Origin of the sequence: Anaerobutyricum soehngenii (assembly GCF_009697165.1) — a bacterium.
Taxonomy (GTDB): Bacteria; Bacillota; Clostridia; order Lachnospirales; family Lachnospiraceae; genus Anaerobutyricum; species Anaerobutyricum soehngenii.
This window is the reverse complement of the sequence record NZ_VULP01000026.1, coordinates 1-43,228: the sequence shown is the minus strand read 5'-3', so window position 1 is coordinate 43,228 and position 43,228 is coordinate 1. Positions and strand designations below refer to the sequence as shown.

The 43,228-nt window shown below is 38.8% G+C and carries 38 protein-coding genes and 3 tRNA genes; 37 read left to right on the top strand and 4 right to left on the bottom strand.

Annotated features, from left to right (window positions below; genetic code table 11):
- The first annotated feature begins 479 nt into the window (after nt 1–479).
- The 7 genes from FYJ25_RS11255 to rlmB all read left to right on the top strand — a co-directional run bounded on the left by FYJ25_RS11255 (nt 480) and on the right by rlmB (nt 5,500).
- Nucleotides 480–552 (top strand) — tRNA-Val (locus FYJ25_RS11255).
- Between the two features lie 21 nt (nt 553–573).
- Nucleotides 574–647: transfer RNA gene (locus FYJ25_RS11250), tRNA-Met, on the top strand.
- A gap of 313 nt (nt 648–960) precedes the next feature.
- Nucleotides 961–1,521 (top strand): 2-C-methyl-D-erythritol 2,4-cyclodiphosphate synthase, encoded by a 561-nt coding sequence (ispF, locus tag FYJ25_RS11245; RefSeq protein ID WP_021906382.1) that lies wholly within the window; start codon nt 961–963, stop codon nt 1,519–1,521.
- Nucleotides 1,518–2,768 carry a GNAT family N-acetyltransferase gene (locus tag FYJ25_RS11240; RefSeq protein WP_154581331.1) on the top strand — a complete coding sequence of 417 codons (1,251 nt, stop codon included), beginning with the start codon at nt 1,518–1,520 and terminating at the stop codon, nt 2,766–2,768. The genes ispF and FYJ25_RS11240 overlap by 4 nt, the downstream gene beginning before the upstream one ends.
- 170 nt (nt 2,769–2,938) lie before the next feature.
- Nucleotides 2,939–4,333, top strand: a complete 1,395-nt coding sequence (cysS, locus tag FYJ25_RS11235) for a cysteine--tRNA ligase (RefSeq protein ID WP_154581330.1) — start codon at nt 2,939–2,941, stop codon at nt 4,331–4,333.
- The gene (locus FYJ25_RS11230) at nt 4,318–4,755 is read left to right on the top strand and encodes a Mini-ribonuclease 3 (RefSeq protein WP_021906385.1); all 438 of its coding nucleotides are present in this window, start codon (nt 4,318–4,320) and stop codon (nt 4,753–4,755) included. The genes cysS and FYJ25_RS11230 overlap by 16 nt, the downstream gene beginning before the upstream one ends.
- A 1-nt stretch (nt 4,756) precedes the next feature.
- Entirely contained in the window at nt 4,757–5,500 is a 744-nt protein-coding gene (gene rlmB, locus FYJ25_RS11225; RefSeq protein WP_021906386.1) for a 23S rRNA (guanosine(2251)-2'-O)-methyltransferase RlmB, read from the top strand.
- 198 nt (nt 5,501–5,698) lie between these two features.
- On the opposite strand, the gene FYJ25_RS11220 is transcribed toward rlmB, so the two are convergent.
- On the bottom strand, nt 5,699–6,454 hold the full coding sequence (locus FYJ25_RS11220; protein WP_154581329.1) for a hypothetical protein: 756 nt from the start codon (nt 6,452–6,454) through the stop codon (nt 5,699–5,701).
- Nucleotides 6,455–6,856: 402 nt separating this feature from the next.
- Here FYJ25_RS11220 and FYJ25_RS11215 point away from each other — a divergent pair, with 402 nt between their 5' ends.
- From FYJ25_RS11215 to FYJ25_RS11180, 8 genes are all read left to right on the top strand, one after another.
- Nucleotides 6,857–8,011: a ComEC/Rec2 family competence protein gene (locus FYJ25_RS11215; protein WP_154581328.1), complete on the top strand. Its 1,155-nt coding sequence runs from the start codon at nt 6,857–6,859 to the stop codon at nt 8,009–8,011.
- A 73-nt stretch (nt 8,012–8,084) separates the two neighbouring features.
- The gene (locus tag FYJ25_RS11210) at nt 8,085–8,591 is read left to right on the top strand and encodes a shikimate kinase (RefSeq protein ID WP_147607469.1); all 507 of its coding nucleotides are present in this window, start codon (nt 8,085–8,087) and stop codon (nt 8,589–8,591) included.
- Between the two features lie 427 nt (nt 8,592–9,018).
- On the top strand, nt 9,019–9,819 hold the full coding sequence (locus FYJ25_RS11205; RefSeq protein WP_021906390.1) for an SDR family oxidoreductase: 801 nt from the start codon (nt 9,019–9,021) through the stop codon (nt 9,817–9,819).
- 58 nt (nt 9,820–9,877) lie between these two features.
- The gene (locus FYJ25_RS11200) at nt 9,878–10,327 is read left to right on the top strand and encodes a transcriptional regulator GutM (protein ID WP_021906391.1); all 450 of its coding nucleotides are present in this window, start codon (nt 9,878–9,880) and stop codon (nt 10,325–10,327) included.
- 14 nt (nt 10,328–10,341) lie between these two features.
- A complete protein-coding gene (srlA, locus tag FYJ25_RS11195; protein WP_147607425.1) occupies nt 10,342–10,887 on the top strand; it encodes a PTS glucitol/sorbitol transporter subunit IIC in 546 nt (181 codons plus the stop codon).
- A 34-nt stretch (nt 10,888–10,921) separates the two neighbouring features.
- On the top strand, nt 10,922–11,941 hold the full coding sequence (gene srlE / locus FYJ25_RS11190; RefSeq protein ID WP_096240495.1) for a PTS glucitol/sorbitol transporter subunit IIB: 1,020 nt from the start codon (nt 10,922–10,924) through the stop codon (nt 11,939–11,941).
- A gap of 153 nt (nt 11,942–12,094) precedes the next feature.
- A complete protein-coding gene (locus FYJ25_RS11185; protein WP_021906394.1) occupies nt 12,095–12,457 on the top strand; it encodes a PTS glucitol/sorbitol transporter subunit IIA in 363 nt (120 codons plus the stop codon).
- Nucleotides 12,458–12,575: 118 nt separating this feature from the next.
- Nucleotides 12,576–14,480, top strand: a complete 1,905-nt coding sequence (locus FYJ25_RS11180) for a BglG family transcription antiterminator (protein WP_154581327.1) — start codon at nt 12,576–12,578, stop codon at nt 14,478–14,480.
- 164 nt (nt 14,481–14,644) lie between these two features.
- Here the strand turns inward: FYJ25_RS11180 and FYJ25_RS11175 are convergent.
- Nucleotides 14,645–14,717: transfer RNA gene (locus tag FYJ25_RS11175), tRNA-Thr, on the bottom strand.
- 275 nt (nt 14,718–14,992) lie between these two features.
- Here FYJ25_RS11175 and FYJ25_RS11170 point away from each other — a divergent pair.
- The 15 genes from FYJ25_RS11170 to rsmH all read left to right on the top strand — a co-directional run bounded on the left by FYJ25_RS11170 (nt 14,993) and on the right by rsmH (nt 34,118).
- Nucleotides 14,993–15,661, top strand: a complete 669-nt coding sequence (locus FYJ25_RS11170) for a cell wall hydrolase (protein WP_157908570.1) — start codon at nt 14,993–14,995, stop codon at nt 15,659–15,661.
- An 82-nt stretch (nt 15,662–15,743) separates the two neighbouring features.
- Nucleotides 15,744–17,417: a glutamine--tRNA ligase/YqeY domain fusion protein gene (locus FYJ25_RS11165; protein WP_205677395.1), complete on the top strand. Its 1,674-nt coding sequence runs from the start codon at nt 15,744–15,746 to the stop codon at nt 17,415–17,417.
- A 186-nt stretch (nt 17,418–17,603) separates the two neighbouring features.
- Nucleotides 17,604–18,437: a sulfide/dihydroorotate dehydrogenase-like FAD/NAD-binding protein gene (locus FYJ25_RS11160; protein ID WP_021906398.1), complete on the top strand. Its 834-nt coding sequence runs from the start codon at nt 17,604–17,606 to the stop codon at nt 18,435–18,437.
- Nucleotide 18,438: 1 nt separating this feature from the next.
- Entirely contained in the window at nt 18,439–19,836 is a 1,398-nt protein-coding gene (gene gltA, locus FYJ25_RS11155) for an NADPH-dependent glutamate synthase (RefSeq protein WP_154581326.1), read from the top strand.
- A 326-nt stretch (nt 19,837–20,162) separates the two neighbouring features.
- On the top strand, nt 20,163–20,657 hold the full coding sequence (locus tag FYJ25_RS11150; RefSeq protein WP_096240485.1) for a hypothetical protein: 495 nt from the start codon (nt 20,163–20,165) through the stop codon (nt 20,655–20,657).
- A gap of 362 nt (nt 20,658–21,019) precedes the next feature.
- A complete protein-coding gene (guaB, locus tag FYJ25_RS11145) occupies nt 21,020–22,471 on the top strand; it encodes an IMP dehydrogenase (protein WP_021906718.1) in 1,452 nt (483 codons plus the stop codon).
- Between the two features lie 99 nt (nt 22,472–22,570).
- Entirely contained in the window at nt 22,571–23,383 is an 813-nt protein-coding gene (locus tag FYJ25_RS11140) for a peptidoglycan recognition protein family protein (protein ID WP_096240483.1), read from the top strand.
- A 122-nt stretch (nt 23,384–23,505) separates the two neighbouring features.
- Complete coding sequence (gene leuB, locus FYJ25_RS11135) at nt 23,506–24,588, top strand: 3-isopropylmalate dehydrogenase (RefSeq protein WP_021907261.1); 1,083 nt, start codon at nt 23,506–23,508, stop codon at nt 24,586–24,588.
- Between the two features lie 18 nt (nt 24,589–24,606).
- Nucleotides 24,607–26,280: a dihydroxy-acid dehydratase gene (gene ilvD / locus FYJ25_RS11130; protein ID WP_021907262.1), complete on the top strand. Its 1,674-nt coding sequence runs from the start codon at nt 24,607–24,609 to the stop codon at nt 26,278–26,280.
- A gap of 19 nt (nt 26,281–26,299) precedes the next feature.
- Entirely contained in the window at nt 26,300–28,000 is a 1,701-nt protein-coding gene (gene ilvB, locus FYJ25_RS11125) for a biosynthetic-type acetolactate synthase large subunit (RefSeq protein WP_154581325.1), read from the top strand.
- A 27-nt stretch (nt 28,001–28,027) separates the two neighbouring features.
- Nucleotides 28,028–29,191, top strand: a complete 1,164-nt coding sequence (locus tag FYJ25_RS11120; RefSeq protein ID WP_096240479.1) for a phosphoglycerate dehydrogenase — start codon at nt 28,028–28,030, stop codon at nt 29,189–29,191.
- 228 nt (nt 29,192–29,419) lie between these two features.
- A complete protein-coding gene (gene asd, locus FYJ25_RS11115; RefSeq protein ID WP_021907265.1) occupies nt 29,420–30,505 on the top strand; it encodes an aspartate-semialdehyde dehydrogenase in 1,086 nt (361 codons plus the stop codon).
- Nucleotides 30,506–30,716: 211 nt separating this feature from the next.
- Nucleotides 30,717–31,583 (top strand): mechanosensitive ion channel family protein, encoded by an 867-nt coding sequence (locus FYJ25_RS11110; RefSeq protein ID WP_118381013.1) that lies wholly within the window; start codon nt 30,717–30,719, stop codon nt 31,581–31,583.
- 28 nt (nt 31,584–31,611) lie between these two features.
- The gene (locus tag FYJ25_RS11105) at nt 31,612–32,946 is read left to right on the top strand and encodes an MATE family efflux transporter (protein WP_154581324.1); all 1,335 of its coding nucleotides are present in this window, start codon (nt 31,612–31,614) and stop codon (nt 32,944–32,946) included.
- A 113-nt stretch (nt 32,947–33,059) separates the two neighbouring features.
- Nucleotides 33,060–34,118, top strand: coding sequence for a 16S rRNA (cytosine(1402)-N(4))-methyltransferase RsmH (rsmH, locus tag FYJ25_RS11100; RefSeq protein ID WP_005351061.1), 1,059 nt, complete (start codon nt 33,060–33,062; stop codon nt 34,116–34,118).
- 52 nt (nt 34,119–34,170) lie between these two features.
- On the opposite strand, the gene FYJ25_RS11095 is transcribed toward rsmH, so the two are convergent.
- Nucleotides 34,171–35,553, bottom strand: coding sequence for a sodium-dependent transporter (locus FYJ25_RS11095; RefSeq protein ID WP_096240449.1), 1,383 nt, complete (start codon nt 35,551–35,553; stop codon nt 34,171–34,173).
- 15 nt (nt 35,554–35,568) lie between these two features.
- Nucleotides 35,569–36,954 carry an argininosuccinate lyase gene (argH, locus tag FYJ25_RS11090; RefSeq protein ID WP_021907269.1) on the bottom strand — a complete coding sequence of 462 codons (1,386 nt, stop codon included), beginning with the start codon at nt 36,952–36,954 and terminating at the stop codon, nt 35,569–35,571.
- Nucleotides 36,955–37,134: 180 nt separating this feature from the next.
- On the opposite strand from argH, the gene FYJ25_RS11085 reads away from it, so the two are divergent.
- The 7 genes from FYJ25_RS11085 to FYJ25_RS11055 all read left to right on the top strand — a co-directional run.
- Nucleotides 37,135–38,112, top strand: a complete 978-nt coding sequence (locus tag FYJ25_RS11085; RefSeq protein WP_243145740.1) for a DMT family transporter — start codon at nt 37,135–37,137, stop codon at nt 38,110–38,112.
- Between the two features lie 200 nt (nt 38,113–38,312).
- A complete protein-coding gene (locus FYJ25_RS11080; protein ID WP_154581323.1) occupies nt 38,313–39,113 on the top strand; it encodes an ABC transporter substrate-binding protein in 801 nt (266 codons plus the stop codon).
- Nucleotides 39,114–39,269: 156 nt separating this feature from the next.
- Nucleotides 39,270–40,001, top strand: a complete 732-nt coding sequence (locus FYJ25_RS11075; RefSeq protein WP_154581322.1) for an amino acid ABC transporter permease — start codon at nt 39,270–39,272, stop codon at nt 39,999–40,001.
- Nucleotides 39,988–40,710, top strand: coding sequence for an amino acid ABC transporter ATP-binding protein (locus FYJ25_RS11070; protein ID WP_147607440.1), 723 nt, complete (start codon nt 39,988–39,990; stop codon nt 40,708–40,710). The genes FYJ25_RS11075 and FYJ25_RS11070 overlap by 14 nt, the downstream gene beginning before the upstream one ends.
- Before the next feature lie 387 nt (nt 40,711–41,097).
- Entirely contained in the window at nt 41,098–41,505 is a 408-nt protein-coding gene (locus FYJ25_RS11065; protein WP_147607441.1) for a putative ABC transporter permease, read from the top strand.
- Nucleotides 41,506–41,849: 344 nt separating this feature from the next.
- Nucleotides 41,850–42,629 carry a leucine-rich repeat domain-containing protein gene (locus tag FYJ25_RS11060; RefSeq protein ID WP_167513821.1) on the top strand — a complete coding sequence of 260 codons (780 nt, stop codon included), beginning with the start codon at nt 41,850–41,852 and terminating at the stop codon, nt 42,627–42,629.
- A gap of 307 nt (nt 42,630–42,936) precedes the next feature.
- A partial coding sequence (locus FYJ25_RS11055) for a helix-turn-helix domain-containing protein (RefSeq protein WP_154581320.1) occupies nt 42,937–43,228 on the top strand: 292 nt, incomplete at its 3' end.

Below are 43,228 nucleotides of genomic sequence, written 5' to 3'. Positions count from 1 at the left end.
CACAACTAAGTAAAAGTCAGCCGCCCGTTTTCGGGCGGCGAATCCACCATTATCTATGACAGGCAGTTAAGCAATCTGATGACAATTCGTGTGAGCAGTCTGGTGACAGCTCATGAAATCATTAACAACATCCCACACGGGATGTGTGAGTAGAAATATTATATGTATATTGCCATGAGTTCTGAAACTAAGTCACATCCCACACGGGATGTGTGAGTAGAAATGATTTTAGTAATTTTGATACTTCAAATGTAACTAAGTCACATCCCACATGGGATGTGTGAATAGAAATGAAATAAAAGTATTGAAAAGGTAAACATTATTTGTTCAGTGGTGGGGCTGATTCTCCATTTGACAATCATCTGGAAGAATTATCAAGATGTGCAGTAGAAGTATATCATGTGTTACATTTTTGAAAAAACAAAAAAAGTCTTGACACATTTCAAAGCTTATAGTATAATGAATTTCGTTGATGACGTGGGATCTTAGCTCAGCTGGGAGAGCATCTGCCTTACAAGCAGAGGGTCACAGGTTCAAGTCCTGTAGGTCCCACTTATTTTTATCAATATTTATGGCGGGATAGCTCAGTTGGCTAGAGCACGCGGTTCATACCCGCGGTGTCGCTGGTTCAAATCCAGTTCCCGCTATTTTTTATTGCATTTAAGCCGGACATATGTGGTTTGATGTATGGTTTTGGACAGTGGAAACGGATAGATACTTATAATTTAATAGACGAACGGACAAGGTCATTATGCAAAGCTGCCTCGTATTTTACACAACTTGTGTTGATACATTGATTCTTTACTCAAAGGGCGCAGTTACTGTATAATGGCTTTTTTATGTTGCTCATGTAAATTTTTGTGAAGAAAAACTTTTCTCCCGCTATCGGATGTGGTAAACTGAAAAAGGAAAAATAAAAAGTAGAATAAGAATTCGCATAGTGCGGAGTTTGGAGGACCTATGAGAATTGGAAATGGTTATGACGTACATCGTCTTGTAGAAAATAGAAAGTTGATCCTTGGTGGTGTGGAGATTCCTTATGAAAAGGGACTGCTTGGACATTCGGATGCGGATGTATTATTACATGCCGTAATGGATGCACTTCTTGGAGCAGCGGCTCTTGGAGATATTGGAAAGCATTTTCCAGATAATGATCCGGCATACGAGGGAGCAGACAGTATGAAACTTCTTGAAGAGGTTGGAAAGCTGTTACAGGAGAAAGCATATTTTATTGAAAATATTGATGCGACAGTGATTGCGCAAAGACCAAAGCTTGCATCGTATATTCCACAGATGAAGAAAAATATTGCGAATGTACTTGGAATTCAGGAAGGCCAGGTTAATGTGAAGGCTACTACGGAAGAAGGTCTTGGATTTACCGGAGAAGGTCTTGGTATTGCGGCATCTTCTGTGTGTCTTCTTTCAGAAATTCAGAATTATGTTGGGGCAGATGTTCTCATGGAAGACAGAAACTGTGCCGGCTGTGGAGGCTGCGCCAGATTTGGAGGAACGAGAGAATGATTGTCTGGGATGACGGAACAAAAAAGCAGAGAATTTATGAAATGTGGCAGGACAATTTTCATGATCCGGTCTCATACGCAGATTTTTATTTTAAGGAAGTATATGGAAAGAATGAAGTCTTAATAAATCAGGAAGAAGATGTTGCAAAGGGTATGTTACATTTGAATCCTTATCTGCTTCATGTACATGAACAGCCGGTTAGGGCAAAGTATATTGTTGGGGTAGCGACCGATAAGGAATACAGAAGACAGGGAGTGATGAAGGAGCTTTTAATAGAAAGTTTTCAGACACTTCGCAGCAGGGGAGAATGCTTTACGTACCTGATGCCGGCAGATGAGAATTATTACCTGCCGTTTGATTTTCGATTTGGAATGACACAGATAGAACAGGAGGTAGAGTATCTGCCAGATCTGTATATACCAGAAGAAAGAGAAGCGGAAAAGTATACATTTAAAGCGGAGATTTCTGAAGCAGAACTTGAGAAGATTACAGCACAGGAAAATGCGGTTAAAGATACGGTATTTGATATTTATACAGACATTTCTCCAGACTATATTCGAAGAATGGAAAAAGAAGTGGAAAGTGATTTTGGGCAGGTTCTTTATGTTTTTGAAGGAGAAAAGTATATTGGAAGAACTGCGGTAGGTGCAGAAGACAGCTATTTTGTCCTGTCTCAGGTCTTTTGTGCAGACGATACGAAAAGAGAAAGCTTTTTAGAACAGACCATGCTGTATTGTGAAAAGAAGTATCACTATAATCGTTATCAGCTTATTCTTGATACATCATGGAAGGATGCCACAGATAAAATTGGATTACAGGGATGTTTTCGGTATATGCCTGCTAAACGGGTAAAGAAGATTATGTTCCGCTTGTTAGATTTAGAGAAGCTTAGTGTATTTTTAAAGTGTAACGTGCCAGGGGCACAGGGATACAGTACATTGGAAGAGAAGACAGCTGATGGTGAAGAAGCTATTTGTGAAGCAGATATTTATATAGAAGACAACTATCTGGAAGAACAGAGTGGGGTATACCATTTTCTGCTGAAAAATAGAAAAGTTTTAATTCAAAAGACAGGGGATACAAAAGGAGACTGTAAAGAAAGTATTTCTGTTGCAGCATTTACAGAATATCTTTTTGGCGCTGAAGAAGAGTGCGTAGATGATTGTACTACGTTATCAGGAGAGACAAAGGATTTGTTAAAAAATATTTGTCCGCTTTCAAAAAACTGTATCATGGAGATTGTTTAAAAGTTTTTTGGCATATGATTAGAGTTTTGTTTCTGTTATCAGGTATTTTCTTTGATTTCTTTATTGACAAAAGTGAGGAAATTGAATAGACTAAAAAGTACGTAAATAAAGACGGCGGAAGGCTTCGTCTCAGGGAGGCGGAGCTTTTTCATTGATAAAGGAGGATGACTATGAAACTGTATAATACACTTACCAAACAAAAGGAAGAATTTGTTCCGGTACACGAAGGAAAGGTTGGTATGTATGTTTGTGGACCTACCGTATATAATTATATCCACATCGGTAATGCAAGACCAATGATCGTGTTTGATACAGTAAGAAGATATTTTGAATATAAAGGATACGATGTAAATTACGTTTCTAACTTTACAGATGTAGATGATAAGATTATCAAGAAGGCGAATGAAGAGGGCGTACCGGCTTCAGAGATTTCAGAGCGTTTTATCGCAGAATGTAAGAAGGACATGGAAGGGCTTAATATTGAGCCTGCAACACACAATCCAAAGGCAACTGAGGAAATTGACGGAATGATTGCCATGATCTCTACATTGATTGAAAAAGGCTATGCTTATGAGAAGAATGGTACAGTATATTTCCGTACCCGTAAGTTTAAGAATTATGGTCAGCTTTCTAAGAAGAATCTTGATGACATGAGAGCAGGAATCCGTATCGCGGTAAGTGATGAAAAAGAAGATGCGATGGACTTCGTATTATGGAAGCCAAAGAAGGAAGGCGAACCAGCATGGGTATCTCCTTGGGGAGAAGGCCGTCCGGGCTGGCATATCGAATGTTCCGAGATGTCTAAGAAGTATATCGGGGACACGATTGATATTCACGCAGGTGGAGAGGATCTGGTATTCCCTCATCATGAGAATGAGATTGCACAGAGTGAGGCCTGCAATGATGAGAAGTTTGCAAATTACTGGATGCATAACGCATTTTTAAATATTGACAATAAAAAGATGTCTAAATCAGCAGGGAACTTCTTTACGGTAAGAGAAATCAGCGAGAAGTATCCTTTACAGGTAATTCGTTTCTTTATGCTCAGCGCCCACTACAGAAGTCCGTTAAACTTCAGCGATACTTTAGTGGAAGCGTCTAAGAACGGCCTTGAGCGAATTCTTACTGCTGTTGATCATTTAAGAGAGGTTCTTACAGCAGCTCCAGAAGGTGAGCTTACAGCAGAGGATCAGAAGCATATGGAAGAAGTAACTTCATTAAAAGAAAAATATGAAGCGGCTATGGAAGATGACTTCAATACAGCAGATGCTATTGCTGCAATCTTTGAGCTTGTAAAACTTGCTAATATTACAGCGGAGAGTGGAAGTAAGGCATATGTACAGCATCTTTTTGATACGATTGTACAGTTGTGCGATATCCTTGGTATTATCACAGAGAAAAAAGAAGAACTTCTTGATGATGATATCGAAGCATTGATCGAAGAAAGACAGGCAGCAAGAAAGGCAAAGAACTTTGCACGTGCAGATGAAATTCGTGATATGTTAGCAGATAAGGGAATCATTCTTGAAGATACAAGAGCAGGTGTCAAATGGAAACGTGCTTAAAAGGGATTGCAGAACATTTTCCTTTGACGGAAAAAGAGCTTCGGGGCTATTCTTCCCTGGGGCTTGCCTATATTGGAGATTGTATCTTTGAGTTGTTTGTCCGTACAATGGTTGTGACAAAGGGGAATGATAAGGCGAATCACTATCATCAAAAGACGATTGGTTACGTTAATGCAGCAGCACAGACAGAGATGATGGAGATAATAAAGCCTCTGCTTACCGATGAAGAAAAAGCAGTTTTTCGTCGTGGAAAGAATGCAAAGTCTTTATCTCCGGCTAAAAATCAGTCCAGTCACGATTATCATATCGCAACAGGTTTTGAGGCATTAATGGGGTATTTATATCTTTCCGGCCAGATGGAGCGGTTAGAAGAATTAATCCGTATCTGTCTGTCCGAAAAAGCAAATAGAAATGAGGAATAACATGGCATACGAAGAATGTACTGTCGTTGGGCGTAATGCAGTTTTAGAAGCATATCGTTCCGGTAAAACGATTGATAAATTATTTATTTTAGATGGCTGTCAGGACGGACCGGTCAGGTCAATCCTTCGTGAGGCCAGAAAAAGGGACACATTAATTAAGTTTGTCTCTAAAGAGAAGCTTGACTCTTTATCTTCTCACGAAAAGCATCAGGGTGTTGTTGCGATTGCAGCCGCTTATGAATATGCAACGGTAGAAGATTTATTTAAAAAAGCAGAGGAAAAGGGCGAAGCACCATTCTTTATTCTTTGCGATGAGATTGAAGATCCACATAACTTAGGAGCAATCATTCGTACCGCAAATCTTGCGGGCGCACATGGCGTTATTATTCCAAAGAGACGTGCGGTAGGACTTACCAGTACGGTAGCTAAAGTATCTGCCGGCGCACTGAATTATACACCAGTAGCTCGTGTGACAAATCTTTCAAGAACAATTGATGAACTGAAAGACAAAGGTATGTGGTTTGTCTGTGGTGATATGGGTGGAGAACTCATGTATGATCTGAACCTTACCGGTTCGATCGGTCTTATCATCGGAAATGAAGGCAACGGTGTAAGCCGCCTTGTAAAAGAGAAGTGCGATTATGTTGCTTCTATCCCAATGAAGGGAGATATAGATTCTCTGAATGCTTCTGTAGCAACAGGAGTACTTGCATTTGAAATCGTAAGACAGAGAATGGGGAAATAGTTCTGAGTAGTTCTGGTTTAATTCGGTGACAGACAGACACCCTCGAAGAAAAAAGATACCCTATATTTGTGACTTTAGTCGCAGCGGTTTGAATGCTCGCTTTATGCGCTCGCATCCAAACCTTGCTTTAAGGCCACAAATATAGGGTGTTTTTTCTCTTTGGGAGTGTCTGTTTTGCCTACGGCAAATTACGATTATCTATCGAAAATTAGTCTTTTTAAAGTCATTGACATCTCTTTCTTTACGGAATTCCTGCTTCTTCACCATTGCGATCAACTCTGGTTCCTTTTTAAGGGAATAGGCAAGAGCATGATAATGCTTTAATATATTTTTTTGAAATATAGGTGTGATCTCGGCATAATTTGCAAATTGTGCGAGATTTTGTTTGTTAAGAGCCTTATGCTCCTGAAAATGACATTCAGCCTCTTTGGCAAAGTCATGATACAATTCTTTTTCTTCCGGTGTTTCTAAAGCAGCGATAATCATCTCATTTTTCATGTCACAGGAAAATGCCTGTAATTTCTTTAATGAGATGCGGTGGCGCATCAGGGTAAGCTTCAAATAGCGGTACCATGTATTACGGAACTTGATATAGTATTCGCTTACGCCTCCATCGTAAACGTCAAGACCTTTACAGAAGTTAAAGTTTCTCTTCATGTAAGTGTAATCAAAGAGAATATTCTGTATAAGGTAACTGATAAAGTAACCTGCCCGATAAAGTGGAGAGGTGTACTTATCATAATAAAGATAATCATCAAAATCGACATGCAACTTTTTGATTCTCCGAAACTTGATGTAATGATGAATACGGTAAGTAACATATATGATAATGATAATACCGATAAATGCGGCGCGGTAAAGGTTACGATGTACGCCGGTCATAAAAACAGATCGTGAAAGACCATAGATAGCGGCAGCGCATGCGGCTACAATGGTAGCAAACATTTCAAACATAACACACATTCCTTTCTTAATTGTTTATCTCAGTCGCGAAGACTCCCATCTCTTTCAGGTGGTGAGTGACAGCAAATTTGTCTCAGTGGGAGTCCAATCTCCGACTGAGATAAACGCTCCGCGAGGATGCGCAGTGATTCTGTAAAGAATATGTCAGCTTACGCTGACCAGAATCACGCGCCAAGTCTCGCGGCTGCTCGACTTGAATATCATATCGTATTTTTGTGAAAAAAACAATTGCTTTATATGATGTGTTCCTGTAAAAATTTAATAAAAATACACAGTAAGTAAAAACAAAATATGGCAAGTGATGATAAGAGAAGGACAAAAGGCTATTGACCTTTCTGTAAAAATACGATATGATAGTAAACAAACATACGTTTGTTAGATAGGAGGGCACATATGAGAAAGATAAAAGTGATTTTAATGTCAGTATTTCTGGCTTTTTTTATAGCAGGATGCAGTTCAGGTACTTCAGCTGAGTTTTTTGAAAGTGGAAGCCAGATTTCCGGGAAGACGGAGCAGTCAGATTCCGGTATGGAAGTACATTTTATTGATGTAGGGCAGGGAGATGCTACTTTGATAAAAGCTGGGGATCATGCGATGCTGATCGATGCGGGTGATAATAGTGAGGGAACAGCGGTACAGTCTTATTTGAACAGTCAGGGTATAGAGAAGCTTGATTATGTCATCGGTACCCATCCGGATGCGGATCACATCGGAGGTCTTGATGTTGTAGTTTATAAGTTTGATTGTAAGAAGATTTTTATGCCGGGAGTGACTTCGGATACGAAAACATATGATGATGTTATGCAGGCATTGAAGTCTAAGAATCAGAAGGCACAGGCGCCAAAGCCTGGAGAAACATATACATTAGGAGATGCGTCTTTTACAGTGATTGCTCCGGTGAAGGGCTATGGAGATGAGACGAATAACTGGTCGATTGGAATGGTACTTCAATACGGAGAGAATCGTTTTCTGTTTACAGGTGATGCAGAGAAAGAAGCAGAGGAAGATATGTTAGCGAAGGGGGAAGATATTTCCGCAGATGTATATAAGGCATCTCATCATGGAAGTAAGACGGGTTCCTGTGATGATTTTCTTGATAAGGTACATCCTTCTTATGCGGTAATCAGTTGTGGTGAGGGGAATAAGTACGGGCATCCTTCTGCCCAGACATTAACTAATTTCCGAAGCAGAGGGATTAAGACATTCCGTACCGATAATCAGGGAACGATTGTGGCATATAGCGATGGAAAGAATATTACATGGAATGTTTCTCCGGATACAACCTGGACACCGGGAGAGCCAAAGGGTTCTTCGTCTAACTGGAATTCCTCATCGAAGAATATTTCTAAGGGAAAGTCAGGGGATAGTTCAAAAAATACTTCCAAAACACAGGTGTCTTATGTTATAAATGAAGACACAGGCAAGTTTCATCTGCCATCCTGTCGTTTTGTAAAGCAGATGAATGAGGAGAATCGTATTACATCTTCAAAAAGCAGGAATACTTTGATAAAGGAAGGGTATGAAGCCTGTAAAGTATGCGAACCGTAGATGAGGATTTGCAGATTTACAGATATGGAATGAAAGAGAATAAAGATATGATAAAGGAGAACGATTGAGTATTATGATGAAAGACGGAAAAAGTATTGTTTTGATCGGTATGCCCGGTGTAGGGAAGAGTACGATCGGTGTTATTTTGGCAAAGGAGATCGGTTATCAGTTTCTAGATGCGGATCTTTTGATTCAGGAACAGGAAGGAATGTTGTTGAAGGATATTATCGCAACAAAGGGGCATGATGGTTTTCTTGCAGTAGAGAATCAGGTGAATCGTGATGTGGATGCGAAGCATTCTGTTATAGCAACAGGTGGAAGCGCAGTCTATTGTGAAGAAGCGATGTTACATTATAAAGATACATGCCAGATCGTGTACCTTCGCTGCCCATATGAGATTTTGTCAAAGCGTCTTGGCGATTTAAAAGGAAGAGGTGTGGCATTAAAAGAAGGGCAGACATTGCTTGATCTATACGAAGAGAGAAGTGTTCTCTATGAGAAATATGCGGATATTATCATTGATGAAGATAACAAAGGAATTGAAGAAACACTGGAATTACTGAAAGAAAAGTTTTGTTAGCACATCCATAGGCTGATACCGCTCGGCATGTCAGTGTGTGAAACGAGATTAAAAAGTCATTATGAAAAGCTGCTTTATATTACTATCTAATATGAGAATATGTAGTATCAGATGGTTGGGAGGTAGTTGTTGCATAATGGCTTTTTTCGATTTGTGACTTTTGGTGACTTTGCTTCGTTTGCCGGATTTCACAGTCAGGGAAATTTGGTGTACTAATCCTTTTCACAGTCAGGGAAACCAGGTGTATTAATCCTTTTCACAAGCAGGGAAATCAGACAGATAATTGATTTTCAGAAAGCTCGAAAAAGGACGTATTAAAAAAGCAGGTAATTCTTACTATAATGGCGTTGTAAACAAAAAGTGCTTGAAACACTTACAAAGCCACAGGCAAAAATTAAAAGCAGATTTAAAAAAGGAGGATTACATGATGAATGGAAATTGGTTGGGATTAGACGGACAGGTTGTTATCGTAACAGGTGGTGCTTCCGGAATCGGAAAACACGTAGTAGACACACTTGTAAAGGTTGGAGCAAAGGCAGTTGCAGTCGATCTTAATGTAAAGACAGGAGATGAGCTTGACGGAGCATATTGTGTGCAGTGTAATGTTACTGATCCGGAAAGTGTAAACCAGATGGTACAGGCTGTTCTTGCAAAGTATGGTAAGATCGATGCATTAGTAAATAATGCAGGAATTAATCTTCCAAGACTGCTTGTTGATGTAAAGGGAGAAAAACCAGAGTACGAATTAAACGAAGATTCTTTCGGAAAAATGTTTGCAGTTAATGTAAAGGGCGTATTCCTCTGTGCACAGGCAGTTGCAAGAGAACTCGTAAAACAGGGACATGGAGTTATTCTTAATATGTCCAGCGAGTCCGGAAAAGAAGGTTCTCAGGGTCAGTCAGCATACTCTGCTACAAAGGGAGCAGTAGACAGCTTTACTCGTTCCTGGGCAAAGGAACTTGGAAAGTACAATGTACGAGTTGTTGCATGTGCTCCTGGTATCATGGAAGCAACAGGACTTCGTACCGCTGCTTACAATGAAGCTTTAGCTTATACAAGAGGGGTAAAACCAGAAGATTTATCTACAGACTACAGTAAAGTAATTCCAATTGGAAGAGATGGAAAGCTTGATGAGGTAGGAAGCCTTGTAGCATACCTTGTATCTGATCAGGCAAGCTACATCACAGGAACAACAGTTAACATTTCCGGAGGAAAGTCCAGAGGATAATTACTTCAGGATAATTACTTCATAGGAATGGAAAATGGAGAGAAGAAGGAGGTAAGCTATGATAAAGATGGCGTTGGTGATTGGACTTGCATTTGTAATCCAATTTGTGTTAAGCAGTTTTCAGATGAAGAATTTCAATAATGAATTTGTCAGAATGAGACGGAAGGGCAAGGTGGCGATCGGCAGAAAGTCCGGAGGATTCCATGCAGGAGCAATTGTAATGTTCCGCATAGATGATGAGGGGATTATTCAGGAATCCAAAAAGATAGAAGGGACAACATTTCTGGCGAGAGTGAAAAATTTTCCGGGATTTGAAGGACGATACATTGGAGAATTATCTGTAGATGATGTAGAAAAAGGGCATCGAAATCTGAGAAAAGCAGTAGAGGACGCAGCGCTGACTTATAAGAAATATATAGCAGGAGAAGAAATAGCACAGCCTCCTTCCAATTTCCAGAAAGCAGGCAATATCGTAACAAATCTATTTAATCGACGCGCAGGAGCGTAAAGAGGGAGGTAACTATGAATATTTTAGTTAAATTAGCGTCAGGATTTATGAATCTTTTTACATTAGGCGGAGAGCAGTTTGTAAGCTGGGTTACAGGAATCATTCCAACTGTCCTGATGCTGTTATTATTAATGAATGCAATCATCGCATTAGCAGGAAATGAATCTGTAAATAAACTTGCAAAAGTATGTACAAAGAATCCGGTTCTCCGTTATCTGGTACTTCCATTTGTATCTGCATTTATGTTAGGTAACCCAATGGCTCTTTCCATGGGTAAGTTCATGCCAGAATTTTATAAGCCAGCATATTATGCATCTGCAACATATCACTGTCATACAAACAATGGTATTTTTCCACATATCAATGCTTCAGAGCTTTTTGTATGGCTTGGAATCGCAAATGGTATCTCTGCATTAAATCTTGATACAACACCATTAGCAGTACGTTATCTTTTAGTTGGTCTTGTAGCAAACTTTATTTCAGGATGGGTGACAGAATTTACTACAAGATATGTAGAGAAGCAGCAGGGTGTAAAACTTAGCCGCACATTAAAGGCATAGGAAGATTAGAAGGAACGATAAGGGAGGAACGAAAATGTCAGAATTAAGAGCAATCAGAATAGAAAGAGGCCCACAGGGATTTGGCGGACCGTTAATTATCCGTCCAACAGAACAGAAAAATAAAGTTATGTATATTACCGGTGGTGGAACTGCACCGGAATGTCTGAAGAAAATCGTAGAACTTAGTGGAATGACACCAGTAGATGGTTTCCATGGTTCAGCACCAGAAGAAGAACTTGCTATGGTTATCGTAGACTGTGGAGGAACATTACGCTGTGGTATTTATCCACAGAAAAGAATTCCAACAGTAAACGTTATGCCGGTAGGTAAATCAGGACCACTTGCAAACTTTATCACAGAAGATATCTATGTATCTGCTGTTACATCCAAACAGATTTCTCTTGCAGATGAAGCAGATGTAGAAGAAGCTGCAAAGTCTGTAGAGACTTCTGAGAAGAAGGAAGAAAAAACAGTGAAGTTTAATGCAGATCAGAAAGTATCAGAAACACTTGCTGCACAGGAAAACAAATCTATCATCACAAAAGTAGGTTTAGGTGTTGGTAAGTTTGTAAATACATTTTATCAGGCAGGTCGTGATGCGATTCAGACATGTATCACAACACTTCTTCCGTTCATGGCATTTGTATCTTTGTTAGTAGGTATCATTAACGGTTCTGGTTTTGGTAATGCATTTGCAAAATTACTGACTCCATTAGCAGGAAATGTTTTTGGACTGGTTGCTCTTGGTGTCATTTGTTCTATTCCTGGATTATCTGCATTACTTGGACCTGGAGCGGTTATTGCACAGATTGTTGGTACATTGATCGGAACAGAAATTGGAAAAGGAAACATTGCTCCTCAGCTTGCACTTCCAGCACTTTTTGCAATCAACTGCCAGGGTGCATGTGACTTTATTCCAGTAGGTCTTGGACTTGCTGAAGCAGAGCCTGAAACAATTGAAGTTGGTGTACTTTCCGTTATGTATTCCAGATTTTTAACAGGCTGGATTCGTGTATTAATTGCATATGCAGCAAGTTTTGGATTATACGCTTAAGTAAATAAAACAAAAAGTAAATAGAGGATGTCAGAGAAGAGGAATGCTCCGGCATCCTGCTCGACTTGAATAAAATATTAAAATTAGCTCTTACATGTATTGGAGAATGTGTTACAATTAAAAGGAGCAAACTGTAGAAAGGATAGAAGAATCATGGCTATAATTTATGAGAACAAAGTAAAAGAACTTGGAAAAGATATTATGATGATGAATGGAGGAGACTTCATTATTATTTTTGGAGACAGTGCTCCGGCAGAATTAAGAGATTATTGTTACTCTGTTGATGTGAATCCGATTAATGGAGAAATCAAGGCAGGACAGACATTAAAAATTGATGAAAATGAATATAAGATTACCTGTGTCGGAGAAGAGGCACCGGTAACACTCGCAGGTCTGGGTCATTGTACGATCCGCTTTAATGGCATGACAGAAGCGGAACTTCCGGGAACTCTTTATGTAGAGGAAAAACCAGTTCCGGAAATCAAGATCGGTACAACAATCCAGATTATAGAATAAGTAGTAATTCAGAATTATTGATGATTCGTTTTGGTGAATGGATTCTGAATAATTACAGAAAATATTAATACGAAACCAAAACATAACCAGAAAATCTGAAAAGGATAACGGACAAGGTATGAAAAATTTATTTGGTGACAACAGACAGGCTAACATCCTGTCTGTTTTGCGAAAAAGTTCTACATTAAATATTGAGACACTGGCAGAACGATTTGGCGTAAGTGAGCGTACAGTTCGGAATGATATAAAAGACATTAACAAAGAATTAAAAAACAGTGGCCTGATAGAAATTAATCAGGGAAAGTGCGGTCTTAGAGTGTTTGATACGAGAGACTTTCAAAATGCGTATGCCCGTATTATAGAAACAGATGATTTGATGAATTCTTCCCACAAGAGACAGGAGTATGTTTTTGCGAAGCTTATGAGAGCGATGGAGCCGGTACTTACAGATGACCTTGCTTATGAGATGAATATAGGGCGAAGTACATTGATCAGTGACTTAAAAAAGCTTCGCCAGACAATGGAAGACTACGAGCTTGAGATTGTTGGAAAGACCAGTAAGGGATTAGCTCTTGCCGGTTCGGAACTTAATATTCGAAAGTTTGTTATGGAGAATCTTTTTGACTCTATTTATCAGAATTATCCCCAGGATGAATTGATGCTAAAAGGGATCAGAGAAGCGCTGGCTGAACAGAATTTTGAAGAATCAACACAGAAAATGTTTGAGAACTATATGACATTAATGTTTGATCGTTTTCTTACGGGACATATCATTACCCGTATGCCGGAAAAGTATTATAATTTAGTATCAAGAAACAGTTTTTCATTTGTGAATCAGTTAATTGATAATCTTTCAAAAGAATTTTACATTGAAATTCCAATAGAAGAAAAAATATTTGTTTTTTTGCCGATCATTGGTATGCGTACACCTGCAGACAGTAAAAATATGTACAGCATAGAACTCGATGAGAAGATTCATCCATTACTGAAAAAGATTGTAGAGGGGATTCGTCTGGAATTAAATATTTCAATTGATCCTCATGAATTTGCAGAGAAGTTTATGTATCATATTATGTTTATGATAAACAGGCTTCGTTATAATGTACACATTGATAATCCGATGTTTGAAGACATTCATTACAAATATCCGCTTGCATTTAAAATGGCAGAAATAGCGGCGAGAGTAATCGGTGAGGAAGCGGAAGTTGCAGTGACACAGGCAGAACTTGGGTATCTGGCAGCTTATTTTGGGGTGTTCCTTGAAGTAAATACTTTGAATCAAAAGCAGCAAAAGATTGCAGTGATCAGCGATAAGGGAAGAGTTACAGCACAGTTATTTGCTGTGCAGATTCGTAAAGTAGTTGACAGCAGCAGTCAGCTTGATATACTGGCACCGTCTGAAGCAGTCAGTGATATTCTTGATCAGTATGATATTGTAATCTGTACAACGGAGCACATGATAGAATGTGAATGTCCGGTTATTTATATTCATGAGATTTTTGATGAGAATGAACTGAAAAACAAGCTTCGCCAGGCGAAGTTTTGTAAAGGAACAGATGCGGTGATTCTTGATGATAATTGGTATGTAATGGCTAATATTTTAAAAGAAGATACCTTTTTTAATCTTTCAGAACAAAAAGATTATATTTCCGCTTTAGACCAGATGATGGATACTCTTTGTCAAAATGGATATGTTGATGAAGACTTCAAAGAACGGGTATGGGAAAAAGAATCGAAATCCAGTATGATCATTGACAATATTGCGATTCCTCATGCTGTACAAAAGGCAGGAGATGCCATTGTGTTATCTGTGGGAGTATTTCGTGAGCCGATGCCATATAAAAATGACAATATTCAAGTTGTGTTTTTGCTGGCGCTCCCGGAAGAAATTCGAGATGAAAATCTTTTGATCTGTGTCTATGATGAGATTATGTCACTTGTAAAAAATGATGAGCTCATTGAAAAAATTACGCATTCAGGGAATTATATTGATTTTATGAAGGTATTATATAAGAGAAATTAATTGTCTGCTTAAGAGAATGTTGCAAAAACAGCCATGTACTATAACAAGGATTCCCTAATAGTACATGGTATATCTCATTTCACATTTGGTATATATAATGAAAAAGAGAATTATCCAATAATATTCATTGGATAACTCTCTTTTTCTTTTTCAGCATAGATATAAGCTGATGACGAGACTTGAACTCGAGACCTCCGCCTTACCAAGGCGACGCTCTACCGACTGAGCTACATCAGCAATTCAGATATACAAACCTGACAAAAAGGATTTTATCATGCCCTATTCGGTTTGTCAACGGAATTTTATTAAATTTTTAAAAAATATGTACTATTGGCACAATATGATGATACCAGGGTCAAAAGGTTAAAATACGGAGTAATTCGTGACATCAAATCAGGGAAAAAATACCTTTTATGATACCAAGGTCAAAAAATCAAAAATGCATATTTTTTGTCTTCTTGTCATATATTATTAGAAATCGCGATAGCGAAATAATAAGACAGGAGAAAAATATGAATAGAAAAAAACATGGGAATTACAGGCATATTTTACTGGTGTTAGTGTTGTGGCTTTTTTGGTTTCAGAATGTCAGTGCATCACAGATGCTTTTTCCATTTGTAGCGGACGACTGGATTTCTTTTGAAGGGCGTACTTTTTTACAGCTTCAGCAAGAGAAAAAACAGACAGAAATAAAAAAGCAGAGGAATCATAAAAAAAGTAATGAGAAAAGTAATAAAATAAGTAATAAGAAAAAAGTAAAAGAGACGATGGCGGTTCCGGTAAAATATGATAATGAAATCAGTGCCGGTGACCGCCAGATTCTTTATAAAGTGGTTTCTATGGAATGTGATACAGGGTACGAAGGTTCGTTAGCGGTGATTAGCTGTATGTTAAATCGTTTAGAATCTGACAAATATCCGGATGATTTAATGGATGTAGTGAGGGAAAAGGCACAATTTAGTGCATATTATGACAAAAAAACTGAGACATATCCATATATAGACAGAAAGCCATCTCAGGAATGTATACAGGCGGTAGACGATGCGCTTGCCGGCAAAAAAAGAAATCTGCCTTCTTATATCATGTATTTTCGTGCTTCTTCGTATAAAAAGCTGAAAGGTTATAAGAAATATGGGCAGATTGGAGACAATACTTACTTCTATAAAGAAGAAGACCGTTGATTTTCACTTGTACAGGAAAAATAAGTATGATATGATAGAACGCAGTTAAAGGGAATCGAAGCCTTTATAGAATTACAGGAGGATGAGAATGGAAGAAAAAGAAAAAGTATCGAAAAATTTTATAGAGATGGCGATTGATAAAGATTTAGAAGAGGGTGTGTATGATCATGTCATGACCAGATTCCCTCCGGAACCAAACGGATATCTTCATATCGGACATGCAAAGTCTATTTTATTAAACTATGGGCTGGCACAGAAGTATCATGGCAAGTTTAATCTGCGTTTTGATGATACGAATCCTACAAAAGAAAGAATGGAATTCGTAGAATCTATTAAGAAAGATGTGCAGTGGTTAGGGGCAGATTATGAAGACAGACTGTTTTTTGCATCCAACTACTTTGATCAGATGTATGAGGCAGCCGTTTCTTTGATTAAGAAAGGAAAAGCATATGTCTGTGATCTGTCCGCAGAAGAAATTCGTGAATACAGAGGAACATTAAAAGAACCTGGGAAAGAAAGCCCATATCGTAACCGTTCTGTAGAAGAGAATCTTGAACTTTTTGAAAAGATGAAGAATGGTGAATTTGCAGATGGAGAGAAAGTACTTCGAGCAAAGATTGATATGGCTGCCGGTAATATTAACATGAGAGATCCGATTCTCTACCGCGTTGCACATATGACACATCATAATACAGGAGATAAATGGTGTATTTATCCAATGTATGATTTTGCACATCCAATTGAAGATGCAATCGAGGGTGTAACACATTCTATCTGTACGCTGGAATTTGAAGACCACAGACCTCTTTACGACTGGGTTGTAAAAGAAGTTGGTTTCGAACAGCCTCCAAGACAGATTGAATTTGCAAAAATGTATTTGACCAATGTAATTACCGGAAAGCGCTACATTAAAAAGTTAGTAGAAGATGGTGTCGTAGATGGATGGGATGATCCACGTCTCGTATCCATCGCAGCTCTTAGAAGAAGAGGTTTTACCCCGGATGCTATCCGTACTTTTATTGAGCTTGCAGGTGTTTCTAAAGCACAGAGTTCTGTAGATTATGCGATGTTAGAATTCTGTATTCGTGATGATTTAAAACTTAAGAAGTCTCGTGTGATGGCAGTTCTTGATCCTGTAAAGGTTGTTATTACAAACTATCCGGAAGGACAGATTGAGTACCTGGATGTAGAGAATAATAAAGAGAATGAGGAGTTGGGAAGTCGTAAAGTTGCCTTTGGTCGTGAACTTTATATCGAAAGAGATGATTTTATGATTGACCCTCCAAAGAAATATTTCCGTATGTATCCGGGAAATGAAGTTCGTCTTATGAATGCTTATTTTGTAAAATGTACAGATTACATTACAGATGAGAACGGCAAAGTGACAGAAATCCACTGTACGTATGATCCGGAAACAAAGAGCGGAAGCGGATTTACCGGACGTAAAGTAAAAGGAACGATTCACTGGGTATGTGCAGATGAATGTGTAGATGCAGAAGTTCGTTTATATGAGAACATTGTAGATGAAGAGAAAGGTGTTTACAATGAGGATGGAAGTCTTAATTTAAATCCAAATTCTCTGACGATTCTTCCGGAATGTAAGTTAGAAGCTGGTCTGAAAGACAGCAAGGCTTATGATAGTTTCCAGTTTGTAAGACAGGGATATTTCTGCTGTGATGCAAAAGACAGTACAGAGGATCATTTGGTATTTAACCGCATTGTTTCTCTGAAGAGTTCTTATAAACCGAAAAAATAAGGTGTAAGCTCTCGGGAGTTGTTATGAACTTATCGTTATATTTATGACAGGATAGAATCGTGAAAGCCGCAGAAATACTTACTTTTTGCGGTTTTTACTTGAGTTTTTTTCTTGTTCATGTAATAATAAAGGCACGCTAAAATTTAGTTATTTAGATTGGCGAGATTATGAGTGAGGTGTAACCGTATGTACAAAATCGTAAAAAAAGAAACGCTTAACAGCGTTGTAGAACTGATGGAAATCCATGCTCCTTTCGTAGCACGTAAATGTGAGCCTGGACAGTTCATCATTCTTCGTGTGGATGAAGATGGTGAGAGAGTACCACTTACTATCGCGGATTATGACAGAGAAAAAGAGACTGTTACTATTATCTATCAGATCTTAGGATATTCAACAACTCTTTTAAGCCAGAAAAAAGAAGGCGAATATCTGGCAGACTTTGTAGGTCCTCTTGGAGTACCTGCATCTCTTGAAAAGAGAGAGAACAAAGTCATCGGTGTTGCCGGTGGTGTTGGAGCTGCCCCTCTGTATCCACAGCTTCGTAAGTTAGCTGAGAATGGAACAAAAGTAGATGTTATCATCGGTGGTAAGAGCAAAGAGTACGTTTTATGGGCTGATAAGTTCCGCGAATTCTGTGAGAATGTTTATATAGCAACAGATGACGGAAGCGAAGGAACAAAGGGATTTGTTACAACGGTTCTTCAGGATCTTTTAGATAAAGGGGAAGTTTATGATGAATGTATCGCTATCGGACCACTGATCATGATGAAGAATGTTGTGAATGTTACAAAACCTGCTGATCTTCATACAATGGTATCTTTGAACCCTATCATGATTGACGGAACAGGAATGTGCGGTGGATGTCGTGTTACGATCGGCGGAGAGACAAAGTTTGCCTGTGTAGACGGACCGGACTTTGACGGATTCCTTGTAGACTTTGATGAATGTATGAAGCGTCAGGGAATGTTTAAAGAAGAAGAACACGAATGTAAGATGATGGCACTGGGAGGAGAAGCATAAGATGGCAAAGAAGAATATGAGTCTGACAAAGGTTCCAATGCCGGAACAGGCACCAGACGTAAGAAATAAAAACTTTGATGAGGTTGCTCTTGGTTATACTGCTGAGATGGCGATGGAAGAAGCAACAAGATGTTTAAACTGTAAGAATAAACCTTGTGTAGGCGGATGTCCGGTAAATGTACCAATTCCAGGATTTATCGAGAAAGTAGCAGAAGGAGACTTTGAAGCTGCTTATGAGATCATCACAAGTGAAAACGCACTTCCTGCAATCTGTGGACGTGTATGCCCACAGGAGAACCAGTGTGAAGGTAAATGTGTGCGTGGTATCAAGGGCCAGCCGGTAGCCATCGGACGTATGGAGCGTTTCGTTGCAGATTATCATATGGAACATGCTGCACCAGTAAAGGCAGAGATTAAAAAGAACGGTAAGAAGGTCGCTGTAGTAGGTTCTGGTCCATCCGGAATCACCTGTGCAGGCGAGCTGATTAAGAAAGGTTACGATGTAACAGTATTTGAAGCTTTACATAAAGCTGGTGGTGTTTTAAGCTACGGTATTCCTGAATTCCGTCTGCCGAAAGCCTTAGTTGCAAGAGAAATCAAGAGCGTAGAAGATCTTGGTGTAGATATCGAGACAAACGTAATCGTTGGACGTTCTGTGACAATCGATGAACTGATGGAAGACGGTTACGAAGCAGTATTCGTAGGAAGCGGTGCAGGTCTGCCAAGATTCTTAAATATTCCGGGAGAAAACTTACTTGGAGTATACTCCGCTAATGAGTTCCTCACTCGTGTAAACCTTATGAAAGGTTACAAGTTCCCAGAAGTCCCAACACCAGTAAAGGTTGGAAAGAGAGTTGCCGTAGTAGGTGCCGGTAACGTAGCTATGGATGCAGCAAGAACAGCAAAACGTCTTGGTGCAGAAGAAGTTTATATTGTATACCGTCGTAGCGAAGAAGAAGCTCCTGCCCGTTTAGAAGAGCTTCATCACGCAAAAGAAGAAGGAATCATCTTTAAGTTCTTAAATAACCCTGCTGCGATTATTGGCGATGACAACGGCTGGGTAAAAGGAATGGAGATCATCAAACAGGAACTCGGCGAGCCAGATGCATCTGGAAGAAGACGCCCTGTACCGGTTGAAGGCTCTAACTACATCCTTGATATTGAGACAGTAATCATTGCGATTGGCCAGAGCCCTAACCCATTGATCCGCCACACAACACCAGGTCTTGAGTGCCAGAAGTGGGGCGGAATCATCGTAAACGAAGAAACTATGGAATCTTCCAAAGAGAACGTTTACGCTGGTGGAGACACTGTAACAGGGGCTGCTACAGTAATCCTTGCTATGGGAGCTGGAAAGAAAGCTGCCGCTGCAATTGATGAGAAATTGTCAAGTAAATAATTCTGATTTACCAGTTTGAATAAGACGGACGAACCTCCGAAATTTATAGTATGTAAAATGCTTCGTATCACTGCACTCTTAATGCTCACCCGCATTAAGAGCTTGCTCTAAGGCGCATTTTTACATACTATAAATTCCGGAGGTTCTGTTCATTTTAAAAACTACAAATTAGCGGAAAAACCTTAAACTTCTCAATAAAAAATTTTATGTATTGTTTATCTGATGGATTGGGGGATTTTTCAGAAGAAAATGATGTGAGCTTGCTTTTGCAAACAAGATGGAATATTATGTCTATAAAAATATATTGAACGGGAGATATTTAAAAAATGGAAGTACAGATTGAAGTGGGTAAGGGTATTCAATGTGATGGTATAGAGATTATGTTTGGAAATAGTATTTCGTCTGTTGTGAAAGCTGTGGGTGAAGTTGATAAGTACGAAGATAATTACTATTTTTACGAGTCATCACTTTTAGTACATGTAGATTCGAATAATTGTATCGATGAAATAGAAATTAGAAACGATGAAGAACATAGTCATGTTGTGATGTTAAATGGTACTAATATTTTTTCTGAGATGAAAGATGTTGTTATAGAATTGATTGTAAGATTGAATCAAAGCCCTGCCGAAGATGAATTGGGAACATATGAGGCAAAAAGAATTGGCCTGGCATATTCGTTTAGCATGACGGACGAAGAAATTAAAGAAATGATTTCTGAAGCAAAAGAAGAAGGAACATACGAAGAAATGAAGGAAGAAATAGAAGCGGATATTAAGAGGGCAAAATATCTGCAAACGATTTCTATTCGTAAAACCAAATAATAAAAAAGAACGAGAAGTCTTATTTTGAAGGTTTGAGAATAAACAGAACCACCGAATCCTGTCATATATAAAAATGTGCCTTTGAGCAAGGCCAAGCTGCGATTGAGCGGTTTGGATGCAGTGAAACGAAGCATTTTTATATATTACAGGATTTGGTGGTTCATCTATTTTTTAAAATTTAAAAAGTCAGATTTTTCGTTTATTTTTTGCAATACGTGAAATTGTATAATATTTAAGCCGGAATTTTATAAAAAACTGTTTTATTTGCCACGTTGACAAAAGTGGATTTATTTGCTAACATAATTTACTAATATTAGCTATATTTTTTAATCAATTATTCAAGGATGGAAAGGAAGAAAACAATGGGAAAAATCATTAAAGAAGCGATTACATTTGATGATGTATTATTAGTTCCAGGATATTCAGAAGTTATTCCGAATGAAGTTAATCTGGAGACAAAGCTTACAAACAAGATTAAGTTAAACATTCCATTTATGAGTGCCAGCATGGATACAGTTACAGAGCATCAGATGGCAATTGCTATGGCACGTCAGGGAGGAATTGGTATTATTCATAAGAATATGTCCATTGAAGCCCAGGCAGAAGAAGTAGATAAGGTAAAGCGTTCAGAGAACGGTGTTATTACAGATCCTTTCTATCTATCCCCGGAACATACTTTACAGCAGGCAGAAGACCTGATGGCGAAGTTCCGTATCTCAGGTGTTCCGATTACAGAGAACGGCAAGTTAGTTGGAATTATTACAAATCGTGACTTAAAGTTTGAGACAAACTTTAATAAGAAGATTAAAGAGTCTATGACTTCTGAAGGTTTAGTTACCGCAAAAGAAGGAATTACATTAGAAGAAGCAAAACAGATTCTCGGTAAAGCAAGAAAAGAGAAGTTACCTATTGTAGATGATAACTTTAACTTAAAAGGCTTGATCACAATTAAGGATATTGAGAAACAGATTCGTTATCCATATTCCGCTAAAGACAGCAACGGACGTCTTCTTTGTGGTGCGGCAGTAGGATGTACACCAGATATCTTAAATCGTGTAGATGAGCTTGTGAAGTCTCATGTAGATGTTATCGTTATTGATACAGCACATGGACATTCAGCTAACGTATTAAAGACATTTGCTTTAGTAAAAGAGAAGTATCCTGACTTACAGGTTATTGCAGGTAACATCGCAACAGCAGAGGGAACAAAGGCTATGATCGAATGTGGTGTTGATGCTGTTAAGGTAGGAATCGGACCTGGTTCTATCTGTACAACACGTGTTGTTGCTGGTATCGGTGTTCCTCAGGTTACTGCTGTTATGGATTGCTATGAGATGGCAGATAAGTATAATATTCCAATTATTGCAGATGGTGGAATTAAGTTCTCTGGTGATGTTACAAAGGCGATTGCAGCAGGAGCGAACGTTGTTATGCTTGGTGGACTTCTTGCAGGATGTGATGAGAGTCCGGGAGAGTTTGAATTATATCAGGGAAGAAAATATAAAGTATATCGTGGAATGGGCTCACTGGCAGCTATGGAGAACGGAAGTAAAGACCGTTACTTCCAGGCTAATGCGAAGAAGTTAGTACCGGAAGGTGTAGAAGGCCGTGTAGCTTATAAAGGTAAAGTGGAAGATACCATCTTCCAGCTTGTTGGAGGATTACGTTCCGGTATGGGATATTGCGGAGCAAAGACGATTCAGGAATTAAAAGAAAAGGGACAGTTTGTAAAGATTACAGCAGCTTCCTTAAAAGAAAGTCATCCTCATGATATTCATATCACAAAAGAGGCACCAAACTATAGTGTAGAATAATAAGAACGCAAAGGGCTGCGCAGATGGGGGAATCTTCATCTGCGCAGTTTTTTTACTTTATAGGAAAGTTTGATTTTTACTTTAGAAAGAGGTGATCAGATGTTTTTTTCCAGAGACCGGAAACAGGTCTGGAAGAATAATAAAGTGAGGAAAAGGAAAAAGTCTGGGAAAAAACGCAGAGGAAAGAAAAAGACATCAAATAGAAAGATATCAACTAGAAAGACGTCAAATAAAAAGCAGCTGATTATTACGGTTTTTCTTTTGGCATTATTTATTTCTGTTTTACATAATAGCCTACTTTGGATGCCGGCGAAAGTAGCAGGAACATCACAGGAGCAGGAAAAGGGAGAAGCATCCGGTAATCGAGTACTTCCCGCAGAGGATGGACCTTGTGGGAGACCGGAAATCACAGAAGACTTTTTAGATAAGAACCCATATAGCAGAAGCGGAATCGCCCTTAAAAAAGTAAAAGGTGTAGTGATTCATTATGTTGCGAATCCAGGTAGTACGGCAAAGGAGAATCGGGATTATTTTAATAATCTCCAAAATACACATACTACGAAGGCAAGCAGCCATTATATTGTCGGCTTAGATGGAGAGATTATTCAGTGTATTCCACAAAATGAGATTTCTTATGCATCGAATAACAGAAATAAAGATACGATTTCTATTGAGTGCTGTCACCCGGGAAAGGATGGAAAGTTTAATGAGAAAACTTATGATTCTGTCGTGCGTCTGACAGCATGGATTTGCAAGATGTATGGATTATCTTCCCAAAATGTGATTCGCCATTATGACGTTACAGGAAAAATGTGTCCTAAATATTATGTAAAACATGAGCAGGCATGGAGAGAATTTTGCAATAAAGTACAGGAATGTCTGGAAAAAAGATTGATTATAATAGAAAAATGAGATATGATAAAGAAACGTGAGTATCTATACCCATAAGTATTTGAATTATTAATTTGCAGGAAATGATGCGTCTTAATTCATAAAGGGTATGAAGATAGAAGAAAAAGGAAAGGGATGAAACGATGAGTTATAAAGTAGGTGTAATCCGAGGAGACGGAATTGGTCCGGAAATCGTGGCAGAAGCACTTAAGGTGCTCGATAAAGTAGCAGAGAAATATAATGAGAAATTCGATTATACAGATATTCTTCTTGGTGGTGCATCTATTGATGCAACGGGAAAGCCTCTTACAGAAGAAGCTTTAGAAACAGCAAAAAGCTGTGATGCTGTGCTGATGGGGTCCATCGGTGGCAACACAACAACTTCTCCATGGTATAAGCTTCCAGCGAATTTAAGACCCGAAGCAGGACTCCTTGCGATCCGTAAAGGACTTGGATTATTTGCCAATATGAGACCGGCCTATCTTTATGAGGAATTAAAAGATGCCTGTCCGTTAAGAGAAGATATTATCGGAGATGGATTTGATCTCGTTGTTATGAGAGAACTTACAGGTGGTCTTTACTTTGGAGAAAGAAAGACATTTGAAGAAGATGGTGTGACAAAGGCTGTAGATACACTTACATACAGTGAAGAAGAGATTCGCCGTATTGCTGTCCGCGGTTTTGATATCGCTATGAAGAGAAGAAAGAAAGTAACAAGCGTAGATAAAGCGAACGTATTGGATTCTTCCCGTTTATGGAGAAAAGTTGTTAATGAGGTAGCTCAGGACTATCCGGAAGTAGAGTTAGAGCATATGTTAGTTGATAACTGTGCTATGCAGTTAGTAAGAGATCCAAAGCAGTTTGATGTTATTCTTACAGAGAATATGTTTGGAGATATTTTATCGGATGAGGCGAGCATGGTAACTGGTTCTATCGGAATGTTATCTTCTGCTAGTTTAAAAGAAGGAAGCTTTGGATTATATGAACCAAGTCATGGCTCCGCACCGGATATCGCAGGGCAGAACATTGCTAATCCAATCGCAACCATTCTTTCTGCTTCCATGCTTCTTCGTTATTCCTTCAATATGGATGAGGCAGCAGATGCTGTAGATCATGCGGTAAAACAGGTATTAAAGGATGGATACCGTACCGTTGATATCATGTCTGAGGGAATGACAAAGGTTGGATGTAAAGAAATGGGAACTCTTATCGCAGAACGCATTTAAAAAACTTGGAGGTTAATTATGAATAGTGATCATGTAAAAAAAGGAATGCAGCAGGCACCACATCGTTCCCTGTTTAATGCATTAGGATATACAAAAGAAGAAATGGAAAGACCTTTGGTAGGTATCGTTAGTTCTTATAACGAGATTGTTCCAGGGCATATGAATCTTGACAAGATTACGCAGGCAGTAAAGATGGGCGTTGCTATGGCTGGTGGTACACCGGTCGTATTTCCGGCAATTGCTGTCTGTGATGGTATTGCAATGGGTCATACAGGAATGAAGTATTCCTTAGTAACAAGAGAATTGATTGCAGATTCTACGGAATGTATGGCAAAGGCACATCAGTTTGATGCATTAGTTATGATTCCTAACTGTGATAAAAACGTACCGGGACTGTTAATGGCAGCCGCACGTATTAATGTGCCAACTGTTTTTGTAAGCGGCGGTCCGATGTTAGCCGGACATGTTGATGGAAGAAAGAGAAGTCTTTCCTCTATGTTTGAGGCGGTAGGCGCATATGAAGCCGGAAAAATGACAGCAGAAAAAGTAGAAGAGTATGTTAATAAAGTATGTCCTACCTGCGGTTCCTGCTCCGGTATGTATACTGCGAACTCCATGAACTGTATGACAGAGGTTCTTGGTATGGGACTTCAGGGTAACGGTACGATTCCGGCAGTATATTCTGAGAGAATCCGCCTTGCAAAACATGCCGGTATGAAGGTTATGGAATTATTAAAGAATAATGTACGTCCAAGTGATATCATGACAAAGAAAGCATTCTTAAATTGCTTGACTGTAGATATGGCTCTTGGATGTTCTACCAATACAATGCTTCACCTTCCGGCAATCGCACATGAGGCAGGTGTAGAACTGAACATGGATATTGCTAATGAGATCAGTGCAAAGACACCAAACCTTTGTCATCTTGCACCGGCAGGTCCTACTTATATGGAAGACTTAAATGAAGCCGGTGGTGTATATGCTGTCATGAATGAACTTAGTAAAAAAGGCCTTCTTTACGAAGATCAGATTACAGTAACAGGAAAGACAGTAGGAGAGAATATCAAAGATGTGCGTAACTTAAATCCAGAAGTTATCCGTCCGATTGACAACCCATATATGGCACAGGGTGGAATCGCTGTTCTGAAAGGAAATATCGCACCGGATACCGGTATCGTAAAACAGTCTGCTGTTGTTCCTGAAATGATGGTACATGAAGGACCGGCAAGAGTATTTGACTGCGAGGAAGATGCGATTAAAGCAATTAAAGGTGGAGATATTGTTCCTGGAGATGTTGTTGTCATTCGCTATGAAGGACCAAAGGGCGGTCCTGGAATGAGAGAGATGTTAAATCCTACCTCTGCAATCGCAGGAATGGGACTTGGTGATTCTGTTGCTTTAATTACAGACGGACGTTTCTCCGGTGCATCCAGAGGAGCTTCCATCGGACATGTATCTCCGGAAGCAGCCGTTGGTGGACCAATCGCATTAATTGAAGAAGGAGATATCATTAAGATCGATATTCCGAATAATAGCTTGAATGTAGATGTTACAGATGAGGAATTAGCAAAGAGAAAAGAAAAATGGCAGCCAAGAGAACCAAAGATTACAGATGGTTATCTTCGTCGTTATGCCGCACTTGTTACTTCCGGAAACAGAGGAGCAGTTTTGGATGTTGACCAGTTAAAATAATTGGAAAGGGTAATTTATAATGAAGCAGGTTCTTAATGGTTCAGAAATCGTATTAGAATGTTTAAAGGAGCAGGGGGTGGACACCGTTTTCGGTTATCCGGGTGGTGCTATTTTAAATATTTACGATGAATTATATAAACAAAGTGATAAAATCCATCACGTTCTTACTTCTCATGAGCAGGGAGCTTCTCATGCAGCAGACGGTTATGCCAGAGCAACAGGAAAAGTAGGAGTATGTATGGCTACATCCGGTCCGGGGGCAACAAATCTTGTGACCGGGCTGGCAACTGCTTATATGGATTCTATTCCGGTTGTGGCAATTACAGCGAATGTTGGTGTCAGTCTTCTTGGAAAGGACTCTTTCCAGGAGATTGATATCAAAGGAGTGACAATGCCTGTTACAAAGCATAATTATATTGTAAAGGATGTTGAAAAACTTGCGGATACGATTCGTGAGGCTTTCCAGATTGCACAATCCGGAAGAAAAGGTCCGGTTTTAGTCGATATCACAAAAGATGTTACAGCAGCAAAAACTTACTTTGAATCAATGACTCCACCAGTGATTCATCCAGTTTGTGAGACAATCAAAGAAAAGAGTGTAAAAGAAGCAATCGAGATGATTGAGGCAGCAAAACAGCCATATGTTCTTCTTGGTGGTGGATGTATTTTATCCGATGCCAGCGAGCAGGTTCGGGAGTTTGTTAGAAAGATTGATGCACCGGTTTGTGATACGCTTATGGGAAAGGGTACTTTTCCGGGAGAAGATCCAGCGTATACAGGAATGCTTGGTATGCATGGAACAAAGACATCAAATATTGGAGTATCAAAAGCAGACGTATTGATTGCGATTGGTACACGTTTCAGTGACCGTGTCTATGGTAATGCCAAAACATTTGCCAGTCATGCAAAGATTATCCAGATTGATATTGATCCGGCAGAAGTGAATAAAAATATTTTAATTGATACCGCGATCATCGGTGATGTAAAAGCAGTACTTTCTATTTTAAATAGAAGAATTAATCAGCAGCATCATGAAGAATGGATGAAAGAGATTCAGGATATGAAAGCAAAATATCCGATGACTTATCATCAGGAACGTCTTTCTGGTCCGGGACTTATTGAGAAGATTTATGAGCTTACCAAAGGAGATGCGATCATTACAACAGAAGTTGGACAGCATCAGATGTGGGCGGCACAGTATTATAAATATAAATCTCCTCGTCAGTTCCTTACTTCCGGTGGTCTTGGAACAATGGGATATGGACTCGGCGCTGCAATCGGTGCAAAGTGCGGATGCCCGGATAAAGTAGTAGTAAATATTGCTGGAGATGGCTGCTTCCGAATGAATATGAATGAGATTGCAACAGCAACCCGTTCTGAGATTCCGGTAATAGAAGTAGTCGTTAATAACCATGTACTCGGTATGGTTCGCCAGTGGCAGAATCTTTTTTATGAACAGCGCTATTCTTCTACAACTCTTTATGATAAAGTAGGTTTTGTAAAGGTTGCAGAAGCAATGGGAGCAAAGGCAAAGCGTGTAGAGACGATTGAAGAATTTGAGACTGCTTTTAAAGAAGCAGTTGATTCTAATGAACCGTATTTACTTGACTGTATCATTGACAGTGATGATAAAGTATGGCCAATGGTAGCACCGGGCGGTTCGATCAGCGATGCTTTCAATGAAGAAGATTTAGAAAAGAAAAAGAGTGAATTAAAATAAATTAAAAATCAGAAAGGAAGATATATAATGTTTCAGTATAAATGCTTAAATCCGATTTCAGCATGCGGAACTTCTCTTTTTACAGAAGAATATAAACAGGTAGAAGAATTACAGGAGGCCGATGCCGTATTAGTAAGAAGTGCTGCTATGCATGATATGCAGGACGTGCCGAATCTTTTAGCTGTTGCAAGAGCAGGTGCAGGAGTAAATAATATTCCTATCGCAGATTATTCTGATAAAGGAATTGTTGTATTTAACACACCGGGAGCGAATGCAAACGGAGTAAAAGAAATGGTTATCGCAGGAATGTTATTGGCATCACGTGATTTGATCGGTGGTAACAAATGGGTGGAAGAGAATAAAGAAGACCCAAATATCACAAAGGCAATGGAAAAAGCAAAAAAAGCATTTGCCGGAAGAGAAATTCAGAATAAAAAGATTGGTGTTATCGGTCTTGGAGCAATTGGTGTTCTCGTAGCGAATGCAGCACACAACTTAAATATGGAAGTTTATGGATATGATCCATTTTTATCTGTAAAGTCTGCATGGAATTTATCAAGAGCGGTACATCATGTATCTTCTATCGATGAGATTTTTGAAAACTGTGATTTTATCACAATCCATGTTCCACTGTTAGACAGTACAAAGAACATGATTAGTGCAGAAGGCATTGCAAAGATGAAAAAAGATGCAGTGATCCTAAACTTTGCACGTAATGGTCTTGTAGATGAAGATGCTTTAGTAGCTGCATTAGAGAATGGCAAGCTGGCGCATTATGTAACAGACTTCCCTACACCAAAGGTAGCTGGAGTAGATGGAGTGATTGCCTTCCCTCATCTTGGAGCTTCAACAGAAGAATCTGAAGATAACTGTGCAGAGATGGCAGTAGAACAGCTTATGGATTATCTGGAAAATGGTAATATCACAAACTCTGTAAACTATCCAAATACACAGCTTGGTGTATGCCAGACACAGGGACGTATTTCTATTTTGCATAGAAATATTCCAAACATGCTGACTCGTTTTACAGGGGCATTTGCAAAAGATAACATTAATATTACAGAAATGAGTAATAAGACAAAAGGTGATTATGCATACGCAATTTTTGATGTGGATTCTCAGATTACAGAAGGATCTGTACAGCATATCACAGATATCGAAGGCGTACTCAAAGTAAGAGTTATTAAATAAATAGCAGGTAATTCAAGTCGAGCTGCCGCGAGACTTGGCGCGTGATTCTGGTCAGCGTAAGCTGACATATTCTTTACAGAATCACTGCGCATCCTCGCGGAGCGTTTATCTCAGTCGGAGATTGGACTCCCACTGAGACAAATTTGCTGTCACTCACCACCTGAAAGAGGTGGGAGTCTTCTCGACTGAGATAAACATAGATAATTTATAGAAAGGTGACATAGGAAAATGGATCAGAAATTAAAAGTAGGTATCCTTGGCGGTACAGGAATGGTAGGACAGAGATTTATCTCTCTTTTAGAGAATCACCCATGGTTTGAAGTAGTAGCAATTGCAGCAAGTCCACGTTCTGCAGGTAAAACATACGAAGAAGCAGTAGGCGGAAGATGGAAAATGCACAAAGCAATGCCGGAAGCAGTAAAGAACATTGTAGTAATGAACGTAAACGAAGTAGAAAAAGTGGCTTCTGAAGTAGATTTCGTATTCAGTGCTGTAGATATGAGCAAAGAAGAGATTCGTGCGATCGAAGATGCATATGCAAAGACAGAAACACCAGTTGTTTCTAACAACAGTGCACACAGATGGACACCGGATGTACCGATGGTTGTACCAGAAATCAATCCAGAACATTTTGAAGTAATCGAAGCGCAGAAAAAGCGTCTTGGAACAAAGAGAGGATTTGTAGCAGTAAAACCGAACTGCTCTATTCAGAGCTATGCGCCTGCACTTTTTGCCTTAAAAGAGTTTGGTCCTAAAGAAGTAGTTGCAACAACATATCAGGCAATTTCCGGAGCAGGAAAGACATTTAAAGACTGGCCGGAAATGGTAGAGAATATCATCCCATTTATCGGAGGAGAAGAAGAAAAATCCGAACAGGAACCATTAAGATTATTTGGTAAAGTTGTAGATGGTAAGATTGAAAAGGCAGCCGCTCCATTAATTACAACACAGTGCATTCGTGTACCTGTACTTGATGGACATACTGCTGCTGTATTCGTGAACTTTGAAAAGAAACCAACAAAAGAAGAAATCATCGATCGTTGGGAAAACTTTAAGGGACTTCCACAGGAGCTGGAACTTCCAAGTGCACCAAAACAGTTTATTCGTTACATGGAAGAAGATAATCGCCCACAGGTTAAATTAGACATTGATTTTGAAAATGGAATGGGAATTTCCATGGGACGTTTAAGAGAAGATACAATGTTTGATTATAAATTTGTAGGATTATCTCATAATACAGTACGTGGCGCAGCCGGCGGAGCTGTACTTTGTGCAGAATTATTAACAGCACAGGGATATATCACAGCAAAATAAATTCGGATTTGTAGATTTGATATAGACGAAAATTCAAGTCGAGCCGTCACTCACCACCTGAAAGAGGTGGGAGTCTTCTCGACTGAGATAAAAAAATGATATATCCCATCTGCTTTACAGCCGCTATGTTTAAGATGCTTTCCCGTATTTTAAACACACGCTCCAAAGCGATGTCAGGGGTATATCATTTTTCTTTTTTTAGGAGGTTTTTATGTTGTTAGAAGCAGCTTCATTGAAGTCTTTTGCTCACTCACTTATCTATGAATACCTTGGTAAAACAGGAGTGAAACTGGCAGATTTTTGTGGTGACATTATCGGGGCACTGCTGATTTTATTTATCGGTTTTAAAATCGTATCCTATGTGGTAAAAATGGCACATAAGATTTTTGAGCGTTCGATTATGGATACAACGCTGCAGACCTTCCTGCTTTCTTTTATTAAGATTGGCGGTAAGGTACTTGTTATTTTTATGGCGGTAACAAAGATTGGCGTAGCAGCCTCATCTATTGTGGCATTACTTGGTTCTGCCGGTCTTGCTCTTGGTCTTTCTTTACAGGGTTCACTGTCGAATATTGCCGGTGGTGTTATTTTGTTATTATTAAAACCATTTCAGGTTGGGGATTACATTATTGAGGGAAACTCTGGGAAAGAAGGAACCGTACAGGCAATTGGAATTATGTATACAAAGCTTTTAAGTGTAGACAATAAAGCGATCATGATACCAAATGGAAATTTATCAAATGCTAGTATTACGAATGTAACTTATCAGGAAAAACGACGTGTTGATCTGAATGTCGGTATTGAATATAGTGAAGATATCAAAAAAGTCAGAAAAGTATTAAATGCTTTAATAGAAAAAGAACCGGCAAGAATTACAGATGAGCCGGTTAAAATTTACGTAAATGAATTTCAGGCAAGTTCTATAGATATAGGGATTCGTTACTGGGTAAAAACAGAGGATTATTGGGAATCACGTTGGAGAGTATTGGAAGAAATTAAAGAAGAATTTGACAATAACAATATTGCTATTCCATTTGAACAGCTTGATGTAAATTTGATTCCGCAGGAAAAAGAATAAGAGAAGAATAAGAGGGAGAAAATTTACAATGGAGAAGAACTTAACGACGGGCAGTGTTTTGAAGAGTATTTTATATTTTTCTCTGCCCTATTTATTATCCTATTTTTTACAGACGCTTTACGGTATGGCCGACTTGTTTATTATCGGACAGTTTGAAGATATTTCGAGTATAACGGCAGTATCTATCGGCAGCCAGGTAATGCATATGATTACGGTAATGATCGTTGGTCTTGCTATGGGAGCAACGGTTAATATCGGACAGGCGATTGGGGCAGGCAATAAGAAAAAAGCAGCCAAAGATATCGGGAATACAGTCACCCTTTTTATGATGCTGGCAATTGCAGGAGCAGCAGGTCTTTTATTTTTTATCAAACCCATTGTCGGCATGATGTCAACACCGCAGGAAGCAGTTCCTGAAACAGTTATTTATCTTACCATCTGTTTTCTGGGAATTCCTTTTATTACTGCCTATAATATTATCAGTTCTATTTTTAGAGGAATAGGAGATTCTAAAAGCCCGATGTACTTTATTGCAGCAGCCTGTGCTATAAATATTATTTTAGATTATCTTTTTATTGGCGGACTGCATATGGGGGCAGCGGGAGCAGCATTAGGAACGACTTGCTCACAGACAATCAGTGTACTGATTGCTCTTGTCGTTATTATGAAAAAAAAGACAGGAATTTCTCTTTCCAAAAATGATTTTAAGATAGACAGGAAAACAATAAAACGATTATTAAAAATTGGTATTCCTGTCGCGATGCAGGATGGATTTATCCAAATTGCTTTTATAATTATCACTATTATTGCAAACAGGCGGGGACTCGATACTGCTGCGGCGGTAGGAATTGTAGAAAAAATCATCAGTTTCCTCTTTCTGGTACCATCTTCTATGCTTTCTACTGTATCTGCACTTGGAGCGCAGAATATCGGTGCAGGTAAGAGGGAAAGAGCACAGAGGATACTTTATTATGCAGTGCTGATTACCGTAGGGTTTGGTGTAATGATATCAATTATCATGCAGTTTATTGCAGGACCGGTAGTTGGCTTGTTCACAGAAAATGCAAAAGTAATAGTACTTGGTTCCCAGTATATCAGGGGATATATATTTGACTGTATATTTGCAGGTATCCATTTCAGTTTCAGTGGTTACTTTTGTGCCTGTGGACATTCAGAACTTTCCTTTATCCATAACATTATAGCGATTCTTCTTGTAAGAATACCGGGAGTGTATATTACAGCTAAAGTATTTTCCAGTCTTTTTCCGATGGGATTGGCTACAGTAGGAGGTTCCCTTCTTTCTGTAATAATCTGTGTGATTGCCTATGTATGGATGAAGAAAAAACAAATATGTATTGAATGATTTTGTTGTTTCTGTTCGTTAACCTGTGTTATCATGATATAAGAATAAAAAGATGTCTCATAAGATGGAATACAAGAGATTATGAGAATATATAAATTATACAGGGGGTTCCTATGGAAGAAAATAAAGAATTAGAAAAACCACATAAAAGACGAGTGCGTTATAAAGGAACGCATCCAAGAAAGTTTGAAGAGAAATATAAAGAACTGCAGCCGGAAAAGTATAAAGATACGATTGAGAAAGTAATCCGTAAAGGAAGTACTCCGGCGGGAATGCATATATCTATTTGTGTGCAGGAGATTTTGGATTTTTTACAGATCCAGCCGGGACAAAAAGGATTAGACTGTACACTTGGATACGGAGGACATACAAGAAAGATGTTAGAATGTCTCCAAGGCGAAGGACATATCTATGGATTGGATGTGGATCCGATTGAAATTGTAAAAACAACGGATCGTTTAAGGAAAGCAGGATATGGGGAAGACATTTTAACGATTATACAGCAGAATTTCCGCAACATTGATCTTGTAGCGGAAGAACATGGATTATTTGATTTTGTATTAGCCGATCTTGGGGTATCCTCCATGCAGATTGATAATCCGGAACGAGGCTTTTCTTATAAAGTAGAAGGGCCTTTGGATCTTCGTTTGAATCCGGATAAGGGAATTTCTGCAGCAGAACGGTTAAGAGAATTAACCAGAGATGAAATAGAAGGTATGCTGCGTGAGAATGCAGATGAGCCTTATGCAGAACAGATTGCAAAAGAGATTATGAAGACATTTCGTCAAGGAGAACAAATCGATACGACAGGACAGCTAAAAGAAGTTATTGAAAGAGCGCTTGTATTTCTGCCAGATGATAAAGAAAAAAAGGATACCATCAAGAAGACTTGCCAGAGAACCTTTCAGGCACTTCGCATTGATGTAAACAGCGAATTTGAAGTACTAGAAGAATTCTTAGAAAAGTTACCACATATACTTGCACCGGGCGGACGTGTAGCGATTCTCACGTTCCATTCCGGAGAGGACAGGTTAGTAAAGAAAATCTGGAAAAGACAGCAGAAGGAAGGGTTATGGAGTGAGGTGGCAAAGAATGTCATCCGCCCTTCAAAAGAAGAATGCCATCGAAACGGCAGAGCAAGATCTACAAAAATGAGATGGGCAATAAAATAATAATAAAAACCGGGGAAGTATATGATTTCCCCGGTTTTTGTCTGTATTGAGTTTACATAGAAATAATTCCTAATACATTCGCGATAGAACTGCACAAAATAATAATCAGGCAGATTGGTGCGAAATATTTAAGGAAGACAGTGTATAACTTCTTTCTGCGGAAAGAAGAAGACTGTTCGATTTCTTCTGAGATTTTCTTAAATCCAACAACCCTGAGGATTAAGAAGCAGGTTGCTAAAGCAGCAAGCGGCATCATTACAGAGTTTGTAAGGAAATCAAAGAAATCAAGGAATGCCATTCCGAAGATCTGAATGAAATCAAGGGCACCGTATCCCATAGAAGATGCGGAACCAAGAACAATCATAACAACAGCCATGAATACACAACATTTTTTACGGCTCCAGTGAAATTCATCTGCAAAAGTAGATACACAGGTTTCCATTAAAGATACTGCACTTGTAAGAGCTGCCAGCAGCACGAGTACAAAGAACAGGATACCAGCTGCGGTACCGATTCCCATACTGGCAAATACTTTTGGTAAAGTAATAAACATGAGGGATGGTCCGGCCTGTAAGTTTTCAGGATTTCCACCAGAGAAAGAGAAAACAGCAGGAATGATCATTAATCCGGCAAGTATTGCAATCCCTGTATCAAAGATTTCAATCTGTGTTGTGGATTGTTCAAGATCCATATCTTTATCTGTATAAGAACCGTAGGTGTAAAGGATTCCCATAGCAATGGAAAGAGAATAAAACATCTGACCCATTGCAGCAACAATTGTCATAAAAGAAAAATTCTTCATGTTAGGAATTAAGAAATACTTTACTCCGGCTAATGCGCCCGGACGTGTAACGGAATAAATTGTTACAACGATTGCTAAAAGTACAAGAATCGGCATCATGATTTTAGACATTCGTTCTACTCCATTTCTTACGCCGCCAAGGATGATAATAAAGATCAGGACTGCAAAAACAAGGAACCACAGTTCTGTTTGAAAAGAATCTGTGATGAATCCGGTAAAGTAGCCATCCTGTGCAACTTCTTGCACATTTCCTTTTAGATATTCAGCAAGATATTTGATAACCCATCCGCCGATCGTACTATAATAAGGAACGATCAGGATAGGAATAACCGCATTGAGCCAGCCTCCAAGTTTAAAAGGAAAGCTATTACCAAAAGAAGCAAATGCACCTACCGGACTTTTTTTAGTCATACGCCCAAGAGCTGTTTCGGACATAATAAGAACATATCCAAAAGATACAGTTAAAAGGAGATAAACTAAAAGAAAGATTCCTCCTCCATATTTTGCAGCGAGGTATGGAAAACGCCAGATGTTTCCAAGACCTACAGCAGAACCGGCAACGGCCAGCACATAGCCGATACGGCCGGAAAAACTTCCTCGTCCCTCTTTATGTGACTTTTTTGAATGTTTCATAGTTATTCTCCCTGTTTACTCTTCGTGTTCTTCAATCCATTTTTTATTGATCGCGATGACCTGTTCCATTGCTTTTGGACCTGGGGCACCGATAGTATTTCTCTTGTCAACACAAGTATGAACATCAATTGCCTCATAAATGTCATTTTCAAATACAGGACTGATTGCTTTATATTCTTCAAGACTCATATCATCAAGAGCAATTCCTTTGTCAATACAATACAGTACAAGACGTCCCACGATTCCATGAGCATCGCGGAATGGAACCCCATGATTTACAAGGTAATCTGCTGCATCGGTAGCGTTTGTAAAGCCATGTTTGGCACTCTGCTCCATGATGTCTTTATGGAAAGTAATTGTCTTTAACATACCGTTAAAGAGAGCAAGGCAGCCCTTTACAGTGTCATATGCATCAAAAGTGAGTTCTTTATCCTCCTGCATATCTTTGTTATATGCCAGAGGGATTCCTTTCATAGTAGTTAAAATAGATGTTAAAGCTGCATAAACACGACCAGTTTTTCCGCGGATTAATTCTGCAATATCCGGGTTCTTTTTCTGTGGCATAATACTGCTTCCGGTACTGTAAGCATCATCAATCTCAATGAAACGGTACTCATTAGAATTCCAGAGAATGATTTCTTCACAAAAACGGCTTAAATGCATCATAATTGTAGAAAGTGCACTTAACAGTTCGATAACATAGTCTCTGTCAGATACAGAATCCATGCTGTTTAAAGTAGGGCCATAAAAGTCAAGAAGTTCTGCCGTCATTTCTCTGTCTAATGGATAGGTAGTTCCTGCTAATGCACCGGAACCCAACGGACAGTAATTCATGCGGTCATAAATGTCACTTAAGCGGGAATAATCTCTTTTAAACATTTCCATGTATGCACCGACATGGTGAGAGAGTGTTAACGGCTGTGCCTTCTGTAAATGAGTAAATCCAGGCATAACGGTGTGAATATTTTCTTCCATTAAAGTCTGGCATGTCTTGATCAGTTCAAGAACAAGCTCTCTGATAGAAAGAAGCTCCTGTCTTGTATATAACTTCATATCAAGAGCAACCTGATCGTTTCGGCTTCTTCCTGTATGAAGCTTCTTTCCGACATCGCCAATACGCTCTGTAAGTACAGCCTCTACAAAACTGTGGATATCTTCATATTCTTCCGTAATAATAAGAGAACCATTCTCTACATCACGAAGAATACCTTCGATACCGGTAATGATCTGATCTCTTTCTTCTTCTGTGAGGATACCAACACTAGCAAGCATCTTTACGTGAGCAATACTTCCTTCCATATCCTGTTTATAAAACTTCTTATCAAAATTGATGGACGCATTAAAATTGTAAACCAGTTTATCGGTTTCTTTTGTAAATCGTCCGCCCCATAATTGAGCCATAAAACTTCCTCCTGATTATATAATTTCTAAAAGTGTTCTAAATGAATATTCTACATGAAAATATGATAACTGGCAAGGAAAAAGGAAGAAAAATCTTGTCTCTGATATGAGATTGGAGTATAATCTGTCCTATCTTTGCTATTTGCAGAAGAATTTGAGAGGAAAAGAGGTTGATGGAAGATGAAAGCACAAATGAAAGCGCAAGTGAAGACACATAAATTGCGAAATACATTTTTTCTGTTTCTGACAGCCATGATCTGGGGTGCGGCTTTTGTGGCACAAAGTGTAAGTATGGATTATATCGGGCCATTTACATTTATTTGCCTGCGCTCTGTAATCGGTGGTTTGTTTTTGATCCCGGTTATTATAGTACTTGACGGTATCCGGAAAAAAAGTCAGAATGAAAGTGCAGATGTAGTGAATTCTGAGAATATTCTTCATATAGAGACGGAGGAGAAACAAAGACTAAGTTGGAAAAACAAACAGCTTATAGAAGGCGGCATTGTCTGTGGTATTTTTCTGTTTTTTGCCAACTGTTTTCAGCAGACAGGAATTCAGTATACGACAGTAGGAAAAGCTGGATTTATCACAACATTTTATATCATTATCGTACCGCTTATCGGTTTGTTCTTTAAGAAATATTGCGGAATTCTTACATGGATCGGTGTAGTCATTGCATTAGCAGGATTATATTTTTTATGTATTACACAGAAATTGACGATACAAAGAGGAGATGCACTTATTTTATGCTGTTCGGTCTTGTATGCAGGCCAGATTCTTGCAATCGATCATTATAATCCATTTGTAGATGGTGTAAAAATGTCCTGTATCCAGTTCCTTACCGGTGGGATACTTGGTGCTGTGTTCATGCTTCTATTTGAAAATCCGAGCATAGCAATGATTTTAAGTGCGGCAGGACCGATTCTTTATACAGGTATTATGTCAACCGGAGTAGGTTATACTTTGCAGATTGTAGGACAGAAGGGGTTGAATCCAACAGTAGCAGCACTTATTTTAAGTTTGGAATCTGTATTTTCTGCACTTTCAGGATATGTATTCCTGCATCAGGTTCTTACAACAAGAGAATTGATCGGCTGTGTACTTATGTTTATTGCGATTGTATTAGCGCAGCTTCCGGATATCCGAAGAAAAGTATAAAAATGCATAGTACATGTTCATTTTATTAATTCAAAGTAAGTTTGATGAATATTTATTCAAAGAATATGCAGGAAGCACTTGTGTTTTTATTCGGTTTGTGGTATTTTTTATATTTAGAAGAAAGCTTTGCGTGGCTTTCTTACAATACGCAAATTTTTTTAGAAAAACTTGTAATGAAATGAAACAAAGGAGAGAGAAACATGAAGATGAAAAAATTAGCAGCCGTTGCGCTTGCAGTTGTTATGTCTGTATCTATGTTAGCTGGATGCGGTAGCAGCAACGACAAAAAGTCAGCAGAATCCAGTACTTCTGCTAATGGAACAGCTACAGTAAAGACAGCAAAAGATGGTGTGTTAACAATGGCAACCAATGCGACATTCCCACCATATGAATATTATGAAGGTAATGATATCGTTGGTATTGATGCTGAGATTGCAAAAGCGATCGCAGATAAATTAGGACTGAAGTTAGAGATTCAGGATATGGAATTTAACTCTATCATCACAGCAGTACAGTCCGGTAAAGCAGACTTAGGTCTTGCAGGTATGACTGTAACAGATGAGAGAAAGCAGTCTGTTGATTTCTCTGACAGCTATGCAACAGGTATTCAGTCCGTTATCGTAAAAGACGGTTCTTCTATTAAGTCTATTGATGACTTAAAAGGTAAAAAGATTGGTGTACAGTTAGCAACAACTGGTGACATCTACGCAAAAGATGACTTTGGCGAAGAAAACGTAGAAGAATACAATAAAGGTGCAGACGCAGTGATGGCTCTTACAAGCGGTAAGATTGATGCAGTAATCATTGATAACCAGCCAGCGAAGTCTTTCGTTGAGACAACAGATGGTTTACAGATTCTTGATACAGATTATGTTCAGGAAGATTATGCAGCAGCGATTCAGAAAGGCAATACTGATTTACTTAACGCAGTAAACGGAGCATTAAAAGAGCTGAAAGAAGATGGAACTATCCAGAAGATTCTTGACAAATACATCAAATAATTATACATAGTTATGGAGATTGTAGCTATGATATGAAAAAGCAGGAAGCAGTGTATACCGCTTTCCATACCCGGGGCAGTTGTCCCGGGTACTCTTTTGTTTTATAAAGTAACAGGTAAATACGAATGAATATTTAAGAAAGAGAAGGTTGAGATTTTGAGTGAGTGGTTTTCAGGCATAAAAGCAAAGTTTATATTGGACTTTATTGCAGAGCAGCGTTGGAAGTACATTACAGATGGTCTTAAAGTAACATTGGAAGTAACGTTCCTTGCATTGATTCTTGGATTAGTTCTTGGAGCAGTCATTGCGGTAATCCGTACAACACACGATCAGCTGAAAGAAGATCAGAGCAAAGGCTTTGGAAGTTTTCTGATCAAGCTGGCAGACCTGATCTGTCGAGTGTATCTGACAGTTATTCGTGGTACGCCAACGATGGTACAGTTATTGATCATGTTCTTTATTGTTTTAGCATCTTCTAACAATAAAGTTATGGTAGCGGTTATTACATTTGGTGTGAATTCTGGGGCGTATGTTGCAGAAATTTTCCGTTCAGGTATTATGTCTGTTGATAAAGGACAGATGGAAGCAGGACGTTCCTTAGGACTTGGCTATACAGATACCATGTTACAGATTATCATGCCACAGGCAATCAAAAACTGTCTGCCGGCATTGGTAAATGAAATGATCACATTATTAAAAGAAACATCCATCTGTGGTTATATCGGTCTTAACGAATTAACCAGAGGCGGGGATATTATACGTGGTATAACTTATGATGCAATGCTACCGTTATTAATTGTAGCGGTTATTTATCTTGTAATTGTTATGTTCTTTACATGGCTTATGGGCAAACTGGAAAGGAGACTGAGAGAAAGTGATATCCGTTAAAAATTTATATAAATCTTTTGGAAGTCATCAGGTATTGAATGATATTAATGAACATATTGCTCCTGGTGAAAAAATAGTTATCATTGGACCATCCGGTTCCGGTAAGTCTACATTTTTACGCTGTATGAACCTCTTAGAGCGTCCGACATCCGGACAGATTATCTTTGATGGCATTGATATTACAGATCCAAAAACAGACATTAATAAAGTGCGTCAGCATATGGGAATGGTATTTCAGCATTTCAACCTTTTCCCACATAAGACGATCATGGAAAATATTACACTTGCACCGGTACGTCTGAAGTTAATGAAGCCAGAAGAAGCAAAAGAAGAAGCTCTTAGACTTCTTAAATTAGTTAACTTAGAAGAAAAAGCAGATGCTTATCCGGGACAGTTATCTGGTGGACAAAAGCAGAGAATTGCCATCGTTCGTTCTCTTGCGATGAAGCCGAAAATGATGCTCTTTGATGAACCAACATCCGCCCTTGACCCGGAAATGGTAGGGGAAGTTTTAGAAGTAATGAAAAACCTTGCCGATCAGGGAATGACAATGGCAGTAGTAACCCACGAGATGGGATTTGCAAAAGAAGTTGGAACCCGCGTTATGTTCATGGATGAGGGAAGAATTCTTGAACAGGGAACACCGGAGGATATCTTTGATAATCCGAAAGAAGCAAGAACACAGGAATTTCTTTCCAAAGTACTATAATCCTAATTTGTGGATTTGGTGTAGACGAAAAAAGAAAAAAGAAGATATCCCATCTGCTCTGTAGTCGCTGTATTTAAGATGCTTATCCGCATCTTAAACACGCTCCGAAGGCGCATTTGGGATATCTTCTTTTTTCTTTTTTCGTATAGAAAATTCCACTCTGCCAATACTATTCACATTCAAGTCGAGCAGCCGCGAGACTTGGCGCGTGATTCTGGTCAGCGTAAGCTGACATATTCTTTACAGAATCACTGCGCATCCTCGCGGAGCGTTTATCTCAGTCGGATATTGGACTCCCATTGAGACAAATTTGCTGTCATTCACCACCTGAAAGAGGTGGGAGTCTTCTCGACTGAGATAAAAATTGTGTTTTAGGAGCGGCAGAGAATGAGACATTTTGTGGTAACAAAAATAGTGCAGCCATTATTTCTTATTAGTTTTGGTGGGATGGTATATTTTAATTTTGAGATTCTATACCGGGGTTATTCTCATATATCTATGATTATTTGTGGTGGATTATCTTTCTATACAATTGGCTTATTAAATGAAGGTAAAAAATGGCATCCCTCTTTTCTTTTGCAAATGATACTGGGAAGTCTTATTATTATTTCTTATGAATATTTAACTGGTGTCATTGTGAATATTTATTTGAAACTTCATGTATGGGATTACTCAAAAGTGCCTTTTAATTACCGGGGGCAGATTTGTATTCCATTTCTTATTATATGGTTTTTTGTCACTCCGTTATGTATTTGGATGGATGATGTCATAAGAGAGGTAGTTTTTAAATCCTGATTTGATGAACTAAAGAAACGAAAAGCAGAAATTTAATATAGAATGAATTGTGAAGATGGTCGCGGTGTAGAAAATGCCTGACCGGCATTTTTACTTGCTCCGACATCACATTTTATTCTATATTAAATTTCTGCTTTTCTGTTCTTTGGCGCCAGATGAAATCAAGATTTTGTGTAGAAAAAATAAGGGGGTTTCCCCAGAAGAATTCGTCAATCCTTTAGACTTTAATTTCCCGGAAAGTCATATCCTTCTGGTACATTCCACGTTGTCCAACTGTGGATTTAGCATAGTCAGAAAAAAGAAACCATACCATATCCCAGATGTGGCTTGGGAGCGTATTTAAGATGCGGATGAGTATCTTAAATACAGCGACTACAGAGCAGATTCTTGGAGAAAGAAACTTTACTAATTACCCAAATCTTAAGACTGTTACGATAAAGGGAGTGCTTTCTGAGATTAGCAATTCTGCTTTTGAAGGATGTAAGCAAATTAAAAGTATCACAGCAACAGGTGCAGTAAATGCTACTGGTAAAAAAGTGCTTCAGCTTGGTGAATGTGCATTTAAAGATTGCACTGGTCTTGAAAGTGTAGAATTTACAGGAAATCTTGCAGTAAGTAAGAATGCATTTGAGGGATGTACAAATCTTGGAAGTGTAAAAGTAAAAGAATCAGATATGGCATTACTTGGAAATTATGCTTTTTTGAATTGTACTAAGCTTACCGAAGCAGATATACAGGGTAGCTTATCAATAGGGGAAAGTGCTTTTTATGGATGTACAAGTTTGAAAAAGTTTGATTTTTCAAAAGTTTTCAGTATAGGTAAAGTAGCATTTTATCATTGTAGTAGTTTAGAAAGCATTGTATTGCCTGAGAATGTTACTGTTATTGGTAACAGTGCATTCCAGGGTTGTAACGGAGTGACATCATTAAATATTCCGGGCACAGTAAAATCAATTGGCGAGGAAGCATTTTGTAGCTGCGAGAAACTAAAAGAACTTGTAGTAAATGAGGGTGTTTCCAGCATTGGAAAGCGTGCATTTGCCGAATGTAAAAGTCTTGAAACGGTAACACTTCCTAAAAGTGCAGCGATTGGTGAAAGATTTTTACAGATTATAAACCGATAAAAACAATCAGATATACCGGAACAAGAGAAGACTGGGTAGCTGCCGGATTGAATCAGAACAACTTTTATAACGCAACAGTTTATCCTTTTCTAGCAAGAAGACTCCGACCTCTAAGGTGGGAGATGAATTGCGTCTGCTACCTGCTTGATAGAGCATCCTGATTATAGTATAGTATCTTTAGTCGGATAATAAAAAATTGAGATACAATAAATTGAGATAATAACGCACATTTAGTATTCTTACTATACTATCATCTTGCGCTTGTGTTCAAATATCACAGGTGGGTTTTCGAGGAAAAGGAAGTGGCATGGTGGCAAACAGAGCATATAAATTCAGAATATATCCCAATGATGAACAGAGGATTTTGTTTGCTAAGACTTTTGGCTGTGTGAGAATGGTATACAATCATTGGCTTGATAGAAAGATTCGGCAGTATGAGGAGAACAAGACAAACGTAACATATACCATTTGTGCAAAAGAAATGGCTGCAATGAAGAAAACAGAAGAATACAGATTTTTAAAGGAAGCAGATAGTATCGCATTACAACAATCACTCAGGCATCTTGATACGGCATTTCAGAATTTTTTCAAACAGCCGA

Excerpts from the sequence above, each read along its gene's own strand:
- FYJ25_RS11200 (WP_021906391.1), top strand. The coding sequence starts at position 9,878 with ATGATAAAGATGGCGTTGGTGATTGGACTTGCATTTGTAATCCAATTT.
- FYJ25_RS11230 (WP_021906385.1), top strand. The coding sequence starts at position 4,318 with ATGGAAACGTGCTTAAAAGGGATTGCAGAACATTTTCCTTTGACGGAA.
- FYJ25_RS11160 (WP_021906398.1), top strand. The coding sequence starts at position 17,604 with ATGTACAAAATCGTAAAAAAAGAAACGCTTAACAGCGTTGTAGAACTG.
- FYJ25_RS11180 (WP_154581327.1), top strand. The coding sequence starts at position 12,576 with ATGAAAAATTTATTTGGTGACAACAGACAGGCTAACATCCTGTCTGTT.
- srlA (WP_147607425.1), top strand. The coding sequence starts at position 10,342 with ATGAATATTTTAGTTAAATTAGCGTCAGGATTTATGAATCTTTTTACA.
- FYJ25_RS11210 (WP_147607469.1), top strand. The coding sequence starts at position 8,085 with ATGATGAAAGACGGAAAAAGTATTGTTTTGATCGGTATGCCCGGTGTA.
- FYJ25_RS11150 (WP_096240485.1), top strand. The coding sequence starts at position 20,163 with ATGGAAGTACAGATTGAAGTGGGTAAGGGTATTCAATGTGATGGTATA.
- FYJ25_RS11095 (WP_096240449.1), bottom strand. The coding sequence starts at position 35,553 with ATGAAACATTCAAAAAAGTCACATAAAGAGGGACGAGGAAGTTTTTCC.
- FYJ25_RS11105 (WP_154581324.1), top strand. The coding sequence starts at position 31,612 with ATGGAGAAGAACTTAACGACGGGCAGTGTTTTGAAGAGTATTTTATAT.
- argH (WP_021907269.1), bottom strand. The coding sequence starts at position 36,954 with ATGGCTCAATTATGGGGCGGACGATTTACAAAAGAAACCGATAAACTG.
- asd (WP_021907265.1), top strand. The coding sequence starts at position 29,420 with ATGGATCAGAAATTAAAAGTAGGTATCCTTGGCGGTACAGGAATGGTA.
- ilvD (WP_021907262.1), top strand. The coding sequence starts at position 24,607 with ATGAATAGTGATCATGTAAAAAAAGGAATGCAGCAGGCACCACATCGT.
- FYJ25_RS11060 (WP_167513821.1), top strand. The coding sequence starts at position 41,850 with ATGCGGATGAGTATCTTAAATACAGCGACTACAGAGCAGATTCTTGGA.
- rlmB (WP_021906386.1), top strand. The coding sequence starts at position 4,757 with ATGGCATACGAAGAATGTACTGTCGTTGGGCGTAATGCAGTTTTAGAA.
- FYJ25_RS11120 (WP_096240479.1), top strand. The coding sequence starts at position 28,028 with ATGTTTCAGTATAAATGCTTAAATCCGATTTCAGCATGCGGAACTTCT.
- FYJ25_RS11080 (WP_154581323.1), top strand. The coding sequence starts at position 38,313 with ATGAAGATGAAAAAATTAGCAGCCGTTGCGCTTGCAGTTGTTATGTCT.
- ilvB (WP_154581325.1), top strand. The coding sequence starts at position 26,300 with ATGAAGCAGGTTCTTAATGGTTCAGAAATCGTATTAGAATGTTTAAAG.
- FYJ25_RS11085 (WP_243145740.1), top strand. The coding sequence starts at position 37,135 with ATGAAAGCACAAATGAAAGCGCAAGTGAAGACACATAAATTGCGAAAT.
- leuB (WP_021907261.1), top strand. The coding sequence starts at position 23,506 with ATGAGTTATAAAGTAGGTGTAATCCGAGGAGACGGAATTGGTCCGGAA.
- FYJ25_RS11205 (WP_021906390.1), top strand. The coding sequence starts at position 9,019 with ATGAATGGAAATTGGTTGGGATTAGACGGACAGGTTGTTATCGTAACA.
- FYJ25_RS11240 (WP_154581331.1), top strand. The coding sequence starts at position 1,518 with ATGATTGTCTGGGATGACGGAACAAAAAAGCAGAGAATTTATGAAATG.
- FYJ25_RS11140 (WP_096240483.1), top strand. The coding sequence starts at position 22,571 with ATGTTTTTTTCCAGAGACCGGAAACAGGTCTGGAAGAATAATAAAGTG.
- srlE (WP_096240495.1), top strand. The coding sequence starts at position 10,922 with ATGTCAGAATTAAGAGCAATCAGAATAGAAAGAGGCCCACAGGGATTT.
- gltA (WP_154581326.1), top strand. The coding sequence starts at position 18,439 with ATGGCAAAGAAGAATATGAGTCTGACAAAGGTTCCAATGCCGGAACAG.
- guaB (WP_021906718.1), top strand. The coding sequence starts at position 21,020 with ATGGGAAAAATCATTAAAGAAGCGATTACATTTGATGATGTATTATTA.
- FYJ25_RS11215 (WP_154581328.1), top strand. The coding sequence starts at position 6,857 with ATGAGAAAGATAAAAGTGATTTTAATGTCAGTATTTCTGGCTTTTTTT.
- rsmH (WP_005351061.1), top strand. The coding sequence starts at position 33,060 with ATGGAAGAAAATAAAGAATTAGAAAAACCACATAAAAGACGAGTGCGT.
- FYJ25_RS11165 (WP_205677395.1), top strand. The coding sequence starts at position 15,744 with ATGAGAATGGAAGAAAAAGAAAAAGTATCGAAAAATTTTATAGAGATG.
- FYJ25_RS11220 (WP_154581329.1), bottom strand. The coding sequence starts at position 6,454 with ATGTTTGAAATGTTTGCTACCATTGTAGCCGCATGCGCTGCCGCTATC.
- ispF (WP_021906382.1), top strand. The coding sequence starts at position 961 with ATGAGAATTGGAAATGGTTATGACGTACATCGTCTTGTAGAAAATAGA.
- cysS (WP_154581330.1), top strand. The coding sequence starts at position 2,939 with ATGAAACTGTATAATACACTTACCAAACAAAAGGAAGAATTTGTTCCG.
- FYJ25_RS11170 (WP_157908570.1), top strand. The coding sequence starts at position 14,993 with ATGAATAGAAAAAAACATGGGAATTACAGGCATATTTTACTGGTGTTA.
- FYJ25_RS11185 (WP_021906394.1), top strand. The coding sequence starts at position 12,095 with ATGGCTATAATTTATGAGAACAAAGTAAAAGAACTTGGAAAAGATATT.
- FYJ25_RS11065 (WP_147607441.1), top strand. The coding sequence starts at position 41,098 with ATGAGACATTTTGTGGTAACAAAAATAGTGCAGCCATTATTTCTTATT.
- FYJ25_RS11110 (WP_118381013.1), top strand. The coding sequence starts at position 30,717 with ATGTTGTTAGAAGCAGCTTCATTGAAGTCTTTTGCTCACTCACTTATC.